The organism is Pseudoalteromonas sp. 2CM37A, from assembly GCF_023161885.1.
GTDB lineage: Bacteria > Pseudomonadota > Gammaproteobacteria > Enterobacterales > Alteromonadaceae > Pseudoalteromonas > Pseudoalteromonas atlantica.
This window is the reverse complement of record NZ_JALNTJ010000005.1, coordinates 262,913-320,583: the sequence shown is the minus strand read 5'-3', so window position 1 is coordinate 320,583 and position 57,671 is coordinate 262,913. Positions and strand designations below refer to the sequence as shown.

Sequence of the window (57,671 nt, the reverse complement as noted above, 5' to 3'; positions counted from 1 at the left end):
TAGCTAAATCTACTTTAAAAAAAGACTGCGATAGAAGAGAGGAGCTATTTCATGAAGTAATAATGCCAAAAGAACTGTTACCATTAAAAATAAAAATACTCGGCCTTGAGAAAGAAACAAAAAACCAGAATTACTTGAGCCTAACTCAAGCGATATACTTGTACGTGGCTTCAATGTACATATTACTAGCATGTATATCAGCCACCAGAGAGTTATCAATTTTATTACTAAGAAGAAGTTGTTTTGAAAAGTCACCGCTAGATGGACTATGCGATATTGTATTCAAGCAAGTAAAATCTAATACAAACAACCGATTGCGAACTATTCACCGACCTATCAATGAGAGAATATATACGCTAGGACTTCAGTTTAGCGAGTTCTCACAATACCTAGAAAATAGATTCAATATTTACCATGAAGATAGTGAAAGTTACCTTTTCACAAATTTTTTTACCATAAAGAAAATTATCACTCGCCACTTTGATTGTACAGACGAAGAACTCATAGCGAACCACTTAAGCGATGACACCATGCAAACGCTATTAGATCAGTTCAGCGATTGGGCTGAGATCCCACTTATAGATGGTAAGCGTTGGTATGTTAATGACCACCAGTTTAGACGCCTATTTGCTATTTTATATTTCAATTTAACTGAAGAAAAAGGCATTGAAGAGCTTTCTTGGTTTTTGGGTCATGAAAGCTTGGAAATGACTTTTCATTACGCGGAGCAAAACCCTTCTAGCGAATGGATAGACGAAGCAATAATTTCTATTGCGAAAAGAGCCGCAAATATAAATCAGAATCTTAACGTTGACGAGGAAATAGCAAAAGTGGTTGAAGTTTCAAAAGAGAAATCGCTTAAGCTCAACTTGCAATTAGAAAGTGTTGTTTATCAAGCCATAAATGATCGAATTAAACGTACTGGCGAAGATGTTCATTTCGAGCGTGCTGATGGGAATGACATATATTTTTATTTTACGAAGGTAAAATAAAATGGGAAAATTTAAGACAGGCGAAACTTCAGCAGAAGTTAAAAAGCTAAGTGACGATATTACTGCTTCTATCAAAGAAAAAACGCGACTTATAAAAGAAGCCATCGAACTTGAACATCTACCTGAATACATCCCCTTAAATAAAAAACAAACAAGAATAAATGTAGGGGATGTACACTCTTGGGAATCAGAAGAGCTTGGGATAATCAAATACGTATACAATACTGCCAATACGGATAAAAACTCAGAACACCTAACAAAATTAAAAAATGCTGTTATAGACTTCAATCAATTTTTGGCAAAGAAGAAATTAGAACCACCTACCACTGAACAAAAATCAAAATCAAGCTACAAGACTAGGAATGACTTGTTAATAGAAGTTAACGAGTTACAAGCCCAAATTGCTATTTTGGACCGAGAAGTTGTTGAGATATTTCGCGCATTTAATCAACTAAGATCGTTCATCACTACCAATAACTATGACAATAAGAGATATCACGAAATTCTTAGAGCACTAGTTTTATCAGGAAATCAAAGGTTAAAGGCTGTAAAATGACAGATTTACGAATTGCAAAATTTCCTGATCTTAGTTTTTTAAAAGTATTGCCGAATGAACCATATAACTATCCATACTTTCTAGATTCAAATGGTCGCTTTGACTGGGAAGCTAATCTTTATTTACTTGAATACAGTGGCGGCAACCTATTGTATGGAGTTAAACCTGTTCCGAGTACTATCATTGCTCATGCTCAGAGCATATCAATCTTACTAAATTTCATAGAAAAAAGTGAAAACCTATCTCTGTTAAGCTTTTCAGATGAAAATTTTTATGATTATGTTTCACATTTAAAAAAGAGGATTATTGACAACGGCTCAATCAAAACTCACTGCCGAAAAGCAATTGATTACTTTTTATACCTTCAAAAAAACTATACTGACTTAAAACTTATTACAGAAACGGCAACTAATAGCAAACAGTATCAAATTCATGTTACTAAAAGAATCAGCAAAGCAGGCGGCAAATCTAAACCATATTATGATCACAAGTCCTTTGAAGGGTTAGTCAAAATAACTGAAGAAGTAGACTATATAAGGGATGATGAATTTATCGACTGGTTAGACGCTATTAATCATACTAAAGAACATCCTTCTCCCAGTCTAATCATTAAACTGCGCTGGGAGGCTATCAGCTACCTTTTAGATGCAACAGGATCAAGGATTAGTGAATTAAAAGACATTACTCGCAGCATAATAAAGGCAGCATACAACCCACTTGCAGATCTTGATGATGAAGTGCAAATCTCTAACATCCCAGTCAAGAAAGGAAAATATAAGGGTAAATCTAGAACAATTCCCGTATCAAATGGAACCATCCAGCTCCTAATGAGCTACATTAATGAAATTGAAGCCTTATGGCCTAATATGGATCACGACAAACTATTCGTAAACATGAAGAATGGTAAGCCATTATCTGGTAACTATCTAAAAAACTACACTTTGTCGGTTATCAAAAGAAGTAAATATGCAGATCGGCTTCGTCATGTAAACAATCACTCATTTAGACACCGCTACATAACTTTAAATGTTGCGAAGAAAATTAAAGAGCATGGCTCATCAGGGCCGATAACTAACTTACTTCCGTTAGCATTAAGTGCAGTCAGAAAGCTGACATTGCACGCCTCGCCTGACACCATGAATACCTATGTCCATTTAGCTCAAGACTATAACAATAGATACCGTCTAAAAAACGAACATGCGATGCTCAGTTCACTATTAAAAATTGATCTGAAAAAGTTAAAACGAATCAAAAAACAATATGATTCCGGCAAAGTTACCGAGCAAATAGCCTTTAGCAATATGCTTGAAATAATTAACAATCTTTAGATAACTTTATGGAACTAACATTTATGAATGAATTAGACAGGTTTGAGTGTGGAGACATACAGTTCAAAAGTGGTGATGTGGAAGAGGCCAAGTACGTTCGATAGTATTGCGTATCACTGCCTCTTGCCAACCACCTTACTTAATTACTCCCCCACATTCCCGTACCATCGATTTACGATTGTCATTAAGTCAGCTTCTTGAATCTCGTCATTCGACCATCCACTTGCAAATTTAATATCATTAGAATTAGGTAACTTTTCAGGTGATAGCTCCCGAATTCGAATTCTACTCGGAAGTGCAGCGGCCTCACCGACAAATATAGCTTCTCTTCTCGTTAGAGCTGATAACATTTTTGTTAAACCGCTTAAACTGTCAGGCAAAAACTTTGATACATGTTCTTGATCACTGGAATTCGACAATCTAAGAACAATCCAAGAGTTGCACTGAGATAGAACCGTACTTTCGACATCCGAGGGCCTTTGTGAAATAAGACCAAGTCCTAACCCGTATTTTCGTCCTTCTTTTGCAATACGTCGAATAGCTTCTTGAGCTTCTTTGTATTGTGCTTCACCTTGGTTCGGTACATATCGATGCGCTTCTTCACAGATAAACAGCACTGGGTCTTTTTCTCTTTCATCTCTTGTTTGCCAGAGCTTGTATTGAAATAGAAGACGAGATATTAATGCTGTTAACGGTCCAGCAACTTCATTTGGGAGACCCGATATATCGATAATACGAATATCTTTGCCATCAGCTTCCCCGACAAATTGTGACAATATTTCCTGTAGTTTAGGAGAAAACTCCTCATTATATTCTGTTAATAAAAAACTAAGCTGCGGGTTGGACCGAAGGACTTTTAGTTTTTTAAGTATGTTATCAACTTTATCTCGTCCTGATGATGCAGCCAAATCATCTTGTTTTCCAGTCTTGCGGCCTTGAACCTTGTCTATGTGCTTTACAAACTGTGCCAATTTAAATGGAACTGGCTTATCTCTATCAAAATTTAAAACCTGTTCTTCGGTTTTATCTGCGCTAAGAACGGCTTCAGCACCTCCATTTGGCTCAGCACCGACATCCTGAACATAACCAGCTTCAAGTAATCTAGCGTAAGCAATTGCCTCATAAACAATATTGTTTTGAGATGTAGCTTCGTGTTCAGTCTTACCAATAATCAGTGACCTCAGTTCATCACTAGACATAAGCCAATAAGGTAGCTTTAAAAGCTCTGCTTCATCATCGGCTACAGAAGCATCATTATAAGCTCTATATACTTTTGCTCTATCACCAAAAGCACTAGCATATTCACCATGTGGATCAATCATTACAATTCTGGGTTTCAATTTTGTACCCTCTGGCTCATGATCTAAAACAGAATGTAAAATTGAAGCTACTGTTCCTGACTTTCCGGAACCAGTTGACCCTAGGATTGCAAAATGATGACCAAAGAGTTTATCAATATTTGCTCTGCATATCGCATTGTTACCTCCAATGTAATTACCTATGGGGACCATAGGTGTGATGGCTTCATCTTGAGCATTCGATTCCGCAGCTTTATAAACAGCCTCTAATTCATCATTGAGGCAGATATAAGCACTTTGAAGTGGCAAAGGGTAAGTTTCAACACCACGAGAGAAATGTAGCTGGGACTTACTGTTGGACCATATTCCTTGTCCAAACAAATCAGCCTCTAAAATGCGCGCATCATCTGTAGCATTGATTATTTTACTATTATCATCAGAAATCAGCTCTGATCTCATTTTAAGCGACCGAACAAAAGCAAATAGTAACTTTCTGCCAAAATGCACTTTAATAATACTACCCATTTGACCTACAGAATAAACTTGCCCATCAACGGCACGAACCAGTTCGTTCACATTGTCATCAATTTCAATTCGTAGGTTATTGCCGGATACCTCAATAATCTTGCCTATTTTTAACTCAGCCCTTGCTTGGAAAACATTACTCATGATATTTCCCCTGTTTTGATGAACTGAGTTAGTCCATCAAAACGCCACCATGTATAATTACTGTCATCAGATTCTGCTAAAGGAGTTGTTGAATTATGATAAATCCCCAACTGACCAGCAACGTACACTCTAGCACCAATCTTAGGACAGGAAAGCCACGAATCTAAAGTTTTATTAATAACGACTCCATCTTTCGGTGCTTCTTGAATGAAAGCAATTACTGTCGTTTGATTAGATTCGCTTCTTAACGCACTTTCTATTTCAGCATTAATATGGTCATCTCCAAAACTGTAGCCACAGGTAATTAATGTATTTTGCTGACCATTCATTAGGGTTTTTCTTAAACCTAGAAATAAACTGGCAAAAGGATCTTTCTGCGTTTCTACATATTTAGTTGCTTGAGGGTAAATCATAATATTTGCAGGGTCTGATAAGTATTTAGTTCCATACCGTGCGCGTACTAAACCTAAATCATTATCTCGGTGCCAATCTATCGAACCATGCAGCTTATATAAATGATAGGTGTTTGCATCTGTTGAAGTATTTGAAAACTCTTTTTCTGCATTCCAAAAACCTACAGCGCCTCCTGAAAATCCATCACACACTACTTTTTTATGTAGAGCTAAGGCATCCTCTAACAATGTGTCGTAATTCGTAGTAAAAAATGTTGTTTTTGAGCGTCTTTCTAGATTTGACTGGCTAATCAATAGTGCTTCTATAAATTTCAAATGAGGTTCTATTTCAACAATTGGACTTTCGGCTTTGCCAACCTCCTCTTCTATCCCACGCTCCGCATTTGGACCTACGTAGCCATATCTGACGATCCCTCCGATAGCCTTAATGATTTCTAGATATAGCTGTTTTAACTCCTCTGATGTATAACTATTAGCACCAAGGTATGCGGTTTTGTCCTTTGAACGGTCTGCAATAGCAAGAAGATCACCTAAATGGCTCAAGTAATGTTCAACATGGCAGTCGTCAGTTAGGTCCTCTTTTAAACAAGCCAAAATCTCATTTTCTTTAGCACCTGAACCTTCTTGGATAATTTTTTCAACACGATTGGTCAATGGATACATTAAAGGTATTTTTGAATCGAAGCTTATGCCAGCCCCAAAAAGCCAATTTTGTCGGCTTTGCGAGCTTAAAAGCTGTTTTAAGTTTTCCAATCTATTATCAAATTCTTCCATAATTTTCTCTTCAATATTTTAGCTATCGATTACTCTATTAGGCTAAGTGGTAAATTGCTTAAACAATTTTATAGTACGCGAATCTTGCATAAAACATAAACTCCGCTTCAGCCATGTTCAAAACTAATTTAAAAAAATCACAACCTTTACTAGTTAACTTGAGCTTTAAACTCAATATTACCAACTCTTAAATTATTCCACTTAGGTTTAACTGTCTTTATTTCTGAATTCTGTATGTAACCTTTAATGTAACGATTTTCATCTGGATTATGAGTAGTCATATATTTTGACTCCCACTTACCATTATTTTTAAACCACATATCAGCAGATGTTTGGTAGTTATTTTCTGTTATAACAATGTACTCTGGTATTCCATCATCGTTCAAATCTTGCGCGACCAAATAATATGTATTGCCCCTGTATGTAGACCAGCGTCTTTCAGTTTCCTCTTCATAAATTACATTTAATAGGTCTTCGGGAAAGACTTCCTTCCTAGGCCAAAAAGTTAATAGGGTTTCAAATTCGGAGAATGAGTTTTCATCAGTCTCAACTTGGTGATTAACGTACATACGTTCTATTATCGCGACTTTTTCTGGGGAAACGTCTTTCAAGTGTTCCTTTAATGTTTGCAATTGAAGATATCCCTGTCGGCCTAGCGACCTACCGAAGTATGCATAATCAAAGTCATCGTAACTAATTTTTCCCTCTTCCAATCGAGATAGTTGGCTTTGAGCTGAAATATACTGAAAGTTTAATATAGGGGAATTAACGAGCAGCATTGCTGCTAAAACCGCTATTCCCATAGCAATGTTGACTGAACTTAGAGTTTCCAACCATGCGTCTCTTTTTTTCAATATTCCAGCTAGATAGCCGAAAGAAAAACAGGCCAACAAAACCCAAACCAAGATTGCCCAACAACGATCCACTGTTAAACCATATTGTTCAATGCGCAACCAGAGTCCATAGATAGAAATTAAGCTATAAATAGGTAGAAGCGCCACACCAATAAACACAAGTCGGTGCAAAATTAAATTGTATGGCCTCTGGTGAGATTCATCTTGATAAACAGCATTGACGAAAAACAACGTTAACGCTTGTAACCACATTACCAATAAACTTCCAGATCCAGTTTTCCACAGCGCACCTAATCCAGTGAAAGGTAAAGTAATCAAGAAACCTAAAGATACAATGGTTAACGCAGGTAACAAGAATTTGATAAGGGTTTGAAGGATTGTAGAAATGTTATCAACTGTATGAATAATATTTCTAAAGACAATAACGGCAAAACCAAACGCTAAGTTTAATACAGGAATGACAAACCAATCCTTTTTTAACAATTCTTTGAAAAACTCAATTTCTAAAACCGCAAATAAACCAGCTCCGAGGTTAAGTATTCCCCAAAAAATTCCGACAAATAGCCAACACTCACCAAAAATTATAAAGTTTCGCCAAGACAGTTTGAACAATGAACTGTAGCTGACTTTTTTGTTGCTAATGTACTGCTGGATATACATCAAGGCTTTGAAAGAGGCTATAAGTGCCGTAAAGCAAAATACAGCCATTGCTGTACTATTGTTAATATATTCTTTTGGTTCTTGCTGGTAGCCGACATATGCCCCCAAAAACGACAACACCATAGAGAAAGGGACAATATACTTTACTGTCTCTTTAATATTTGATTGTGTTATGCACAAAAAAGTCAGCAAAGGTAAGCTAATAGCTAAGGTTGCAAGAGAAGTTAACCAAACAGGGTTTGTGGCAGGCCAGAAGTTTTGCTCAACACTTTGATAAAGTAAGGTAAGTACAATACCTTGTATTAGAGAAATAGAAATTATGAGCGGTTTTAGTAATTTGTTATCCATAAACTTTATTCTTATTGAGTTCCAATAGTACTATTTAAACACAATAATTTAGGATCTCGAAATTACTTAACGCTATTGATATTTAGACGAAAAACAGGCTCAAAAAAATTTAAGATAGACTGTCCCGGTTCATGCCTATTGAATGCAATTCTGACTGTTTATGAGGCTAATTTCCTGAGGTGAGTAACCATTCCTGAGCATTTCAAAATCTTGATACTGTATCCCCGCCTTTATTCCATCTCCTTCTAAGTGATAAATCGAGCCTGATTTAGTTTCTACAATGCGTGCGTTTGAATTGATTTTGGCAATGACAGAACTACAAACATAATCATTCTCAACGAATCTGCATGTGTTATCCGAAACCACAATACCAAACAACACTACAGCAATTTCTCGGTCCCCCTCAAGAATAGAAACTAGTTGCCAATCTTTTAAAAAAGTCCCCATTTCAAGTCCTACATGTACAGCGTTTCATAAAGTACGTTTACTCGACATTTACTCACTTGGTTGCTATGAAATCACTTAAAAGTGCGTCTTTCTCAACTTTATCAAAGTCAGGTTCTAAAAAGACAGACATTGAGATCAATGCTTGTTCGCCCCAGTGATTATGCCACTTAAAAAAAGACTCTAACGTGTTAATAATATAGACTTTTCTGCCACTTTAATTAGCATTTTTAACAAAATTTTTAGGATCGGATACTGGTGTTGGCCTTCTTACAACCATTTTTCGCCATATGCACTTATCCGTAATAAAACTATGACTTGACGTTGTTATCTCTGAAGGACCTAAAACCATCTTGCTTGCTCCACCTTCCTCAAATTGAAATAAACCAACTTCTTTATTAAAGGCAAAGTAGCTTTCGCTATTTAAAACGCTATCTCGTCCCAAGCAAAGAATTCTATCTTGGTCTTCAAGTATCGATTTTAGGTAATTTCCTTGTTCACTAAACCAAAGATTAAATTCATTTGAGCCTTCAAATGGAGTGTTTTCAAATATCCATATCTCCCTAGCTTCACAATGAGATATACCAACTTGTCTTTTAATTTTCTTTGCTTCAATTGATATCTGTTGACTGAATTTCGCAAGTACCTTTGTGTGAGGTATTGATAATAATTCCATACGGTTCCCCAATACTAATTTGCTACTGATGCCAGATGATGGGAAACACTTTACCGATAGGCACGTTTTCTGACTTAACGTATTATCATAATGATAACTCATAAAGATAATTTTTCAACTTATTATCAATTTGATTGAATCATTATGATAACTCTGTAAGAATTAATTTTATAAAAATTAATTCAGAGATTTTATGTCCTTAAATAAATTAGGATATTTTCAACAACTGAGAATAGAATTTATTGAATTTAGGCTTGAGTACTTTTCGTCTATTTCAAGAAAGGACTTAATGGAACAATTTGAAATTGGTCCTGCTAGTGCTTCTCGTGATCTTGCTATTTACATAGAACTAGCACCTAACAACCTTGTACTTCGACATGAGAATAAGCAGTATTTTCGTAGTAATGACTTTTCTCCGTTCTTTGATCATGAACATCAGAGCGTGATAAATAGCCTTTCAAATGGATTTGCAGGAATTACAAAAAATAACAAAACCTTAAAAAACAAGTTAGTTGATTTAAGAGTTATTGAAAATTTCGATCTAGCAACCTTAGGTGCGGTATATCGCTCTCACATTTCAAACAAAGAACTAGAAATAGACAGCGATTTTTTTAGTATCAAAAGAGTATTCTTATCAGAATCAGGAATAGTATCTATTGAGCTATATGATGTTAAAAATCAAAGAATTTTCAATCAGAGTTTAAAAAATATTAAATAACCAAGTAGTGTTGTAATCCAATGCTCAACTAAAGTTCTTTTAAATCAAAACTGACTTAATGATTTTAAATGAGTTTAACTAGGTAACAAGAGGTTCCCAATAGTCCCAATCAACACAATGGTTTTCTATAAACTCTTGAGTCCACTCGCTTTCACTATCGATTAAATTCAGAACAATGGTGTTTTCGTTTGACTGCCTAATATCAACATTGTCCTTTCCATAATGAGCAATACGGATATCATACATCTGGCATCCCATACACTTACAGTCATCGCTGGTACATTTATCATTAAGGAGAAGGGTTACATCATTTACAAAATCACGATAAAGTTGAGTAAACGTTCCGTCACCATTTTCTTTTGTAAATAGCAGACTAAATCGCCCAACTTCATCTTCTTCAACATACTCGTTTTCTTTTTTCAATTCAGCGAGATCTTCGATTATTGAACCTCTAATTAATTTTTTTTCATCATTGAAGAAAGGGTCTACAAATACGCTAATTTCGTTTTGCTTGCTCCAGTGCATGAATTTATCAAATTCCGCATCGGTTTTTATTATGTCTAATCTATAAGCTTTTGGTGAAAGCTCCACCTCCAACCAATTTTCTAAATAAACTTTTAATTCAGACGGATCTGTAATTAAAAATACAGTATCTTCTTGCGTTAGGTATTTACCCGTTTCTGTATTCATGAACACAATTAAGGGTGCATAATAATTATTTAATTTATCGTATTTTGCGCCAATTCCCCTCGTATACGTCACTACATTGAAGGAGTCACACTCAACTAAATCTATAGGATTTATATAGTTACTTTGAATTTCTTTCTTCATTCCCTGAAGACCGCCATCTGAAGAATAGCAAAGAGGGCTATTCTGAGCCTTTGAATCTATACGCCACTTCTCAAGCCTTGAGCACACATCTAACGCAACTTGTTCATTATAGCGTTGGACTTTACCTCTCTCTTGCACATATTGACTACTCCCATTTTTTAGATTGATTTTGATGCAAAAACCACCTTTTACATTACCTTCAGGTTCTGAATTCCATAAAACGGTCCTTAATTGCCGAGTGTTAGGGTAAGCCTTTATCCCTGCCCATAAACCTTGACTGTTCTCAAGTAAGGATATCCATTTATTAAAATCAAAATTATTTAACTCAGGATATTTTGAAACATGTTCACCTGACATAATTCCTATTATTCTGTCTGACGGACGTAAACAATTAGGATGAATACTGCCAGCATCAAAGGGAATCCCATCCTCTTGCACCTCAATTACAAACGATGGATATGAAAGACCATGCTCGCAATGTATACATATTGTTGCGTCATTACTTTCTATAATATGATTTCGTACCTTTTCAGAATAGGCTTTTGCCAAAGGAGTATTATTGTGCTCATCATTTTCATTGGAGCTAACTTGAGTAATCAAAAGTTTTTCTGAGAATACAGGAAATTCTTGTAAATACCTTTCTACACCTTGAAACGTAGAAAACCTAGCATACAACTTATATTCGATGCCTGTTCTCATTACAACCGAATCTTCCTTAAAAGTAGCTTTGAATTCACCTTTCTCATCAAACCTTATTAATTCTGCAACCACGTAATTGTAATTAGGGTCTTTTGATTCCATTAAAACCCATTCTTTTCCAGAAGAAATTGAGAAGTTATCTGGATCAAACTTAACTTTAAAAAAGTTATCTAGATCTTCATTTCTAGGCTCTGGATCATCTACCCTGAATTTACTCAATAGATTAACTATTCCATCACTATCTACCGACTGTCTATTCTTAGCCCAATCCAAAGCTTGAGCTATTACAAGGTTCCAAATAACACTTGGCTCCACACTAAACTTGTTCAATAGCGATTCTAAAAAGCTCTTTTCATTGATTCCGTCCTTTTCAACATCTAAGACAACAATATAGATTTTCGATAATAACCTTTGAATGTCTTTCTTTGATGGACTGCCAAGGTTGTTTTTCGAGTACGATTTTTCAATACAACGCTTTAATTTTCCGTATGCGGCAAGCTCAGGGCTACTCATGGGATCTTGTGATATAGAATTCGCATTCAAACGCGCAGAATTAACCATTTTCTTAAGATGCTTTTTAATTGGTAAAGATGTCTCATTAGACGTAATTACAACATAGGAATCCTCGCTATTTTGCGACTCCTTATTTTGACGAACAAGTTGCTCAATAGTCTTTAAAAAGTCAGATTCATCTGCATCAGACAAGCTCAGTTTTCTCTTTACTTGCAAATATGTCTTAGATTTGGAATGAGTAAGTACAATATCATCAACTGCGTCATCAGTTTCAAAAGCGACCTTTAAAACTCTTTTGTCGTAAACTATTGACTCAAGAACTTCAGCACAATTGTTACCAAGCGCCATTTGTATTAAAAAATATGACGCAACCCTTTGCTGGAAGTCTGCACCAGCATTCATTGCAGCACCGCCACTGTTATTAGCCAATTTACTACTCCCTATTGAGATCGTCTTCCACTTACTCTCTTTTAACGCTTCGCTGATAATTCTTGATATTGCTTTTTCAAAAAGCGATTCTCTTTTGTATAAGTAGAGCGTGAATAATGACGCAATGAAATATTCAAAGAATTTAGATCCGTCTCACTAAATTTGTCGCTGTTTATTGTTAAGATATATTGCTTGCGACTGAGCATTGAAATATTTTCACCAATAAAATTAATACTCTTGATCAAAGTATCTTGATCAACGTCAAATATGTTGTCATGAATTAATAATCCGGGGTGATTTTTTGAGGTATGTTCATTCGTTAATAATGCAAAGTCGTATAAAAATACTTTTTCTCGATTAATACTATGACTACCATCTGAGTCTGTACGCAATTCGAACTTCAAGATCTCCTTTCTTTTAGACACTTCTATTTCAAATGAGCTTCTACGGTTTCCAAAAACATAGTCATGCATTTCAAGAATTGTATTTTGGAATGAATTTACTATGTTTTCTGAATTTTTTACAAAGCTTTCCAATAAATATATCTCGCTTTCCCTATCTCTCTTTTTATCCTTGTATTCACTATCGTAGTCAGTGTGCTTTTGAATGAATGAAGACAATGCGGAGAATTCTTCTATCTTTTTTTCATGGATAGCTATTGTCTGCTTTAAACTAACAAGAACACCTTGTTGATCTAGTAAAGCAACTTTTTCACTATAAAGTTTATTTAAATTAGAAATAATCAAATCGAATTCTTTCAATTCTTGTTCAATTGATACTTTTCTTTCTTCAAACAAGTTCCTTTGAAATTCATCAATTTTTCTCTTAAATTCAGATACTTCATCAAGCTGACGCTTTATTAAATCCCCTAAACCATCTTTAAATTGGTTGTAAAGCTCAGCGACTTCGTCACCATCAATGTAATTATCACCTTTAAATAGTTTTATTTTAGACAATTCTGATTTTAAAAGGGCTTGTTTAGAGCGTTTGCGTTCAAGCTTATTTTCTAATTCAATAATTTCGTCTCTAATTAAATCGTACCCTTCAATATTTTCCAGCTTATCAATATCTGTCTGAATCCTTCGTACTTGATTTTCTAATTCATTAAGATCGGCTTTTGATTCAGATATATTCTTCCCTGTTAACGTAACAATGTTTTCTTCCATTTTCTTTCTGGCTTTAGAAATATTTTCCATTTCTGCGTGTAATTTTTTTGCTTCAGCATATGGATGAGGCTCAATACCCAATAAAAACAAATGTGGTGTATAATCGGGAGGGATTCTTTTATTAGTGTCAAAACAATTAATAATCGACTTAAACTCAGAACCTTCTTCTCTAATCAAAGGCCCCATCATCTGTCTAAATGTAGGAGTTTTCTCAAATTCAAAGCTGCAAAACATTAAACTACTTAAATGATCAATTGCATCAGACAAATTTGAATAGTTCTTTGTAATACCATTAATAATTAAGATAGGGCTATCATGGTCTTTTATAGAACGTCTACTTGTAATCTCGTATCCATTTAAAACGAAATCCAAGCAGACAACCGTCTCGTCTGATAAGTCTTCGCGAGGTATAAGAGATACTCTACAATCGCTATGCCGTTTTAGTAAGGCAAAATTTATAAACTCAATAGCTAAGGATTTTCCAACACCATTAGTTTTATCAATACCTTCAGTTGTTTCCCCCAATATAAGGTTTAGCCCTTCCTCAAATAGAATTGGTTCAAAAACTTCAGGCTCACTATATAATTTATTTAGTTTTAGCATTTTTTATCAAATATGGTTCTTCAAAAATAACTATATCCAAGGAATATAAAAATATCATTCCGAAGTAGATATTACGTACAGAGATATTGCTTCCCTTCCTTAAAGCCTTCGCCAAATCAAAAATACTGACTTTTCCGTCTGTCGAACTCTCTATATACTTGAGTATTTCCGCTCCCACGTAAGGAGCCGACTTTTTTAGGTCCTCATCCTTAGTGAAAACATTAAACATATCTAATAACCTCTTTATTAGGAAAAACGTTGCATTTTATTAAATGCTTAATCACAAAAAATTGAGCTGCGCCAGAGTCCGCTTCAAATCCATTTTCATTTAACATATTTATAAAATTTTCAATTAATTGAGCAAACGCACGCCTTGGGTCACCATTACACTCTGTTAAAATTTTGTCACTATAAATCCGTAAATGCTGAGCAAGTCTTCGAATTTTTACAGGCCCTATATCCGATTCCTGTTCAACAGAGTCCAATACTGCACCGTAATCTTGATATAAATTTAAGAACTCTTGTTTTAAAAAGTTTGCATGTTCTGAGAAACGTTGATTAATTTTTTCATCAGGGAAAGGCTCATCTAAGAAACCAGTACCCACGGCAGGGTGTTCTTCATCACTTATTAGCTCAATAAGCCGAAGAATTGTCTCTATGTTGCGAGGAAGGCTCTCACTAGGTTTTACGTAAAGTTGCTTGTTTAAAAAAACAGAAACTTCTTCAATTTTTTCTAGTGGCAAATCATTTATCATGACAGCCAAATCACCAACGTCCCAAATATCTTTTTTAGTATCTAAACAATATGAATCATCGCCTACTGAAGATATCTTATGAGCTGTCTTTTCAACTATATTCAAAATGATTAAGCGGTCATAGTTTTTAAACAGTGTTTTTTCAATGAATTTTTCAACAGTGTGGCGAGTTTTAGAGAGAGAAGATGTTGATGTGACTTGTATTGCAATTCTTGCATTGCTATCGCCTAGGTCGATTGCCGCAGAGTTCGGTTCAATAATATTAATATTTTGAAGGTTATAGCCAAATGCTAAGTTAAGCAGATCTCTATAAAAATTTTCTGAATGAACATTTATGTCAGTAAGGTTCAATTTATTACTTACAGACACCTGAGTTGATAGCCAAGTAAGTGAGTTAATTATAGACTTCTGGTAGTCTTGTCGATTCATCCTTGCCTCTTATAATATTCACCCATTAGCTTAAACTAACATATTAATATCATTTATTTAAGTTACCGCAAACTGATTTAACTTTTTAAAATTTTGCCAACTTCCCCCAAATTTGAAACTGAAAAGTTGGCGTTGATAAGAATTTCGTTAGCTATTCGAAATTAGCTCTAAATATTCAGCTTCGGTTATAACTTCCACGCCTTTTTCTCTAGCTGCATTAATTTTGTTCTCGCCAACTTTTTCACCCGTAACTAGCAAATCTGTCTTTCCTGATACCGATTTGCCAACTTTGGCACCAAGAGATTTGGCTTGTTTCTCCATATCACCTCTCGACCCTTGTTGCATCGAACCAGTAAACACAATTAGTTTATCAGCAATCGCAGAGTCACTAGAACCTACCTCCGATAACTTTGGTGTTACTGACAAATTGAAATCTAAACCATAAACCTTGAAAAACTCGTCCCTGACATTTGCCAGACCTTCAACAATAGCCTCAGCACTTAATTGAGCAAAACCATCTATCTTTACCATTTCTTCAACTGACACATCAAAAAGCTCAGTTATAGAATGATGCTGTAGTAGCTTTTCACAATTACCACCTCCCAATCGGCTTACGCCAAAAGCAGCCAAGAATCTCCAATCTTCAATTTCTATTTCTCTACTTGCTTGCAATTGATCAACAAGGTTTTGAGAAGTTTTATCACCAAAGCCAAACCCTACAAATTTATGCTTTGGTATTTCATAAATTTCATGAATATGCTTTATGCCGTAATTAGTAATTTTTTCAATTACTTTTGGACCAAAGCCATCTACATTACCTAACGTTTTAAAGAAGTGTATCAATGTGTTTTCTGTCTGAGCTGGGCAATCAGATTTGTTTGGACAAACTAAGTGGTCAGACTCCCAAATAAGATGAGCATTACAACTTGGACAATTCTCAGGAAGTTGTGGTGTTGCAGGCTCAATCACTTTTTCAATTTTAGGTATAACTAAACCACTTCTAACTATTTGAAGAATTGCGCCTTTACCAACACCTTTATCTTTCACCATTTGGTAATGATGAACGGTGACTCGGCTAATTGTAGCACCACTTAACTTCGTTGGAACAAGTTCTGCTACAGGTGAAATACGCCCTGTTCTTGATGTTTGAGGTATCACATCTAACACTTCAACTTCAGCAGATTCATCATTGACCTTGAATGCAATTTGCCATCTATGAAACTTCCTCGTTGCCCCCATGTGTTCTTTTATTTGTTCATTAGTAGTTTCTATGATTAAGCCATCGATGTCGTAATCAACTGCATTCCACATCTTTTCAAGTATGTTTTCAAAGTCAGATAACAATTCTGAAATGCTTCCCGTCCATTTTTCTAATGCTGAAAACGGATAAAATACACAAGCCCCTTCATCAATTGCTTTTTGGACATCCTTATCTATTTTTTTCTCTGCGATTATTGCCGCTTGAATATTTCGTGAGTTCTCAAATTTGTCACTTAATACTTCATCAAAGTAGCTTTTCTTAATGACGATCTCTCCGGGGCCTAACGCTCGACCAGCATTCTTAGCTACTTGTAGTCCTCGTTCAAAAGCACGAGTTATATCCTGACCTCTAGTTCCATCACCACGAGTATAAAGAATTGTTCCATCATCATATGCTGCATACCCATCTAATTTAGGCGTGATTTTTAATTCAATGGAGTCATGATCAACATCAATTTCTGTCGCTGCTTTTGTAATTCTATCAGTCCATTTTTTTATTTCTTCAAAAGAATAAGCTTTATCTGTGGAAAGCATTTTTTTTGGTAATGGAACTGTTTTACTATCAATTATTACCTCTGGCTCAACATCCAATAAAAACTGATTTTCAGGATCTATTGTCTTAAGATAATCCCAGTATTCATCATATTGAACATCTTCAATAATTGGCTGACCTGATCTATAAAGTGCATTTGCAACTCTTAATACAGTTTCTAACTCTTCTGGCTTGTAGTCATTAGCGGAAAATAACTTTTCAATATCAGTTAATTTTGCATTAAGTTTAAGCTTTTCTATAATGGCTATTTGATCATCATTAAATTTAAGTTCAGACATGACTACTTACCCTATGCTGCCATTTGAAAATCAAGTTGAATTCTATTTGAAATAATTTCTTTGTCAGGTGTGAACATTACATTCACATCGCCGGCGCGGCGTATAATTACTGTATCGCCTACCTTTACGCCTAAGCGGGCTATTTCATCGCCATTGTGCAGCGTTGCGTTTGATACCGTAACACCGCCTACAAATACAGGCTCTAAACGCGCTACCGGCGTTATTGCGCCTGTGCGACCAACCTGAAATTCTACATCAAGTAACTGGGTTATTTCTTCTTGCGCAGGAAACTTATAAGCAATTGCCCAGCGCGGTGCACGTGCAACAAACCCTAAACGCTCTTGTAAGGCTTTTTGGTTTATTTTAATTACTACGCCATCAATTTCATATTTAAGCTCGCTTCTGCGCGTTAAAATATCACTGTAGTAATCTAAAGCCGCTTGCGTACCTTCAACTAACTTTGTTTCTGGGCACAGCGGTAAACCCCAATCGGTTAATTTTGCCAATTGTTGGTAGTGATCCTCAGGGATTGTGCCATCGGCCACCAGCCCTGTGCTATACGCATAAAACATTAGTGGGCGCTTAGCGGTGATTTTTGAATCAAGCTGGCGTAGGCTACCTGCGGCTGCATTTCGAGGATTTACAAATACTTTTTCGCCACGTTTTTCGGCTTCGCTGTTTAGCTTTTCGAACCCTGCGCTATCCATAAATACTTCGCCACGTACTTCAAGCTCTGCGGGGTAATCGCCACGCAGCTTAAGAGGCACATTGCGGATTGTTTTTACATTTTGTGTGATATTCTCGCCAGTAAAACCATCGCCACGAGTTGCGGCCTGCACAAGCACGCCGTCACGATAAATAATCGACACAGCCAAGCCATCTAGCTTAGGCTCACAACAAAAAGTGAGCTCATCTTGGCTCATTAAACGCTCTTTAATGCGGCGGTTAAAGGCGCTAAACTCTTCTTCACTAAAGGCGTTATCAAGCGATAACATGGGCACTTGGTGAGCAACTTGTTCAAATTTACTCAGCGCAGCGCCTCCTACCTTTTGAGTGGGTGAGTCTGGCGTTAAAAATTCTGGGTTTTCTCTTTCAAGGGCGCTTAACTCGCGCAATAGTCTATCGTACTCTGCATCAGGAATACTGGGTGTATCAAGGACATAATAATTGTAGTTGTGTTGCTCTAACGTACTACGAAGATGATTAATTTGCTCACTAATGCTGCTAGACATTTAAACCTCAAAAAACATAAAAAAAGCCACTTTTAGGTAAGTGGCTTAATAAAAATAATGTGTGCGTATAAATTACGCAGAAAATGCACGAACCTGCTCAACATATTGACGAACGCGCTCAACGGTCATTTCTTCACGCTCGGCATCTAAAATTTGTGCACCAAATTCATCGGCAATTTTCTTAGCTGCGCTATGTAACATATTAAAAGCAGCCAGCCCGTCGCCTTCACAAGGTAAAGTCATAAATAAGCTAACCCCTGCGGTGCTAAACTGTTCCATATTATCAATATCAAACGTACCTGGGTTATACATATTTACTAATCTAAATAACACTGGACCTTGCCCTGCAGGGTCTATGTGGCGATTAAAAAAGCCTTCTTCTGAATATTTAAATCCTAAGGTATTTACTGCAGGCAATAACTTACTGCCTTGCATGCTTAGTCCCTCAGGCATTTGAATATGCACAATAACAAAGTCAGACACATCTGCTGGCGCTTCTTTTTCGCTCTCTGGCTCTGGTTCTAGCTCTGGCTCTGGCTCTTGAACTACTTGCAGGTCGTCTTCAATGGGTGTTTGCGCCACGCTAGTATCTATTTGCGGCTCGTTTGCATCAAAGTTTAGCTCACCAAATTGCGGCTCATCTCGCTGGGCAACAACCGGCTCTTTAGGTTCAACTGGTGTATGCGAAGGTGTATCTTGCATTGGCTCAACCCGCTCTGAAGGCGCTGCCTCTGGGCTGTCTTTTTTTCTAACTGACCATAAACCATGTACTAATAAGCCACCTATGACAAGTACACTGATCACAATTAAAACCAATCTTAGTTCTTCGGCCATCCCCTCACCTTTTATTATTTGTTATGCCTAAACCCGTGTATTAATTAACACTAATACGCTTAAAATAAACTGTTATGTGTGTGCAAGTTGCACTGCTTGTTCTATATCTACTGCTACCATGCGTGATACGCCTGGCTCTGCCATAGTAACGCCAGTTAAACGCCCTGCCATTTCCATCGCAATTTTATTATGACTAATATAAATAAACTGCACCGATTGTGACATTTCTTCAACCAAACGGCAAAAGCGTACCACGTTAGCATCATCAAGCGGCGCATCTACTTCATCCAGCATACAGAATGGAGCTGGATTGAGCCTGAATATAGAAAACACCAATGATAATGCGCTCAGCGCTTTTTCTCCACCACTTAACAGATGAATTGTCGAATTTTTCTTGCCTGGTGGCTGTGCCATTATACTAACACCACTTTCGAGTAAATCGTCACTGGTTAATTCTAAATACGCGCTACCACCGCCAAATACTTTTGGAAATAGCTCGGCAAAGTCGTTGTTCACTTGATCGAAGGTAGCTTTAAAGCGTGTTTTGGTTTCGCTGTCAATTTTACGAATCGCCCCTTCAAGCGTATTTAACGCTTTGGTTAAATCCTCAAGTTGATTATTAAGATAATCACTGCGCTCTTTAGCTTGTTCAAACTCTTCTATTGCGGCTAAATTAACTGGACCTAGCTTATCTAATTGATGCACAAGCCCACTGATCTGATTTTGCGCTGCATTTAAACTCAGTGAATCAGGCAGTGTATCTAAAACACTTTTTAAACTTTGCTTTAATTCTTCAAGCGGCTCAAGTGCTGCCTGCGCTTTTATAATTAGGCTTTGCTCTTCAATACTTAGCTTTTGATGTTGTTCTTGCAAACCTGTCAGCTCACCTTGAGAGTGCTTAAGGCTGGCTTGTTTACTTATAAGTGTTTGCTTTGCCTCGTTAAGCTTTTTTTGTAACGCGACCAAGCTAGCTTCGCCCTGCTGATGTTTTATTAAAAGCTGTGCTATTTGCTCAGTGAGCTCTTGCTCGGGTATAAGCAACGCTTCCATTTGCGATTGCAGCTCTTGCGCTTCTTCTTGCGCACTAATGAGCTCTTGCTCAGCATGATTAAGCTTTGTTTGACTAAGCTGCCACTCACTGTGTGCTTTTTGCTCTTTTAACGTGGCTTGATGCGCTTGTGTTTTATATTGCTCAAGTGTAGCTACAGCTTGGCTGTATGCTTTATTACTGCGTGTGCAGGCGGCGTCGGCGCTTGCCAATTCGTCAGCTAAATTACGTTGCTGTTGATGTAACACTTCAAGCGCACTGTTGTGCTCATCGCGCGTTTTTAATAATTGTGATTGTTCAGTGGTTAATGCACGCTTTTGTTGCTGGTACTTTTCTAGTTGCTGTAAAAATTGTGCTACTTGCTCTTTTAACATGTCGCTGCGCGTAGTGGCCACGGCAATGTTTTGTGCTAATTGATGAATTGCGTTTTTAAGTACCGCTAACTCATCACTCAGCTTTTGCTGCTGTGTTTTTAGCGCATTAAGATTCTCAAAATCCCTTGCAAGGGTATTTTCGGCCTCTACTAAACTCGCTGTTTTTTGCTTTAACTGTGTGTGTTTTAAAAGTTGTGAGTTTTCGGCGTTTTTGTCTGCGCTACGGTGCCAGTTTCGAGCATGTAAAGCACCGCTTTTATCCATAACCGCAATATAAAACGTATCATTTAACGCAGCGAGTTCGGCGTTTTCGCTGTACGCAATACGGGTCAATAAATCGGGATAAACACCCTCAGTAATCAACGCCGCAACGCTATTTACTGGTATTTCACTTTTGTGAGGCCACACACTATTGTTGCTTTGCACATCAGCTACGTTTAGGTGCTCAAGCGTTTGCAGTGCCTGTTCAACTATATGTTCAAACCCTGGCTTTACTTTTAATTGATTAAATAAAGTGTGCTGCTTATTGTCATCTTCAATCCCTAAACTGCTTTTAAGTCCAGCAATGCGAGCTTTTAGCTCATTAACGTGCTGTAAGCTTTGCTGATGCTGTTGCTCAGCGTCATTTACTAAATCGGTTTGCTCTTTAAGCGCTGCGGTGCATTGTGTTTGCGCCGTTTGCATACTGGCAAGCTCTTGAGTTAGGGTTTGTTTGTATTTTTGTTGCTCGGCTAGTTGCTGCTCTAATTGGCTACTTTTAATATCGTCAATTTGGCTATTTAGTTGGCTAAGCTGTGCGTTTACATGGGCTAAGGCTTGCTCTGTTTGCTTAACACTATTTTGCTGAGCCTGTACTTTATTATTAAGCGCGTGCTGTTGTTGATTAAGGCTTTGCCATGCGTTTGTGTGCTTATTTTTTTCATCAGCTAAATCTGCAAGTTTAAGGGTAAGCTCTTCAACTTGTTCGCTGCACTCTAAACTGTACTCGCTTATCTCTTGGTGGCTCACAGATAACTGCTCACACACATTTTGTTGCTGTGTTTTTAGCGCTTCACTTTGCAGCTTTCGCTGCTCAAGCTTAACCACACTTTGTTTAAGTGTTTGCGTTTGCTGTTTAATATTAATGTGTTGTTGTTCGGCGCGGGTCAACTCTGTGTGGGTAACGTGTTGCTGATGCTGCGCATCGTTAAGCGCATCTTGCTCTGCATTTACTTGAGCCTCTAGGCTTGCAAGCACATCGTCGTGGCCTGAGTGGGCCGTTTTAAAAAAGGCGATTTGCTCATTAAGCTTTTTGATTTGCTCACTTTTTTCAAGCTGTTGTTGATGCAGCTTTTGCCATTTTAATACAGCTACTTGGCCTTTTAAGGTACGCTCTTGCGCTTTTAAATCGCGGTATTTTTTCGCATCAACCGACTGCACAGCCAGTTTATCTAGTTGCGCTTGTAATTCTTTGCGCACATCAAGTAAACGCTCAAGGTTTTCGCGGGTACTTTTAATTCGGGTTTGCGTTTCGCGGCGGCGTTCTTTGTATTTAGACACACCCGCGGCTTCTTCTAAAAATACGCGCAGCTCTTGAGGTTTGCTCTCGATTAAACGCGAGATCATCCCTTGCTCTATAATTGCGTAACTACGCGGGCCAAGCCCGGTGCCTAAAAATATATCGGTAATATCGCGCTTACGACATTTGCTCCCATTTAAAAAGTACAACGATTGGCCATCGCGTGTTACTAAACGCTTAATCGCTATTTGGTTTCTGTCGGCAAATGTATTAGGTAAATCACCTTGGGTGTTATCAAAAATAAGCTCTACTGAGGCTTGCGAGATTGGTTTACGATTAGTTGAGCCATTAAAAATAACATCGGTCATGGCATCGCCACGTAAGTTTTTAGCTGAGCTTTCACCAAGCACCCATCGCACAGCGTCAATCACGTTTGATTTGCCACAGCCGTTAGGCCCAACAACACACGTCATTTGATCAGGAAATGGAATTTTAGTGGGCTCTACAAACGATTTAAAGCCCGCTAATTTAATAGTGCTTAAGCGCATCTTATTGTTATTACCGATTATTATTGTTATTACTTACAAACAATTTAACTCATAAACAGTTAAAAAGTTAAGCTTGGCGTTTAAAGTTATCTAAAATAATACCTGTGGCCATTGCCACATTAAGTGACTCTGCCTCACCAAAAGCCGGTATGGTTATTTTGTCGCTTACTAATTTTGCACACTGCTCGCGTATGCCATGCGACTCACTGCCCATAAGCAATACACCCTTTGCGCTAAAATCCGTTGTATGTACGCTTTGCCCATCTAAAAATGCCCCATAAATAGGCATATTTAATGTTTGTAAGTATTCAGGTAGCTCTACTTGGCTTACCGATACTCTGACAAATGAGCCCATGGTAGCGCTAATTGTTTTAGGGTTGTAAGCATCGGCGCTGTCGGTACTTGTTACTATATGTTTAATGCCATACCAGTCGGCAACTCTGATAATAGTGCCTAAATTGCCCGGATCAGAAACTCCATCAAGCGCCAATATTAAGCCGGTATTATTAGGTAAATCAGCCTTTGGCATATCAACCACTGCAATGGCCGCGTTATTACTCACTAAGGTACTGGCTTTAGTCAGCGACTCTTCTTCTGCTGGCGTAAAATCTACATGTGGAAACTGGTTTTGGTGAGTGTTTATAAACGCCTGTGTTGCAAATATATCAACCGCCTTTAATGGGCTGTTTAACAACTCAAGTACGTTTTTTTCACCTTGTACAAGGTATTGATTATATTGCTTTCGGTACTTTTTTTGGCCAAGTTGGCGAATAAGCTTGAGTTGGTTTTTTGAAATCATAACAGCCCCATAAAATTATCGCCCTAGTATACCAGAGATGATTTAAAGTGCAGCACCACATATATTAAAAGCAGCGCCATTATAGGCTGTAAGGCTATTAAAGATTGAGCTTTGCACCAAATTTAGGTAAATTAACAAAAAAACAACATGGATATAATTTTAATGGAATCAATACACCCTACTCCCCCAGAAACCACCCCTGCAGTAAATGAACCTGCTGCCCCTATTTTTAGCGGTAAAGTACAGTTTAGCGGTAAAGGCGGTGAGTTTTTTGGTATTTGGATAGTCAATATTTTACTGAGCGTACTTACTTTAGGTATTTACTCGGCTTGGGCAAAAGTGCGCACAATGCGATACTTTTATGGCCACACCCGCATTGACGGACACAGCTTTGACTACTTAGCCACCCCGATGCAAATTTTAAAAGGCCGTATTTTAGCGGTTATTGTATTTTTAATTTACTCCTTTGGTAGCAGCTTTTTTCCTCTTGTAGGTTTACTATTTGCGGTTGCTTTTATCTTTTTAATGCCGTGGATTATTAACCAAGGCCTGCGCTTTAATATGCGTATGACCCGTCATCGTAATGTACGCTTTGCATTTAAAGGCGATTACGGCGAAGCCTTCATTAACTTTATTCTTTTACCTATTGCCAGTATTTTTACCCTTTATTTATTAATGCCGTATGTTTTAAAACGTATCGACACGTACATACATAGCAATATTAGCTACGGTGACACGCCATTAACCGTAAACCTTAAAGGTGAAACCTACTACTTAACCGCCCTTATTTGCTTTGTGGTGAGCTCTATCACTATGGTGATATTTATGGCTGTATTAGGCTTATTTGGGCTTGATTTAATGAATGTAGAAAACCAACAAGCTGCACAAGATCCAGCCAAAATGAGCATTATGTTTGGTGGATTAATGATTGCTTACGTATTTATGATTGCGATAGTAACCGCTGTGTGGGCTGCGGCTATTCGTAACCATATTTTTGATAACAGTCAATTTGAAGACGTAGCATCATTTAAATCAGAGCTTAAGCCTATTCCTTTTGCCATATTACTATTAACCAATATGCTGGCCATTGTGTTTTCTTTAGGGCTTGCCTACCCGTGGACCAAAGTGCGTACATCGAGAATGCTTGCCGAGGTTACAACCGTTAATATTTACCCTAGTGCGCTAAATTTAGTGGATACCGCGCAACAAGAGCAGTCATCGTTTGCTGAAGAAGCAGCCAATGTATTTGATATTGACCTATCGCTAACCTAAGAGCTTATTATGCACGTACAGGGACATTACTTCCCCAAGGCATCAAGCAATTACCAGCAAGGTGTCGCTAGCATTAGCGACACCTGTGTTGAGATTAGCTACGATGACCAGCTTATTTCAAGCCATGCAATAAGCGATATAACACTCACCTCTGGCCTAGCTGGGCTTGCTGATGAACTAAATTTTAATGATGGCAGCCGCTTTATTCCTACTGATGTAAATTATCGCTGGCCTTTTAAAGCAAATAAGCATGACCTACTAGAGCGCCTTGAAAAAAGTAAATGGGCTATTATCGCGGCCGTTATTTTTACACCGCTTTTTATGTGGTTAATGCTTTATAAAGTTGTGCCCGCTATTGCTGTTTACAGTGTTGATACTCTACCGCGCAGTGTAGTAGAGCAAATGGGTGAACAAAGCTTTACCCTAATTGAAAAGCTCGCGCTTGATGACAGTGAGCTGCCTAATGAGCAACAAACTAAAGTACAACAACACTTTAATACCATGCTTAATGCGCTCTCGCTTGAGCCATCGGTTTATAGGTTATCGTTTTATAAATCAGAGGCCTTTGGAGCGAATGCGTTTGCAATGCCCCACGGGCGTATTGTCGTAACCGATGAGTTAGCAAATTTATTAGCTGATAAACCAAACGCATTAAAAGCCGTATTACTTCACGAAATTGGCCACGTAGTCCACCAGCATAGCGTACGCATGACCGCGCAATCGGCAGCCAGTACCATTGTACTTGCGGTTATATTTGGTGATTTAGAAGGCATAGCAGAAGTGGTACTAGGTACGGGGGCATCTTTTGCACAGCAAGGGTTTTCTCGTGATATGGAGCGCGAGGCAGATAGCTATGCACTCATTCAACTTGAGCATTTAGGGTATTCAAGCAACGACTTTGCCGATGCCATTGAAGCATTACAAGGCGCGCACACCAGCGAAAACGAACACCTTGAAAAGGTAAATAATTTGCTCGAATATTTATCTAGCCACCCAAGCGCACAAGAGCGAATAGACAATGCGAGGAAATAACCGCGGTTATATACAAATTGCTCGCTATATTGTGGGGCTGAGTTGGATATACCACGGCTTTTTTCCAAAGCTTTATCATATTGCCCCGCTTGAAAAACTAATGACTGGCAGTGCGGGTTTTTCAGCAGAAGTGTCTGACTTAATTACACGTTCGGCGGGTATTGGCGAAATTATATTTGGCGTGTGCTTATTAGTGTTTTATAAAAATAAGCACATCGTTATTTTAAATGTTTTAGCGCTTTTAGGGCTTTTGTTAGCGGTTGTAGTAATGCAGCCACCATTACTCATTGAAGCATTTAATCCAGTAACAACTAACCTGCCGCTGATTGGCTTAAGTTTTATTTGGTTAAAAGAAATTAAGCTGCAAAATAATCGACACCTCTAAAATAAAAAAGGTATGCCAGTGCATACCTTTTTGTAGTGCTTAACTTATAGCGTTAATACTTATTTTTATGTGTCCACAGGTGCAATAATTCACTGGCAATTGTTGCTGCGGCAATAGCGGTAAGCTCACTTTGGTCGTACGACGGTGAAACCTCTACCACATCCATACCCACCATATTTATGCCTTTTAGTGCGCGCAGTATTTTAAGCACTTTATCAGATGTTAAACCACCGCATACAGGTGTGCCTGTACCTGGTGCAAATGCTGGGTCTAAACAATCTATATCAAACGTTAAGTAAACGGGTAAGTCGCCTACTCGCTCACGTATTTGCGCTGCTATTTCATTGGCGTGCAAATCGTTAGCTTGCATTGCATCAATCACTGCAAACTCATGTTTGCTTTGATCAAAGTCGGTACGAATACCAATTTGGATACTGTGCTCTACATCAATCAGCCCTTCCATGGGTGCATGATAAAACATAGTGCCGTGATCAAAGCGCGAGCCATTGCTGTATGTATCAGTGTGCGCATCAAAATGAACCAGTGCCATTTTGCTATGTATCTTTGCATGCGCGCGCAATAGCGGAAGCGTTACAAAGTGATCGCCACCAAGGCCTAACAGCGTTGCCCCTTGGCGAAGTATTTGCTCTGCAGCCATTTCTAGCTGTGCCGTAAAATACTCAGGATCGCCTACCGGATAAGTAAAGTCCCCCGCATCAGCAACCGTTAAACGCTCAAACAAAGGAAATGTCCACGGGTATTTAGTGTCTTCCCAGGCTAAATGTACCGACGCTCTGCGAATAGCATCGGGCCCTAAGCGTGCACCGGGGCGGCCCGATGTTGCTAAATCAAAGGGTAAGCCTAGTACAACGACATCTGCATCAATGGCATTAATGTTTTGCACCATAGGACGACGTAAAAACGTCATCCCGTTTGAATACAATGAGTGGTCAACATGACCAAACAAGCTAGACATTGCTTATAACTCTTCTAAATAAGTGTAGCCATTCAGGCCGCTTTGCAACTCGTCTAAAACGCTTTGCTGTTCATTTTTATCTATTTTTGCAGACACTAACTGCGCGTACGAGTGTTGAAAACTCTCAACATCTAAATGTACATAACGCATCATATCGGCTACGGTATCACCTTGGTTTATTTCACTAATACTGGCAACGCCTTGCTCATCCATATTGATAATAGCGCTGTGCGTATCGCCAAATAAATTGTGCATATTACCTAAAATTTCTTGGTACGCACCCACTAAGAAAAAGCCCATTAAGTAAGGTTTATCAGCACTGTACTCAGGCACGGGTAATGTGCTTTCAATGCCTTGGCCATCAACATAGTGCTCAAGCGCGCCGTCTGAATCACAGGTAATATCAAGTAATACAGCACGTTTTTTTGGTGCTTCGGTTAAACCACTTAATGGCAATACCGGAAACACTTGATCAATCCCCCACGCATCAGGAAGCGATTGAAAAAGCGAAAAGTTTACAAAAAACTTATCAGCTAAACGTGCGTTCAACTCGTCAATAATTGGGCGATGGAAACGGTTTTTGTTATCCATGTGTTTGTTAAGCTCATAACAAATACGTAAGTTAACTTGCTCTGCCCACGCACGCTGCGTTAAATCTAAAAGCCCAAGTGCAAACTGGTTATGCGCCTCCGCTAAATCCCCTTGGCTGTCGTGGTAAATTTCAATCAGTGCGCGATCATCCGTTAAATCGGTTAACTGCACAAACGATGCCCACATATTATTTAATAAAAGCGGTGCATCTGCTGCTGGCGCTACTAACTCTTCTGGCGTGTAGCTTTCTGTGCCTATAACATTTGATATAAGCACCGCATGGTGCGCCGTTAGTGCACGCCCCGACTCAGAAATAATCGTCGGCATGGGCTGCGCGTACTGCTTACAGGTATCGCCTATGGTGTACACAATATTATTTGCATACTCAGCTAAGCTGTAGTTCATTGAGTTATGCGATTGGCTGCGGGTACCATCGTAATCAATAGCTAAACCGCCCCCTACATCTAAGCACTCAATGCTTGCACCTAATTTGCGTAGCTCACAGTAAAAACGCGCGGCCTCGCTTACACCTAAACGCACATCACGAATGTTTGCCATTTGCGAGCCTAAGTGAAAATGCACAAGTTGCATTAAATCAAGCTGGCCTGCCTCTTTTAAACGGTTCACTACATGCAGTACTTGTGACGCTGATAAACCAAATTTTGATTTTTCGCCGCCACTTGCTTGCCACTTACCTTTGCCTTGCGATGCTAAACGAACGCGAATACCAATACGTGGTTTAACATTTAGCGCTTTTGCTTGGCTAAGTACCATGTCGAGCTCAGAGAGTTTTTCAAGCACTATGTAAACTTTGTGGCCTAGCTTTTCGCCAATCAGTGCTAAGCGCACATACTCTTTGTCTTTGTAGCCATTACATACAATTACTGCACTGGTTTTTTCTGCCATTGCCAAAACAGTTAATAGCTCTGGTTTGCTGCCCGCCTCAAGGCCTAATTGTTTTTTTTCTAATTCGGCTTGGCTTGCTACTATTTCTTCAACCACTTCGCGTTGTTGGTTTACTTTAATTGGGTAAACTAATAGGTAATCTTTTGGGTAACCATAGTTTTCAATCGCGGTATTAAACGCGCCACATAAACTGTGCACACGATGATGTAAAATTTGTGGAAAGCGCACTAAAGCCGGTAAGCTTAAGCCTTTTTCTTGAAGTTGTTTTGCAATATCTGTAAGTGCAATAGTTTGCTCTGGGGCGTGAGCCTTTGGGGCAACATACACATCACCTTGATCATTAATACCAAAAAAACCTTGGCTCCAATGACGAACATTGTAACTCGTGCGAGCTTGTTCTAGTGATGTTGTCTCTTTCATTTATCTTTCTCTTGTATTTAATGAATGCCGGTTCGGCTAGTTGCGCGCATTAAAAGAAAAATAGACTTTTAAGTCCAACAAGTATTTTTACTCGTAACGAGTGATTTTTAGTGTTGAGAGAAAAAACACCTACACCTTAGCTTTTACAGCTAACCGCCTTTAGTAAAGCAAGCTGGTTATGCGGCTAAAAAAATAAGTACAGCTGTACTTATTTAAGATAAAATAGAACAACTGTACTTATTTGGTATAAACATGAAACAAATTTATTTTAATCAAAACAAGCCACCTAAATTTTCTAAAATAACAAAGGCTGCCACTTTTGGTCTGACCAAAACATTTCCTAAACTCAGTGCCCGCCTTGCCATGAAGGTATTTTGTAACCCGCATAGCCGACGCCAATACGAATTTAGAACAAGTATACAGCCAATTAATATTAAACTTACTACCGAGCTTGGCGCTGTAAACCTGTACTACTTTAGCCTAGCCGAAAACACTAAAACGGTATTTTTATCTCATGGCTGGGCCGATAGCACTAATCGGTTTACTGCTTTAATAGATGAATTGCTTGAAAAAGGCTTTAATGTTTACTCAATTGATCACATAGGCCATGGCTATTCGCACGGCAATACCTCGCACTTATACGGGTATATGCAGGGCCTAACAGCGGCTTTTGAGTACTTTAATGGGCAAAATATTACAATTAATAGAGTCGTTACACACTCTATGGGCGGTGTTGCTTTGTTAAACTTAGCGCCTCATTATTTAGAGAATAAAAAAATTGTGATGATCTCTGCCCCTGCACAAATATTTGAAGCCATGTTTGCTAAGGTCAGGCAAGTAGGTATTTCTGAGCTCATGCTAGAAAATATGCTTAATAGGGTGTCAGACAAATATGGTATTAGCTGGCAAAACCTTCACCCTGATCATTCAAAAAATAAAATTAACGAAAACATGTTGTTTATTCATGATAAAAATGACTCAGTAGCAAGCTTTGAGGCAATAAAATTATTAACTGAGAACACACCCGCAACACTTGTGGCCACACAAGAGCTAGGACACGTGCGCATTTTAAAAAGCCAATACGTGTACGACCAAATAACACGCTTTATGGATTAACGATGAAAAAAAGTGAGAGCACAAAACGCAATATTTTGCACAAAGGAATGGCCTATGCGGCTGCACATGGTTTATATAGCTTGTCGATAGGAAAAATAGCGGCAGTGACTAACATGTCGCGTACTGGGGTGATCTCACACTTTGTCAATAAAGAAGATATGCAAGTGGCTATTTTGGCCTACACCGAAGAAGAGTTTAGAAAACAGGTTGTTGATATATCTGTTGATGAAGATGCGTTAATTCATTTAAATAATTTTCAGCAACGCTGGCTTGAGTGGCTCAATTTTTTAGATACGGTATCGCCTGGTAAGCAGGCAAGTTGCCCGCTCATTAAAGCATCGGTAGAGTTTAAAGCAAGCCCCAACTGTTTGGTAAGGCAGTTTATGCAAGACCAACACTTAAAAATGATTAACTACCTCACTAAACTTGCAGTTAACTGCCAAGCACAAGGCTACTTTTGCCAAGACAAAGAGCCGAGCATTTTTGCGTATGAGTTTTATGGCTTATATACTGGGCATGTTGTACAAACAAGCTTAATAGATAATCCAGCTTTAACGCTTACTTATAAAAAAGTAGTTGGCAATTTAATTGCGCGATATATGCGTTAACAGTGGCATGTAAGGCGTTTTTTACCTTTAATATGGCGTACTTTTTAAGCGCTTTTAGGTGCAAAAATAATAATAGCCATGCCCAGTAAGGCAACCGCCCCGCCCACTACATCCCACATTGTAAGCTTTACGCCATCAACAGCCCATAACCACAGTAAAGCCACGCATATGTACACACCGCCATACGCGGCATACACACGTCCAGCGGCTGCGGGGTGTAACGTTAGCAACCACGCGAATAGTGCTAAACTGATTGCTGCAGGTATTAAAAGGAATATGGATTTATCTTCTTTAAGCCAAAGATAAGGTAAGTAACAGCCAATAATTTCTGCCAGTGCGGTAATAATAAATAGCGCGATAGTTTTTACTTCAAACATAAAACCTGATGTGATTTAAATAACGAGAGCATAATAAAGCTAAGTAACTGCAAACTAGTTACTTAGCTAAAATAGTGCGAATTCTGGGTAAGAAATTTTTACCCATATTTAAGTAAAACAGATTACTCAGCTAGGGCCACGTCGGCCAGCTTCATTGTACTTTCGAACGATTTAGTACCGGCTATAAATAAACCATTGTGGCAAAATACAGCGTCGTCTAAGCCTGTTTCAGCTTGGAACTCTTCATCAGATAAACCAGCCCACGCTTTAGGCAGTGACTTTCTGTCTTCAAACGAGCCGGGCTCTACTGGTACAGTTTGAATAATCCATTGGCCGTTTTGCGAAGGGTAAACCATAAATAAAGCGTCGCTTGATAAATGGTGTACTGTTTTTTTCCATGGTGTGTATTTTTCTAAAATAATCACGCGGGGATCTTTTGCCTCTTTTATTGCTTTTGCAACAATATCTTTGGCGTTAATGCTTCCTTTTGCTGAGGCAATAAAACGGGTTAATAGACGCGCTGCAAACTCAACGGCTTCATCAAAGCATTCATCAAAGTTGCCTTCCTCTTCCCATGTTGGATTAAACATAGAAAGCGTTTGGCTAAGCGTTATGCCCTCAACCACACCTTTAACGTAGCCACAATCTATGGCATCAATTGTAGAGACTAAACCAGCGTCAACTCTATCAGCCACCGCTTGGTTATTATCACACAGCGCTAAACCATACTTTTTCCAAATTAAGCCAAATGACGAGTATGGCATGCCATTTTCGCGCTCGCCTGCGCCGCCGCGTTGGTGGTGATCAAAGCGTCCTGTGTCAGGGTTGTATTCGCCACCTACATCAACAACAATATCGGCACTTTCTATTACTGCTTTATCGCGGGTTCGTACCAAGTTAAAGGCAGGCAATACATGCTTAAGTACCGCAATACTAAACACGTCATCGGCATGGAAATTACCACTGTGGGTTACTACTGTTAAATCGCTCATTGGTTTTGGGCTACTTTTAAAAAAGATAAAATTCTCACTTATGAAGTGCTAAATAAAGGTTTATACCCGTTTGCTTAATCAAGTAATTTATTTTGAAGCAAAAAAGCTTGTTTATAGCCAGGTTTTGCCTCTTAAAATCATTAAGTATTACTGTGCACAGGTATTAAATATACGTGGCGAATTTTATACGAAGATAGCAGTGAAAAACAGTGAAGTATTTTTTGCGCCTACAGAGTCAGCTATAGGCACACAGGAGTAAATAGCTTATTTATTCTGGCTCAGGGCTCAGGGCAAGCTCCATAAATACACTTTGTGGGTTATCTTGATACGAGCCAAAGCTTGCACAGCGCGCAAAACCTAAATCTTCATATAAACTAATTGATTCGGTTTGCTTTGGGCCTGTTTCTAATCGGATAAGTGGAATTTTTGTTTCGCCGGCGTAATGCAGTAGGTTTTGCATTATGCGTCTTGAAAAACCTCTACCACGGTAACTTGGTTTTACGTATAAACGCCTTATTTCGCCATATAGCGCGCCGTCATTTTGCTTAACAATAGCGCCACAGGCAATAATGCCATCTTCGTTTTTTAAACCAATTGCGTAAACGTTGTCTTTGCTTAATTCTTCTAATTTGAGAGATTGGGCTGTAGCCACGGGGTATAAGGAGTTTATCAGTCTATCTATATCTGCAAACACATTAACTACATCAGGATCCTTAGGGGTTAATTCGACTAACTGCATCTCTTGTCGTCCATTTTATTATTTTGAATCGTTATAGTGACTTCATAATATATACTTAATACGCGTGTTCCTAGTGTTGTTTAAACAAAATGTTTTAATAAGGTAAAAATAGCTTTATTAAAACGTTAGCTTAATTTACAAAAACTACGCACAGCCTGCTAAGCACTTAGGCTTTGCTTTTTTAATTGATGGGCATGCCACTTAATATAGTTACTGGCATTCATAGGTTTTGCGACTAAATAGCCTTGTATACAATCTGCATTGAGCAAGTTTAGTAACTCAAATTGCGCCTCTTGCTCTACACCTTCAGCAACAACGGTAATGTCTAAACTTTTGCCCAGGCTTATAATCGTATTAACAATATTAAAGCCTTTGCCTTTATCTAAAATCTTATCGATAAAGCTTTTATCAATTTTTATTTCCTGCACGGGGAACGCATTTAAATGGGCTAAACAGGAATACCCTGTACCAAAGTCGTCTATAGAAAACACAAAACCTTGTTCTTGTAGCTCCGTCATTTGCTTTATTGTGCTGTCAATATCGCCCGATAGCATGGTTTCGGTGATCTCAAGTTTAATATGCTGCGGTTTTATGTTAAACTCTTTAATTGTAGAGCAGAGCTCACGGGTAAGCTGTGCAGAATTAAACTGTATATGACTAATATTTATAGATACGCTAAAGTGCTCATCTATCATGTTTTTTTCATTAAGTTGATTAATAAGGCGGCATATATTGCGAAGCACTATGTTTTGCAGTTTTTGAATCAGGCCATATTGCTCTGCAATAGGAATAAACTGATTAGGCGCAATAACCCCTTTATTAGGGTGCATCCACCTTATCAGGGCTTCTGCACCTACTATCTTTCCTTGCATACTAATTTGCGGCTGAAAATACGCACAAAATTCGTTATTTGCGATTGCTCTTACAATATCCGTTTCTAATTCGGCTTGGTTTTCGAGTAAAGTTTGCAGTTTAGGGTCATAAAAGCTGCAGCTATTGCCGCCTTTTGCCTTAGAGCGGTACATAGCAGTATCTGCAAATTTTAATATGTTATCGGTGGCTGTGTGCTCTTCGTTAATTAAGCAAATACCTATACTGCAACTAACTTGAAATGCCAGCTCCCCTATTGCAAACTTATCATTAAACACGCCTTGTACTTTTTTAGCGACTATTTCGGATTCAATACAGGCTTGGTGATTATGCTCGCCAATGTATTCGAGTAAAATAATAAATTCATCACCGCCCACTCTAGCTAAAGTATCAGATGATCGTATTACGCCACCTAAGCGTTTTGCTAATTCTATTAATACTTGATCTCCGGCGCCGTGGCCTAATGAGTCATTTATTCTTTTAAAGTTATCAACATCTAAAAACAGCAATGCGCCCGTTTTTTTGGTGCGTTTAATACGCTCTACACACTTTGCTAGGCTGTCGCTGAGCATTCGTCTGTTGGGAAGCCCTGTTAGTGGATCAAAAAACGCAAGCCGTTGAACTTCTTGCTCGGCTTTTTTGCGAAGGGTCACATCTCTTGCCATCCACACTACGTGCTTAAGTTCTGGTTTTTCTGGCTGATAGTTAGTAAGTGCAGCCGCTCTTCCTTCAAAGGTTATGTGGCCTTTGGGCACGGCTAAATCGTACTCAAATATTTGCATTTCATTGGTGAGAATGGTTTTTTTAATAATCCCCATGATCATGTCGGCATCTTTAACTGGGAACAAGTCTTGCACATTTTGACCAATTAAATCGGTGGGCGATTCAAGTAATAAGTCACTCGAGGTACCGTAAATATCGGTATAGACGCCCTCTTCGTTCAAAATCAAAATAAGATCGGGCATCACTTGCGTAAATGCTTTAAATTTTTCATTACTTTTTTGCAGGTCTACCACTAGCTGCCTAGCTTTGAGCGACTCTGCGTTTTTTTCTAGTGCTATGCTAGAAAAGTGTACAAAATAATCAATGAGTTCTAAATCTTGCTGTGTAGGTGCTTTAGGGGCGCCGTGGTAAATAGCAAAAGTGCCTAATATTTCATTGGTGGTTGAAATAACCGGGGTTGACCAACAAGAATATAAACCGTACCTGTGCGCTAAATCTTTGTAATCTTCCCACAAGGGCGATAGGTCAATATTTTGCGCAATAACTCGCTCATTTTTATAGGCTGCGGTGCCACAAGACCCTACATTAGGGCCTATAAACACACCATTAATGGCCTTTAAATATTCATCGTCAATATTTGGGGCAGCACGATGAAATAACTGATTACCTGTTAAAGACAGTATTGAGCATCTTGCAGAGCTGTCTTCAATAACTTGCTCTATAGCTAAACAAATATCTTGTAAAACATCGTCTAAGGCAATGCCTAACGCGATTTTAGATAATATATCCTGCTGGTGAGATAACAATTGTTTTAGTTTTGCAGTATTCATACTTCACCATGCATCTAGGTACTTTTATGTTGCTACGCACTTTAAAAAAGTGCAGTGCATCAACAAATTCCTGCTCTTAGTTCATATATTTAAAATGAGTATAGTTAATAAACTTACAGCGCGAATTTTATTATTACGATTATGGAAATTGTTTTTTAATAAAATAGCTAAAAAACAACTTTAGTATGCGTTAAGCCTACATTATTTTGCAACAAAAAATAAACATCCATAACAAAAACAATCCAGCCAACACACTCTAAAACTTTTTAAAAATTTTGCAGGTTTAACACTTTGTTACTTAAAAAGGCTGTTCAAAATTATCAGTCTAATTATACTGCATGCAGATATGAGTCTTTTTTGAGGTTACTGTGCAGATCATACAAGGTATGGAATATTTTTTTTCAGGCTTTAAATTAATTAGCCAAAAAGGCCTTAAGCGCTTTGTGCTTATTCCACTTTTACTTAATATTTTATTGTTTGGTAGTTCATTATTCTTTTTATTTGGTTGGTTAAGCGACAGCTTTAATTATATAAACAACATGTTACCTGAGTGGCTAAGCTGGCTTGAATGGTTAATGTGGCCCATTGCCGTGCTTGTGGTGCTATTTAGTTACAGCATGCTATTTACGGTAATAACCAACTTTATTGCAGCCCCTTTTAACGGACTACTCAGCGAAAAAGTAGAGCTTTATTTAACGGGTCAAAAAATAAATGACGACGGTTTTGCTGATTTAGTAAAAGACATTCCACGCATGGTAGGCAGAGAGTGGACAAAGCTTTGCTATTACTTACCCCGCGCTATTGGCTTTTTTATTTTGTTGTGGATTTTACCCGTTATTGGACAAGTGTTATGGGTTTTATTTACATGTTGGATGTATGCTGTGCAATACAAAGATTTTGCCTTCGATAACCATAAAGTAGGCTTTAAGCAAATGAAAGACGATTTAAAGTCTAAACAAGGTTTATCTTATGGTTTTGGCTTTGCTGTTATGCTGCTCACTGCAATCCCATTTATTAACCTAATTGTTATGCCCGTTGCTGTGTGTGGCGCTACTCGTTTGTGGGTAGATAATTATCGCTCTAAATACCGAGCGGGCTAACAAACACTATGGCAAATAATAAAAGCACCTTTTGGTGCTTTTATTTTATCTATATCAACTTAAGTGCAGTGTAATTTAGTCTTGCGCGCCTTGGCAGTGCTGCACTTTTTTCATCTTGTAAAGTAAACGCTGTGATCACTATCGAGAATAACTGCTTTTTAAAAGTAATGTTAATGACTTCGCCTATTTTAGTTTTATAAGTGTGTTGCTGATTAAACAGTTTGAGTTCACCGTTTGCTAATTGCTCAACATACAAATAGGGGGTGTGCAAAGGCAGTTTTAACCTTATAACATTTAAACTGCTTTGCTCCTGTACAGCAATCCACGCCCCATCTTTATAAAGCGTATTAAAACGCGTTATGCCCTCGGGCTGTAGTACAGAGTCGTTTTGTATTAAACACGTGCTGCACCCGTTTACACGCCTTTGCTGCCAATTTACTGGCTTGTTATTATAATAAAGCGCATCAGTTAGTAACCATTCACTACTATGGCTACTACTGGCTTTATTAATAGCGCCTTGGCTACAGGCAGCAACTAAAAAAATAATAGCTCCTTGTAAAAGTGCAGCTTTTATAAATCGGTAGCTCATTTAGCGCTCTTTAATAGCTTTAATTTGGTTAATTATAGCCTCGCTTGGCGCTGCTTCTTTTATATAGCTAGGCAATAAAGTAGAAATAGCTTGAACACGCTGCTGTTGATACAGCTTATGGCTCATCGTATTTGCCACACCAAATCGGTTACCTGCACTTTGTGAGTAAAACTGTAAGTTAATCATGCTCCACTCATCGGTATCCGTTAATACAGTAATTTGCGAGTCTTGGTTTGCATCAAAGTTAGTTAATGTATCGCCTAAAATTGCATTACAATTATAATCGACCGCCTCAGAGCCAGGCCTGTTCAATCCTGCGCTTTCATCAATAGCACTTTCATTTATATTTGCAGCGCTGCCGTTTGAATAATCAATGATAAAATCATCCGTTGATCCTGTTTGATTATTGGTATTTGGCACAAGGTCGCAGTTAATGTTGTTGGTATAAAACCGGTCGTAATAACGATCACCTTCGTTATTACCTATGCTTGCAAGCCCCGTTAATTGATATAGATAATTCATAGAGCTTAAATGATTTGGCTTAAAGTTCACTTCTTCGTCGCCGCCATGATAAAGCCCTAAATTATGCCCCAACTCATGAAAAATAGTAGACGCTTGGTAATTATTCGTCACATTTTGTGATGTTTGATCATCAACCGATAAACCCCATCCGCCCATAGTCAGCATTAGGTCATTACCATTTATTTCGGCAATACCCGAGCCACTAATGCTGCCATCTTCGTTACCACTGTTTGCCATTAATAAATAATGAAAAATTGGGCGGCGCGTTGTATCGGCATATTCCATTTTATAGGCAAATAAATTAGCAGTACCTTGGTCATATTCAAAGGGCGTGTAACTGTTAAACGGTACGGTTGTACCGCCTCCTAAATCAAAGTTAGCGGTGGAAATACCTGTGCTTTGGTCAAACAAATCGCCTACATCAAAATGCACTGTGTAACCGTTACTTGCAAATACGCTCACTACTTTTTCTAATGCTGTACGCTGTGGCGTAATACCTATATCGGTACTGTCCATATAATCAATTTCTATAAATATATCTTTTTGATTTTCCCGTGCGCCCCATTCATATAAAGGCAGCCCGCCAAACGTTGCGCCTTCTTGCTCACTGCAATCAGGGATCCCATCTAAATCTGTATCGGTATCACAGCTAATATCATTTTGCCCTGCAGGCGTATTAAACACTGAGTAAACCCAATCACTTGCTTGATTAGTATCAGTTGCATTAAGCGCACGTTTTAAGCTTGACCCTTGTTCGGCCTGCATTTGTGGTGCGTTATCGCCTTGCCATTGCGTGGTACTAACCGGTTGTTGGGTAGAATTACCAAATTTAACAAAGTCGATTGTTTGTGTGGCGGCGCTATTTAATAACTCTGCAAAGCCATTTATATACCAGTAAGGACGTAGCGCATCGCTTTGGTTACCCACCAGCACAATTTTAGGGTTATTAAGTGCCGCGCTTGCTAAAAACTCATCACCAAAACGACTTTGCAGTAAAATATAACTGCCGTTTTCTAATACTTTGTTGGGTAATGTAAATACTTGCTCTGCACTCACTGAGCTATCAAGCATATTAATTGCGCGCGTTTTTAATGAATAGTTTTGTAAATTAACAGCCTCTCCTGTGCCGTTATAAATCTCTACCCAGGGCGTATCATTAGTAAATTGCACCGATATGAGTTCGGTTATTTTTAAATCTTGGGTTGAGGTGGTAAATTCACTCACTTGGCCTGCTGTCGCAGCAGTACCAAAAAAATTAACTAATTGATCATTTACACGCACTTTGTAAAGCGTGTTTTCTGAAAAATCAGCGCTTAAGTTAACGTTTTTAAAATAGTCACTCGTCTCATCAGGCGCACCAGATACGCTCTCTACATTAAGTGCAACACAGCTTGCAAAATCATCACTTGATACCTGAACACTGCCTTCACAGCTCCCCGCGCTACTATTTACGGTTAACGAACTGCTCAGCATCACATCTGAAAACGTAATGCTAATGGGGGTGTCAACCAGTACCGGTTCATCTGCCCCATTAGGCGTTATTTCTGTCACCGTTGCAGCGCTGGTATCAATAATTGTCGTATTAAGCAAAAAGTTGGTGCTGTCTTCACCATCACTAGCAGTCAGTGTGTAGCTTTTTGCAGAAATACTATTTACAGGCGGTGTATAGCTAAAGCGCAGCGCTTGGGCATCAATAACACTCACCTGCGCCCCTTCTAGGTCATTTGGAAAAGTAATTTGTACCGTATCGCCATCGGCATCATTTACCGTCAAATTAAATTCAGCACTTAAGTTATATTGCACCTCAACGGTTACATCATCTGCCACAGGCGGATTGTTAGGCGGCACCACAATCACCGTTTTTTGGGCGCTATTAGTTGCATCGTCGTTATCTCTAACGGTGGCTAAAAAGGTAATATTGGTATTTTGAGCAACCATTGGAGCATTAAACGTAATGCTGGAGTCGGTTTGCGTAAATTCGACCACGGGGCCGTTTGTTTGCTGCCAGCTTAGCTCGCTAATGGTGCCATCGCTGTCCTGCGCTGTAGCTGTTATTGTCACTGACTCATTTTGCATTGCCTCGTCAGGCCCAGCTAAGGTAACACTAGGTGCGCTATTTAATTGCGTAATAAGTACCGTCGCACTGCTTTGTACAGTGCCCCCGGCATTGTCGGTTACAGTAACACTAAAACCAAGCGTTTCATTTTCACTTACATTTGGGGCGGTAAAGCTTAATTCACCTTCAGTTTGGCTAAATTCGATGGAGGAGCCAGCAGATTGTACCCACACTATGGTGCTAATTGTGCCATCTATGTCTTGTGCATTAGCAATTAAACTCACTTGGGTATTAGCCAGTGCACTACTTGGGCCTGTAATATTAACTGTGGGAGGGGTGTTTTGAACCGTGATAGTCCCAGAAAACACTTGCTCTGTAGTTGCGCCGTCATTATCGGTTACTAGCACCGAAAAACTAAAATCAGTGTCGCTCTCTACACTGGGGGCCGTTACTGTGAGTATGTTGCCATTAGCTGTAAAGGTAAATTCAGGCCCCGACAACTGCTGCCATTGATAACTAGAGACCTGCCCGTCACTATCGCTTGCCTGAGCCGTAATAGTAAAGGTTTGGTTAGCAACAATAACGCTGCTGCTTACATCAACACTCACAGTAGGGGCGGTATTGCCAGTTGAGCCACTATCGGTGGCGTCACTATCGCTGCCACCGCCGCCGCAACCGGCTATTAAAAGTGATAAAAAAAGTAATCCTAGCCATTTATAAACATTATTTAATACCACTTTTATGCCTCTATGATTTAGCTATACAAATTTTGGGGTACCTTAACAACGTTTAAATGAACGGTAATTTCCTCACGATCATGATACAAATGCTTAGCTTGCAACTCATAGGTTATACCGTACTTAGTAAGCTCTTCTTTGATCATCGTTAGGCATTCATAAACACTATCAAAGCGTTTTTTCATAGGCAGCTTTAAATTAAATATAAGCTCTTTGGCGTATGCGTTTACTGCCCAGTCAATCATTAGATTAGTCACTTTGGTTGGTTTTTCCACCATATCGCACACTAACCAGTTAATATTTCTTTTTTCTGGGCGGTATTTAAAACCATCGGCTCTAAAGTGTTTAACTTGGCCTGTTTCCATCAAACTATCATTCATTGGGCCATTATCTATTGCGCTAACAAACATGCCTCTGCGTACTAATTGATAGGTCCAACCGCCTGGGCAAGCGCCTAAATCAACCCCTCGCATGCCTGGTTGTACTCGCGCTTCTCGCTCTTTTTCAGGGATAAAAACATTAAAGGCTTCGTCAAGTTTTAACGTTGAGCGGCTCGGTCCGTCACTTGGCATACGTAAACGTAAAATGCCCATAAAAAACGGCGAATTATTATAACTATACGAATACCCTACATACGCGGCATTGTTTGCTAAAAATAGTACATGCATTACCGGGCGGTTTGCCTTTGGCTCACGTAATACTGTGTTTTGTTTTTCGAGTGCTTTTTTTAACGGTGTTGATATTTTCTTACAAAAGGTCAGTAGCTCTTTGCCTTCGTTAGTATCGGGGGTTTCTACGCGCAATTCACTACACAAAGGAAAATCCTTTGCGGCTTCTTTTAATGCAGTGACCCTATCTTCTACCGGCATATTTTCGATTAACGTGCCAGCAAACCACTGGCGCGCAAATACCATATTTTTAAAGTCGACCTTTTTGATTATTTCGTCGCTGTGTTGCGCTTCAAAACATTCATAAATCACGTAGCCGGTATTTGGTTTGGCTTTTACATAGCCGGCAAAACCTTGCTCGGCAGCATGAAACGTTATTTCAGCAGCCGCATCGTTTTCAAAACCACTACGACAATAAATCACAACACTAGACATATTAACCCTTAAACTCTTTAAAACTTAAATCGTGCAACTTGCACTAAAATAACAACCCAACCAATTATAAAACATAACCCACCTAATGGGGTTATTGGGCCTAACCACTTCATGCCGCTTAGGGCTAGTAAATATAAACTGCCACTAAAAAGCAGTGTACCGGCAATAAAAAAACCTCCCGCCACGGTTAAATTAATACCCCACTTAATAAGAATCGCCACGGCTATAAGCGCTAAACCATGCACCATTTGATACTCAGCTGCGGTTTTAAATACCCCGAGAGAATACTCAGTTAAACGGCTTTTTAAGCCATGCGCGGCAAATGCCCCTAACATAACCGACAGCATGCAAAAAAAGCTGCCCGTGAGTAAAAATAATTTAATCATAATTGCTCCACTCTATTGGCTATAAATTTACTTGCTTCAAGCGCTGCAGTTTCACGGTTTTGCAGCTCGCTCACACCACTTTTTTTGCGTGGTTTGAGTGAATGGTCGCCATCGCTAAGCCATACATAGCTTGGCTGCTTTGGCATAGAAAGCGTTTTAAGCTCTTCACGGGTGCCAAAGGTATCTCGCTCGCCTTGTAAGACTAAAAACGGGCAAGGTATGTCTGCAAAATGATCGGTGCGCAGCTTATCGAGCTTACCGGGCGGATGAAACGGATAGCCAAACGCTAATACACCTACAATCGGTTGTGTAGAGCTACAAGCAAGCATAGACGCCATACGCCCGCCCATCGACTTGCCGCCAATAAATAACGGTAAATTAGGCTGCGCATTTGTTAGTACTTGCTCGTAATAAGCTAACAGTTTAGGGGCTCGCTCTGGGGGTCTACGTTTTTGTGTTTGTTTAGCAATTTGCATGTATTCAAAATCAAATAAACCTACATCAATACCCTGCGCACTGATGAGTTTAGCCATATGCTGCATAAAATCAGAATCTGATCCAGCTCCGGCACCATGCGCAAATATAAACTGTGCAATAGCAGGCTGCGTTGCGCTTTTAAACCATTCAATCATTATTAATACTCTTGTTCTTGTTCAACTAAGCTCAGCATCCAATCTTTAAACGAGACTATTTTACCCAGCTCTGTTTGCGACTCTCTAATCACTAAGTAATACGCGTTTTTACTCTCTAAGCTGTGGCTAAATGGGATCACTAAACGGCCCGCGTCAATATCGGGTTTGGCAAGCACACTATTGCCTATTGCTACACCTTGACCGTGCACCGCGGCTTGGAGCACCATCGATGAGTGGCTAAATATAGGACCTTGATTCACTTGTACATTACGTACACCTGCCGTTTTCATCCAGGTTTTCCAGTTACGACGCGTGGTATCGTGTAACAAGGTGTGCTGGGCTAAGTCACTCGGTTGATTAAGCGGTTTATGCCCGCTTAATAACAGTGGGCTACATAAAGGCACTAAATACTCGGTGTGCAATTTGTAAGTTTGAACTCCACTCCAGTGGCCTCGGCCGTAGTAAATAGCAATATCTACATCATCGGTTAACGAGTTTTCGTCTTGGTCTTGCGCTTTTATACGCACATCTATTTCGGGGTGGAGTTCGTTAAATAAACTTAATCGAGGTACCAACCACTGAATTGCAAAACTCGGGGTTAAACTTACGGTAAGCGAGCCTTTTGCACCGCGAGCAAGTAGCTTTTCGGTAGCATCTATCAGCTGGGTAAAAATCTCTTTAATATCTAAAAAGTAGCCTTGGCCTTCTTCGGTTAATAATAACGAGCGATTTTTACGTAAAAACAATTTTAAGCCTAAATGCTCTTCAAGGGTTTTAATTTGATGGCTCACTGCCGCTTGCGTTACATACAGCTCTTCTGCTGCTTTAGTAAAGCTTAAATGGCGTGCCGCGGCTTCAAAGGCTTTAAGTGCGTTTAATGGGGGGACTCGTCTTGACATAGTAACCAAGCTTAGAATTAGTTTTTCTTATGCGTAAGATTATATACAGCATCGTTGTGTGTGTATATTAATGGAATAAAAAAAGCGACCTAAGTCGCTTTTTAAATATTACCTAAATAGGTGTTAAATTATAAATCGCTTGCGCTTGTATCCAGTGGTGCAAAGCTTTTAATTAAATCATCTACTGCTTTCATTTGCGATAAGTACCCTTCAAGCTTGCTAAGTGCCAATGCACATGGACCATCACACTTTGCTTCATTAGGGTTAGGGTGCGCCTCAATAAATAGGCCCGCAATGCCCAATGCCATGCCGCTGCGAGCAAGCTCGGCAGCTTGTGCACGGCGTCCATCAGCAGAGTCTGCTCGCCCGCCTGGGCGCTGTAGTGCATGAGTGGCATCAAAAATAACCGGTGCCATGGCTTTCATGTCATCCATACCTAGCATATCAACAACTAAGTTGTTGTAGCCAAAGCTTGAGCCGCGCTCACACAGTGCAACATTATCATTACCTGCTTCATTAAATTTAGTAATGATATGACGCATTTCGTGCGGTGCTAAAAACTGTGGTTTTTTCACATTAATAATGGCACCCGTTTTAGCCATAGCTACCACTAAATCGGTTTGGCGTGCTAAAAATGCAGGTAACTGAATTACATCAACCACTTCAGCAACAGGCGCTGCTTGGTGTGGTTCGTGCACGTCGGTTATAAGCGGGATATTAAAGGTATTTTTAATCTCTTCAAATATTTTTAAGCCTTCTTCCATACCAGGGCCGCGGTAAGAATTTATTGATGAGCGATTCGCTTTATCAAACGAGGCTTTAAATACATAAGGAATATTTAATTTAGACGTTACTTCTACATAGTGCTCTGCAATACGCATTGCTAAATCGCGTGACTCTAAAACATTCATACCACCGAATAATACAAATGGTTTGTCATTTGCCAGCTCAATATTATTAATATTAATTACTTGGTTGTTCATTTAAATTCCTTAAGGTGCAACTGCTTGCATCATTAATCCACAAATGTAGGCCATATATGTACCTACACCATACCCTAGTACAGCTAATAAAACGCCCACTGGCGCAAGCGAAGGGTGAAACGCAGAAGCCACCACAGGCGCCGACGCAGCGCCGCCAACGTTAGCCTGCGAGCCCACCGCCATATAAAATAACGGGGCTTTTATTAGTTTGGCTACAATCAGCATTAAACTTGCGTGTGTTAGCATCCAAATAGCCCCAATTAAAAATAACCCAGGGTTACTAAATATAGCGGTTACGTTCATATGTAAGCCAATTGATGCCACTAAAATATATAAAAAGCTTGAAGCCACTTTTGATGCGCCAAACGCTTCTATTTGCCTTACTTTAGTAAATGATAAACTAATACCAATAGTGGTTGAAATAACAATTAGCCAAAAGAATTTACTGTTTAAGCTGTACTCTTTAGCCCACGCATAATTGTTTGCAAAAAACGGCCCTAAAAAGTCAGCACAAAAATGAGCTAGCCCAGTTATACCAAATGCTATGGCAATAATGGTCATGTAGTCATTGAGTGTCGGCATGCGGGCATGCTCTGCATGGTATTGCTCAACACGGTTTTTTAAATCTTCTATGGCGGTTGTATCAGCCCCTGTTGCGGCATCAATTTTTTTATGGTTTGCGGCCATTAGTAATAAAACAGCCATCCAAATATTCGCCACAATCACATCAACGGTCACCATAACCGAAAATATATCGCCGCCCACTTCAAACATTTCTTTCATTGAGGCTTGGTTTGCGCCGCCGCCAATCCAGCTGCCGGCAACCGTTGTCATACCGCGCCAAACAGCATCTGGGCCGTGGCCGCCTACTAAATCAGGGCTAAATACACTAACTACTAAAATAGATAAAGGCCCACCAATCACAATACCCAGCGTGCCCACTAAAAACATAATTAACGCTTTGGGGCCTAAATTAATAATCGCTTTTAAATCAATACTAATAGTAAGTAAGATTAAACATGCTGGTAGCAAATAGCGCGAAGCAACATAGTAAACATTTGAACTATGCCCATCTACAATGCCAAACGTATTGAGTAAAGAAGGTAAAAAGTAACACAGCAATAATGCTGGTACATATTTATAAAATGCTTTTAGTTTGGGGTTTTCGCTGCTAGAGGTTTTAAAAATGAACCCTAAAATTACAGCAAGCAAACCCAGTACAACAGCATCATTAGTAATTAATGCAGTGTGAGTATCAGCCATATTTGTTCCTATTCTTAATGGTGTGTTTTATTATTATCTTCAAGTTCTTCTAGTTGATGCTGAATAATCTCGATTGCCGGATCGTCCGGGCACTCATCAATAAAAAACTGTAAATCATCGCGTGCCATTTTAGGACAATCTAACTGATTGAGTAAGTAACCTCTGTCGCGTCTCTCGTACGGGTCATCGCCTAATAGCTCCATTAGCAACTCAACACATACCAGCGCGTGGCCAAATTTATTTTCGCTAATAAACGACCATTTTTGCTGCGCTAAAAACAATTTATAAACTTCATCATTATAAATAAGTTCAAGTGGCTCTTGCTCTTGGCCATTTTCTTCATCCGCATTTTCAGGAATGATGTACCAGCTTTGTTGCCCACTGCTAGGCTCAATAATGTAGCCTTCTTCATCACTTATTGCGACATGCACGCTAATATCACCCTGGTTAATACACACACTGGCATCTAATTGCGCTTGCTCAAGCAAATGGCTCAATAAAATACCTAATGTGGTTATAGAGCCGCTGCGCATAGTGAGTGTATAGCTTAAGCTATTTATTTTATGCTCTGGCACCTTTAGCTCAGAGGCGCTAAATAGCCATTTGCTATAAAAAATATCAAGAAGGGCTTCTAACCTATCGTGTGGGTCTTTTTGCTTTGCGCACATAGCAGTGATCTGCTGCTCAAAGTCAGTTAATACAGAAAAAGTTGGCGCTAAATCTATTTGAGGGTCCCATTTCGACTCTGCATTAATACACCGATAAAGTGGCGGTGGAGTAAATTCATCATATGCATCATCTAAATAAGATTCGTCGTGTTCGTCATACCCGAGGGTGGTCATCAATACTACAACATTTATTAAAAAACGAAGGCGTAGTTTACCTAATTTTACGGATAGTTACCAATACAGCGAAGCTCCCACCCATAATTATACCCCAGAGGTGTGCTTTATTGTAAAAGGAGCAGGCCAGCCTGGCTGAAAAATGGTGAAGGTTATAAAGCGTGCAGAGGTGTATTAACTGTATTAACTGTTACTTAAGTTCCTTGGGGGTTTAAGTTCCTTACGTATTAGCTCCTTACGTGTAAGCCCCTTACTTATAAGTATCGTGCGTGTTTAAAAAGTATATACACGCACCGACACTTAACTTGCAACAAAGTAGGTATTATAAAAGTAGCGGCGATTTTGCCGTTGCCAAATACCCTATCGCTAAAATCACAATCGTGTTAACTACCACATACATAATTTTTGGCAGCGTATTAGTTTGTTTAGCACTAATAATACCTATCGCAATATAAATCACTACAAGCACTATTTTTTCTAATAACCATAGTTGCTCAAAGGGGTTTATTTTTGCCATGAACACCAATGTTATTGCAGAAATAAGTAATAAAGTGTCAATGCTGTGACTGCCAATAAAAACCAGTTTATTTTTGGCAAGCTTGCCACTGCTCATACGCGAAAAAGAGCGGATGTAAAATAAGATAACGCTTAGCATAGCAATTGCCATGTGTGAGTGTTTTACTGCTAAATAATCCATAAGCCTCAGTACTTTTTGTTTTGTTAAATTTAGTTAAGTGCGTTTAATACCAATCCGCTTAATTAAGTGATCTATTTTGAGGATGGAAAAACGTGTTGATAGCTAGGCAAAAAATTTGCTATTTAGTTGTTCTAAATGAGAATTTTTTAACGCTGATAGCAACACGTTTAGCCCCCTCAAAATGATTAAGTATTATTGCTGCTTGGTATAATACCAAGCCCTACGCACTGCTTTGGCTATTATGCCTCACAAACTAAAAAGCACATAGTCGCAAGGCTATGTGCTTTTTAAATTTATAGTAACGATTAACGTTGTTGTCGTTGCACGTTCTCAAATGCTAGTTGTACATTTTGCGAAAAAATCTCAATTAAATTACGTTGCGTATCGGTTATATTTTTAGGGATCCCCGATATAAATAACATCGAATTGTGATTGTACTCGCTACTACAATAAGCAAATAAATAGTTATCTTTATAAATTATGCTTTTATCTTTAAGTGCTTGATGACACGCCTCTAGTTGCTCGTTTTGCAACACCGCATCTAACTCTTTACCCTCGCTTTGCTCAAACTCACCCGTACCAGAGCGCACAATTAGCTTATCGTTACTATTTTCTTGCGTATTTTGCGCCACTAACGTAGTGGCATACACCGCTTGATCGGCAATGCCTAATAACGAGGTAAGTTGCTGCATCACCCCTTCAATAAACTGCTCTATTGAACGTGTGGCAAATATATCGCGCGAGGCAACAATAATTTTTTCAAGCCCTTCGCGAGATTGCTCTATAGAAATAATATCGCGATACGAGCGTAAGCTCGACATAATCACAGTAAACAGCTTTTGCGCTGTTAGCTCTGTTTTCGATTTATAGTCGTTAATATCGTAATTAATAATGACTTGGCGCTCAGGTGCCTGCCCAGGCTGACCGGTTCTTAAAATAATGCGAATATGATTATTATTAGCTTCTTCGCGAATAAATTTAGCAACCTGTAACCCAGCGTCATCTGTTTCCATTACCACATCTAGCAGTACAATAGCGGCATCTGGGTGCGCATTTATTAATTCTTTTGCTTCAGCGCCCGAGTATGCGCTTAAAAATTCTAAACGTTTGTTCTGAAATTCAAAATCACTCAACGCAAGCTTTGTAACAGCATGAACTTCAGGTTCGTCATCAACGATTAATACTTTCCAAGTGCCAAGCTCTACTTCACTTTCTAACTCATCTGGCTCATCTGAAAATAAAAAATCACCCATCATATTAAAGGTTCCTTAATGCATTTATAGAACACACAATCATGGCTGTTTATTATCAAATTAAGGCCACTGTGCGAGCGTTACACGATCGTTATTTCCCAAGTCTTTTACTGTTTTAATATTTATATACGCCATTTGCTTAAACAAATGCCGAGCAGCTTCACCCTGTTCAAAACCATGTTCTATTAAAAGATAGCCACTAGGGAGCAAATAGTCACGTGATTGTGTAATTATTTGTTTTATATCAGCCATTCCTGCCTCATCGGCCACTAACGCAGAAAGAGGCTCAAAGCGCACATCCCCTTCTTTTAAATGTTTATCGTCGTGTTCAATGTACGGTGGGTTGGTCACAATTAAATTAAACTGCTCGTTTTTCAGTGCGCTAAACCAGTTACTTTGCTTAACTTGCACATTATTAATGGCTAAACGCTGCTGATTACGAGTCGCTAAGGCCACCGCATCTGCTACTTTGTCGACTGCTGTAATTTGCCATGTTGGCATTTCACTGCCAAGTGCAAGTGCAATAGCGCCGGTGCCAGTGCCTAAATCAAGCACTTTTGCTTGCTCAGGCACGGTAAGTGCTAAAGCTTGCTCAACGAGTGTTTCGGTATCAGGCCTAGGAATAAGCGTCGTGGCATTCACCTCGAGCGCTAAGCTCCAAAATTCGCGCTGGCCAATAATATGCGCTACGGGTTCACCATTTAAACGCCGTTCACAAAATTCATCATATTGGCGCTGTTCGTCGCTGCTAAGTAGGTTATCTGGCCAGGTAAATAAGTAACTGCGGGGTTTTTGAAGAATATGTAATAGCAGTACTTGTGCGTCTAATTTAGCGCTGTCGCTAGTTGGTGCAAGTTTAGTTGCACCAACCGCTATTGCCTGCTCAAGCGTGTGGCTCACAATTACTCATCGCCCATTGCGGCAAGTAAATCAGCCTGATGCTCTTGCATTAATGGATCGATAATTGCGCCTAAATCACCAGTTACCACTTCGTTTAAGCGATAAAGCGTTAAATTAATACGGTGATCGGTAATACGCCCTTGCGGGTAGTTGTAAGTACGAATACGCTCAGAGCGATCGCCGCTGCCCACTAAGTTACGACGCTCAGAGGCCTCAGCCGCATGGCGTTTTTCATCTTCGGCTTGCTGTAAACGCGCGGCAAGTACCGACATCGCTTTAGCACGGTTTTTATGTTGCGAACGCTCATCCTGACACTCAACCACAACACCCGTTGGAATATGAGTAATACGAATTGCCGAGTCGGTTTTATTTACGTGCTGACCACCGGCGCCCGAGGCTCTAAAGGTATCTACTTTTATATCGGCGGTGTTTATTTCAATGGCTTCTGCTTCAGGAATTTCGGCCATTACTGCAACCGTACACGCAGAGGTATGTACACGCCCTTGCGACTCAGTCTCTGGTACACGCTGTACACGGTGAGCGCCCGATTCAAACTTAAGCTTACCGTACACACCTTCACCGCTAATATTTGCGATAACTTCTTTGTAGCCGCCGTGTTCACCTTCGTTGGTGCTCACTACTTCAACTTTCCATTTTTGTGTTTCGGCGTAACGGCTGTACATTCTAAATAAATCGCCTGCAAAAATAGCCGCTTCGTCACCACCGGTACCCGCACGTACTTCTAAAAATACATTGTTGTTATCTTTAGGATCTTTAGGAAGCATAAGCACTTGCAGCTCATCTTCTAATGATAAAATTTGCGCTTTAGCTTCTTTATATTCTTCTTGCGCCATTTCACGCATATCTGGGTCTGAATCTTTTAACATTTCTTCAGCAGTCGCTACATCGTCTTGCGCTTGTTGGTATGCTAAAAATGTTTTTACAATTTCTTCAAGCTCAGAGTATTCTTTTGAAAGAGCACGAAAGCGGTTTTGATCACTAATGACCGACGGATCGCTCAGTAGCGCTTGTACTTCTTCGTAGCGCTCTACTAAGGTTTCTAATTTACGATATACAGACTCTTTCATTTAACTGTTATTCCTGATCAATACCTAACATTTTTTTCAACTGAGTTAGTTGTGCCACTTCACCTTTTTTAGCCGCATCTTGAATTGCACGGGTAGGCGCGTGCATTAAGCGGTTGGTTAATTTATTGGCCAACTCTAATATAATTTTTTCTGCGTCTTTACCTGTATTTAGCTGACTAACCGCCCGCTCAACAAGTTCTGACTTAATGGTTTGTACGTCGTTTCGGTAGTGGCGAATTAAATCAACCGAATCGAGAGAGCGAACCCACATTTCAAATTCTTTTACGCGCTCGCTTATTATTAATTGTGCTTGTTCTGCCGCCTGTTCACGCGCGGCCATATTCTCGCTTACAATGGCTTGTAAGTCATCAACGGAATATAAATAGGCTGCGTCAAGCTCGCCTACTTGGCTTTCTATATCGCGCGGTACGGCAATATCAATAAACAGCATAGGTTTATGGCGGCGCTGTTTTAATGCTTGCTCCACCACCCCTTTACCTATTATTGGTAACGTACTGGCGGTTGAGCTAATAACAATATCGGCTTTGTGTAAACGCTCAGGTAGTTGTGCCAGCGCTATCACATCGGCCGACACTTCCTGCGCTAAACCGCGTGCACGCTCAATGGTTCTGTTGGCAACCGTAATTTGTTGCGGCTCATTTTGATATAAATGTTTAGCTACAAGCTCTATTGTTTCGCCGGCACCAATTAATAACACATTGGTTTTATCAAGCTTGCCATAAATATGTTTTGCTAAATTAACCGCAGCAAACGCCACCGACACAGCACTGGCACCAATATCGGTGTCGGTACGGACCTGCTTAGCTACCGAAAAGGTTTTTTGAAACAACCTATCAAACTTAACGCCTACGGCATCGTGTGTTTTGGCGCTATGATAAGCTTGCTTAATTTGCCCTAAAATTTGCGGCTCGCCCAATACCAATGAATCTAAGCCGCACGCAACACGCATTAAATGATTAATGGCTGCATCACCTTGGTGGCAATATATATTTTTGCTCAGTTCGTGTTCATCCAAACCATGGAAACTGGCAAGCCAGGCTAGCAGTGCTTGGGAATTTGACTGCTCAAGGCTACAATAGATTTCGGTACGGTTACAGGTAGATACAATAACGGCTTCGTTAAAGTCGGCATGACCGCTTAATTGCTGGAGCGCCTCAGACATTTGCTCAGGCGAAAAAGCCACTTTTTCACGTAATTCTACGGATGCGGTTTTGTGATTTATACCAAGTGCTATGATGGTCATATTTGCCAAATATTGCTGCGCCCTACTTTAAAGGCGGCAATTTTACCAAAAATCAGCGGAATATGGAAAGTAAGGAACAACATTTGATTCGACATTATTTAATTTTATTCACTCTTTTTTTGTTTTTAGCGGGCTGCGCCCACCAAATTGATACAAAAACAACGCTTTACGATGATTGGAAACCACGCTTAGCAGCGCAAAAAACCTGGCAAGCACAAGGTAAATTAGCGTTTATAAGCCCTGATGAGCGCCAATCTGCAAACTTAAATTGGCAACAAGACGAAAAACAAAACAACTTAGTGCTCACTACGTTTATTGGTACTCGTATATTGTCGCTTAAACAAACCCGCACAGGTGCGGTACTTGATTACGACGATAAAACATACACAGATACTAACGCCGCGTTATTATTAAAACGCTTAACCGGTTTTGACCTGCCAGTTGATAACGCCGATAACTGGTTAAAAGGCACATTAACGTCGCAAACATTAAAAGTAGACGAACTTGGCCGTGCACAACAAGTTATTTGGTACGATAACAGCAATAAAAAGTGGCAAATAACGTATTCAAACTATAAACAGCAAGGTGGCTTTTGGGTTCCTGGCAATGTCACGCTAAAACATCAGCAAATTAAAATCAAAATTCAACTCTACAATTGGCAATTTAATTAAGTATGAATACTAAAACAGCTTTTTCGGTCATTGCACCGGCAAAACTTAACTTATTTTTACACATCAATGCGCGCCGTGATGACGGTTATCACGAACTAGAAACCTTATTTACCTTTTTAAATTTTGGCGACACACTCGACTTTTCAGTTAACGAAGCGCCCACTATTTTAATAACGGGTGATACGAAAGGCATAGCAGATTGCGATAATCTCATCTATAAAGCCGCGTTATTGCTTAAAAATCACTGTGGCATTTCATCAGGTGTAAAAATAAATCTCACTAAACGTTTACCTATGGGTGGCGGTGTAGGAGGCGGTTCATCTGATGCAGCCACCACGTTACTTGCACTTAATAAAATGTGGAATACACAACTAAATATTGATGAATTAGCAAACTTAGGCTTGCAATTAGGCGCCGACGTGCCGGTATTTATTCGTGGTAAAAGCGCCATAGCACACGGTATTGGCGAACAATTGGTTGACGTAGAGCTTGAACAAAAATGGTATTGCGTTGTGCACCCTAATCAGCATGTCAGTACCGCTAAAATATTCACTCACCCAGATTTAAAACGCGATACACCAAAAATTTCAGGTGATTGGCGAACCCATAAATTAACCAACGATTGTGAGCCTTTAGTTAAAAAGCTCTGCCCCGAGGTTGAAAAAACCCTGCAGTGGTTGCTAAAATACGCCCCGTCGAAGATGACCGGAACAGGTTCATGTTGTTTTGTCGAATTTGCTAGCCAAGTTCAAGCACAAGATGTACTTGATAACCTCCCCCATACTTGGCAGGGTTTTGTTGCTTCTAGCGCAAATGTCTCACCTGCTCATACGGAGCTTGCCGCCATATTCGATCAATGAAGTAACGTACAAGTAATCATAAGTTAACGCGTAGTGGGTTTTACCTATTTACCCGTTAGTCCAAAAATTCAGTGCCTGAGGAACCCTACCGTGCCTGACATGAAGCTCTTCGCTGGTAACGCAACACCTGAGTTAGCTCAAAAAGTTGCAAAACGTTTGTATATTGAATTAGGCGATGCTGTTGTTGGCCGTTTTAGCGACGGTGAGATCAGTGTTCAAATAAATGAAAATGTTCGTGGCTCGGATGTTTTTATCTTGCAATCAACCTGTGCCCCTACTAACGATAACCTAATGGAACTTATCGTTATGGTTGATGCTCTACGTCGTGCATCAGCAGGTCGTATTACTGCCGTCATTCCTTATTTTGGTTATGCACGTCAAGACCGTCGAGTACGTTCTGCGCGCGTTCCAATTACCGCTAAAGTTGTTGCCGATTTCTTATCAAGTGTAGGTGTTGACCGCGTTCTTACGGTTGATTTACACGCTGAGCAAATACAAGGTTTCTTTGACGTACCAGTAGATAACGTATTTGGTAGCCCTGTATTACTTGAAGATATGGAAGAGCGTGAGTTTGAAGACGTTGTTGTAGTATCGCCAGATATTGGTGGTGTAGTACGTGCCCGTGCTATTGCAAAACTACTTCACGACACAGACCTTGCTATTATTGATAAACGTCGCCCTCAAGCTAACGTTTCTCAAGTAATGCATATTATTGGTGATGTTGAAGGCCGCGACTGTATTATCGTAGATGATATGATTGATACCGGTGGTACTTTATGTAAAGCCGCAGAAGCACTTAAAGAACACGGTGCTAAACGCGTATTTGCCTATGCAACGCACCCTATTTTATCTGGCAAAGCTGCAGAGAACATTCGTAACTCAGTAATTGATGAAGTAATTGTAACTGACTCAATTCCGTTATCTGATGAATTAAAAGCGCTTGATAAAGTAAAAGTACTGACTCTTGCTGACATGTTAGCCGAAACAATTCGTCGCATCAGCAATGAAGAATCTATTTCAGCGATGTTTGAACACTAAAATCACACATTCGTTGGAACATATAAGCGCCTTTTGGCGCTTTTTTTGTATGTGTTGTTTATTTTATCGGGGGGCGGTGTTATGATAGCGCGCCTTTTGGGTAGGGACCTTGGTCGCAAAGGCCCTAACACTTTTAATTATTGGAGACATTATGTCTAACGAAACTTATACTTACAACGCTGAACTTCGCGTAGAAACTGGTACTGGTGCGAGCCGCCGCCTACGTCGCGAAGACAAAGTACCTGCTATCCTTTACGGTGCAGATAAAGAAGCGGTATCGCTTACTCTTGCTCATAAAGACATGATCAAAGCACAAGAAAGCGAAGGTTTTTACACGCACATTCTTACGCTAAATGTTGGCGGCGAGTCTGTTGAAGCTATCTTAAAAGATATTCAACGTCACCCATTCAAGCCAAAAATCACTCACCTTGATTTCCAACGTGTAGATGCAACTCACAAATTAGTAACTAAAGTTCCTCTTCACTTCATCGGTGAAGAAGCAGTTACTAAAGCTGGCGCAACTGTTGTTCACCAGTTAACTGAAGTTGAGATTTCTTGTCTTCCTAAAGCACTTCCAGAATTCGTTGAAGTTAACGTTTCTAATTTAGTAGTTGGTGATTCAGTTCACATTTCTGACCTTGAACTTCCTTCAGGTGTTCAGTCTGTTGAACTAGGTAAAGGCGAAGGCCACGACCTGTCAGTAGTTACAATCAAAGCTAACAAAGCAGCTCCTACTGAAGAAGAAGCTTCAGACGCTGCTGAATAATATTTAAGGTCTTGCACCTTGAATTCTATTCAAATGCTTGTGGGCCTGGCTAATCCAGGCCCCGAATACGCAAACACACGCCACAATGCAGGTGCTTGGTTCATTGAAGAACTCGCAGCACGCTACAACTGCACGCTCAAACACGATCCTAAATATCACGGCCTAACTGGCAAAGTGATCATCCAAGGCCAAGAATTCAAATTATTGATCCCCACCACCTACATGAACTTAAGTGGTAAAGCGGTCGGTAGTTTAGCCAATTTTTTCAAAATCCCCGTGGAAAACATACTTGTTGCCCATGACGAAATGGATTTAGACCCAGGCGTTGCCAAACTTAAAAAAGGTGGCGGTCATGGCGGTCATAATGGCTTAAAAGACATTATTGCAAAAATGGCAAACCAAAAAGATTTTATGCGTTTACGCATAGGTATCGGTCATCCAGGGCATCGTGAAATGGTTACCGGTTGGGTGCTTGGAAAAGCAGCCAAAGAAGACCAAGAAAAAATGGATGCAGCGGTTGATGAAGCAGTTCGTTGTATGGAAATACTTGCAAAAGATGGTGTGTTAAAAGCACAAAACAGACTACATTCTTTTAAACCATAATCGTTTAAACGAATCTTAACAAGGTATCTTACTATGGGTTTTAAATGTGGCATCGTTGGCTTGCCTAATGTTGGTAAATCAACGCTTTTTAATGCACTAACTAAAGCGGGTATTGAAGCCGCTAACTTTCCTTTTTGTACCATCGAACCTAACACAGGTGTAGTACCGGTACCCGATCCTCGCTTAGACGAGCTAGCAAAAATTGTAAATCCTCAACGTATTCTACCTACCAGTATGGAATTTGTTGATATTGCTGGTTTAGTAAAAGGCGCATCAAAAGGTGAAGGTTTAGGAAACCAATTTCTAGCAAACATTCGTGAAACGGATGCAATTGGCCATGTAGTTCGCTGTTTTGAAGACGAAAACGTAATTCACGTTGCAGGTACTATTGACCCTGCTGACGATATTGACGTTATCAATACCGAATTAGTACTTGCCGATATGGACAGCGCTGATAAAGCAATTTTCCGTAACGCTAAAAAAGCGAAAGGCGGCGATAAAGACGCTAAAGAGCAAAATGCAGTACTTGAAAAAGTAAAAGTACACTTAGACGAAGGGTTAACACTTCGCTCTTTAGAATTAACTAAAGAAGAAAAAGCAGCAATAAGCTCTATTAACTTTTTAACTATCAAGCCAACAATGTACATTGCAAACGTTGCTGAAGATGGTTTTGAGAATAACCCACTACTTGATCGCGTTCGCGCTATAGCTGAGTCAGAAGGCGCTGTTGTTGTTCCTGTGTGTGCAGCAATCGAATCTGAGCTATCTGAGCTTGATGACGAAGATAAACTTGAGTTTATGGCTGATCTTGGCTTAGAAGAGCCAGGCCTTAACCTTGTTATTCGTGGTGGTTATGAACTACTACAATTACAAACTTACTTTACAGCAGGCGTAAAAGAAGTACGCGCATGGACAATCCCTGTTGGTGCAACAGCGCCACAAGCAGCGGGTAAAATCCATACCGACTTTGAGCGTGGCTTTATCCGTGCCCAAACTATCGCTTATGAAGACTTTATTGGCTTCAAAGGTGAAAGCGGCGCAAAAGAAGCCGGCAAAATGCGCCAAGAAGGTAAAGAATACATTGTTAAAGATGGCGATGTGATGAACTTCTTGTTCAACGTTTAATTAAACGATTGAAAACCTAAAAAGGCTCGTGTTTACGAGCCTTTTTTGTATCCTTTACTATATCCTCACTACCAAAACTTCTCTTTAACTACTTAATCGTCGCACCTGCGTTTATATAATCCCTTTGCAAAAGCACTCAAGCGGCACATATAACCAAACTAAACATTATTTAAAACGCCTTTGTGTAGTTAAAAAACCCAGTTAATACCCACTTTATTAAAATAAAATAGCGCTTTAGCTATTAAATTACGTATTGAGATATCAAATTAATGCTAAAATTTAGGTTGTACGTGATAACTTGTCGAATAATCAAACAACTTTAAACAGTGTGTTTTTATTCTTTTGATTTATCGCCATGTTTTGCATTTGAATTGCAGTCAAAAAATCATCATTTTTATTAAAATTTAGCCGCTTAGCTTAATTTTCCTGCAAACAAACACTGATAAGTGTTTTTTTGCAAAAAAGGTGTTGACGGATTTGGGTCATATCAGCATAATACGCCCCGCACTCAGCGATGAAGTGCTAACAAAAAAGATGGCTAAGTAGCTCAGCTGGTTAGAGCACATCACTCATAATGATGGGGTCACAGGTTCAAATCCCGTCTTAGCCACCATTTTTCTTTTGTTGCTCAATGAAGAGTTTAAAATAACTACCTTCCTTTGATTATTCAAAGTGAAAATGCGGGAGTGGCGGAATTGGTAGACGCGCTGGATTTAGGTTCCAGTATCTTAGGATGTGAGAGTTCAAGTCTCTCCTTCCGCACCATGTTCTGATATGAACTAAACTATCAATTGTTTTCTTTTGGGATATCGCCAAGCGGTAAGGCACCAGGTTTTGATCCTGGCATTCCCAGGTTCAAATCCTGGTATCCCAGCCAA

47 protein-coding genes, 3 tRNA genes and 2 pseudogenes (1 of these 52 cut by a window edge) are annotated in these 57,671 nt (G+C 39.4%); 19 read left to right on the top strand and 33 right to left on the bottom strand.

Annotated features, from left to right (window positions below; translation table 11 throughout):
- The 3 genes in view from MTF68_RS13865 to MTF68_RS13855 are tightly spaced (at most 1 nt apart) and all read left to right on the top strand, a layout consistent with a single transcriptional unit that may run on beyond the window.
- Nucleotides 1-992: the 3' portion of a hypothetical protein gene (locus tag MTF68_RS13865; RefSeq protein ID WP_248462809.1), read on the top strand. Its footprint begins 961 nt before the window's first position; only the last 992 of its 1,953 coding nucleotides appear in the window; its start codon lies off the left edge, out of view; its stop codon occupies nt 990-992.
- Nucleotide 993: 1 nt separating this feature from the next.
- Nucleotides 994-1,548: a hypothetical protein gene (locus tag MTF68_RS13860; RefSeq protein ID WP_248462808.1), complete on the top strand. Its 555-nt coding sequence runs from the start codon at nt 994-996 to the stop codon at nt 1,546-1,548.
- Nucleotides 1,545-2,876 carry a site-specific integrase gene (locus MTF68_RS13855; protein WP_248462806.1) on the top strand — a complete coding sequence of 444 codons (1,332 nt, stop codon included), beginning with the start codon at nt 1,545-1,547 and terminating at the stop codon, nt 2,874-2,876. Before MTF68_RS13860 ends, MTF68_RS13855 begins: the two co-directional genes overlap by 4 nt.
- A gap of 143 nt (nt 2,877-3,019) precedes the next feature.
- On the opposite strand, the gene MTF68_RS13850 is transcribed toward MTF68_RS13855, so the two are convergent.
- The 5 genes from MTF68_RS13850 to MTF68_RS13830 all read right to left on the bottom strand — a co-directional run bounded on the left by MTF68_RS13850 (nt 3,020) and on the right by MTF68_RS13830 (nt 9,012).
- A complete protein-coding gene (locus MTF68_RS13850; protein ID WP_248462804.1) occupies nt 3,020-4,843 on the bottom strand; it encodes an ATP-binding protein in 1,824 nt (607 codons plus the stop codon).
- On the bottom strand, nt 4,840-6,030 hold the full coding sequence (locus MTF68_RS13845; RefSeq protein WP_248462803.1) for an SIR2 family protein: 1,191 nt from the start codon (nt 6,028-6,030) through the stop codon (nt 4,840-4,842). The genes MTF68_RS13850 and MTF68_RS13845 overlap by 4 nt, the downstream gene beginning before the upstream one ends.
- Before the next feature lie 149 nt (nt 6,031-6,179).
- The gene (locus MTF68_RS13840) at nt 6,180-7,892 is read right to left on the bottom strand and encodes a DUF4153 domain-containing protein (RefSeq protein ID WP_248462801.1); all 1,713 of its coding nucleotides are present in this window, start codon (nt 7,890-7,892) and stop codon (nt 6,180-6,182) included.
- Between the two features lie 135 nt (nt 7,893-8,027).
- Entirely contained in the window at nt 8,028-8,339 is a 312-nt protein-coding gene (locus tag MTF68_RS13835; protein WP_248462799.1) for a hypothetical protein, read from the bottom strand.
- A 214-nt stretch (nt 8,340-8,553) separates the two neighbouring features.
- The gene (locus MTF68_RS13830) at nt 8,554-9,012 is read right to left on the bottom strand and encodes a hypothetical protein (RefSeq protein WP_248462798.1); all 459 of its coding nucleotides are present in this window, start codon (nt 9,010-9,012) and stop codon (nt 8,554-8,556) included.
- A gap of 289 nt (nt 9,013-9,301) precedes the next feature.
- Here MTF68_RS13830 and MTF68_RS13825 point away from each other — a divergent pair, with 289 nt between their 5' ends.
- Nucleotides 9,302-9,730 (top strand): hypothetical protein, encoded by a 429-nt coding sequence (locus MTF68_RS13825; RefSeq protein WP_248462797.1) that lies wholly within the window; start codon nt 9,302-9,304, stop codon nt 9,728-9,730.
- Between the two features lie 78 nt (nt 9,731-9,808).
- Here MTF68_RS13825 and MTF68_RS13820 read toward each other — a convergent pair whose 3' ends face one another.
- The 8 genes and pseudogenes from MTF68_RS13820 to MTF68_RS13785 all read right to left on the bottom strand — a co-directional run bounded on the left by MTF68_RS13820 (nt 9,809) and on the right by MTF68_RS13785 (nt 23,579).
- Entirely contained in the window at nt 9,809-12,202 is a 2,394-nt protein-coding gene (locus MTF68_RS13820; RefSeq protein WP_248462796.1) for a hypothetical protein, read from the bottom strand.
- A 41-nt stretch (nt 12,203-12,243) separates the two neighbouring features.
- Nucleotides 12,244-13,971: a DUF2326 domain-containing protein gene (locus MTF68_RS13815; protein ID WP_248462795.1), complete on the bottom strand. Its 1,728-nt coding sequence runs from the start codon at nt 13,969-13,971 to the stop codon at nt 12,244-12,246.
- Nucleotides 13,972-14,192: 221 nt separating this feature from the next.
- Nucleotides 14,193-15,155, bottom strand: a complete 963-nt coding sequence (locus tag MTF68_RS13810) for an SMEK domain-containing protein (RefSeq protein WP_248462794.1) — start codon at nt 15,153-15,155, stop codon at nt 14,193-14,195.
- 147 nt (nt 15,156-15,302) lie between these two features.
- Nucleotides 15,303-17,246 carry a BRCT domain-containing protein gene (locus MTF68_RS13805; protein ID WP_248462793.1) on the bottom strand — a complete coding sequence of 648 codons (1,944 nt, stop codon included), beginning with the start codon at nt 17,244-17,246 and terminating at the stop codon, nt 15,303-15,305.
- Between the two features lie 83 nt (nt 17,247-17,329).
- Nucleotides 17,330-18,478, bottom strand: a pseudogene (gene ligA, locus MTF68_RS13800) (NAD-dependent DNA ligase LigA); the annotation flags it as partial.
- A 72-nt stretch (nt 18,479-18,550) separates the two neighbouring features.
- Nucleotides 18,551-19,312 (bottom strand): cell division protein ZipA, encoded by a 762-nt coding sequence (gene zipA / locus MTF68_RS13795; protein ID WP_248462792.1) that lies wholly within the window; start codon nt 19,310-19,312, stop codon nt 18,551-18,553.
- 72 nt (nt 19,313-19,384) lie between these two features.
- A complete protein-coding gene (locus MTF68_RS13790) occupies nt 19,385-22,780 on the bottom strand; it encodes an AAA family ATPase (RefSeq protein ID WP_248462791.1) in 3,396 nt (1,131 codons plus the stop codon).
- Between the two features lie 67 nt (nt 22,781-22,847).
- Nucleotides 22,848-23,579, bottom strand: a complete 732-nt coding sequence (locus MTF68_RS13785) for an RNA methyltransferase (protein WP_055253075.1) — start codon at nt 23,577-23,579, stop codon at nt 22,848-22,850.
- A 162-nt stretch (nt 23,580-23,741) separates the two neighbouring features.
- Here MTF68_RS13785 and MTF68_RS13780 point away from each other — a divergent pair, with 162 nt between their 5' ends.
- From MTF68_RS13780 to MTF68_RS13770, 3 genes are read left to right on the top strand one after another with little or no spacing between them, the layout of a single operon-like run.
- The gene (locus MTF68_RS13780) at nt 23,742-24,851 is read left to right on the top strand and encodes a YjgN family protein (protein ID WP_248462790.1); all 1,110 of its coding nucleotides are present in this window, start codon (nt 23,742-23,744) and stop codon (nt 24,849-24,851) included.
- A 9-nt stretch (nt 24,852-24,860) separates the two neighbouring features.
- Nucleotides 24,861-25,883 carry a M48 family metallopeptidase gene (locus tag MTF68_RS13775; RefSeq protein WP_029772728.1) on the top strand — a complete coding sequence of 341 codons (1,023 nt, stop codon included), beginning with the start codon at nt 24,861-24,863 and terminating at the stop codon, nt 25,881-25,883.
- Nucleotides 25,870-26,268, top strand: a complete 399-nt coding sequence (locus MTF68_RS13770) for a DoxX-like family protein (protein ID WP_248462789.1) — start codon at nt 25,870-25,872, stop codon at nt 26,266-26,268. Before MTF68_RS13775 ends, MTF68_RS13770 begins: the two co-directional genes overlap by 14 nt.
- 52 nt (nt 26,269-26,320) lie before the next feature.
- Here the strand turns inward: MTF68_RS13770 and speB are convergent, their stop codons facing one another.
- Nucleotides 26,321-27,244 (bottom strand): agmatinase, encoded by a 924-nt coding sequence (gene speB / locus MTF68_RS13765; RefSeq protein ID WP_248462787.1) that lies wholly within the window; start codon nt 27,242-27,244, stop codon nt 26,321-26,323.
- A gap of 3 nt (nt 27,245-27,247) precedes the next feature.
- On the bottom strand, nt 27,248-29,161 hold the full coding sequence (speA, locus tag MTF68_RS13760; protein WP_248462785.1) for a biosynthetic arginine decarboxylase: 1,914 nt from the start codon (nt 29,159-29,161) through the stop codon (nt 27,248-27,250).
- Nucleotides 29,162-29,413: 252 nt separating this feature from the next.
- On the opposite strand from speA, the gene MTF68_RS13755 reads away from it, so the two are divergent.
- Nucleotides 29,414-30,277 carry an alpha/beta fold hydrolase gene (locus MTF68_RS13755; protein ID WP_138579185.1) on the top strand — a complete coding sequence of 288 codons (864 nt, stop codon included), beginning with the start codon at nt 29,414-29,416 and terminating at the stop codon, nt 30,275-30,277.
- Between the two features lie 2 nt (nt 30,278-30,279).
- Nucleotides 30,280-30,885: a TetR/AcrR family transcriptional regulator gene (locus tag MTF68_RS13750; protein WP_248462784.1), complete on the top strand. Its 606-nt coding sequence runs from the start codon at nt 30,280-30,282 to the stop codon at nt 30,883-30,885.
- A 44-nt stretch (nt 30,886-30,929) separates the two neighbouring features.
- Here the strand turns inward: MTF68_RS13750 and MTF68_RS13745 are convergent, their stop codons facing one another.
- From MTF68_RS13745 to MTF68_RS13730, 4 genes are all read right to left on the bottom strand, one after another.
- Nucleotides 30,930-31,262 carry a YnfA family protein gene (locus MTF68_RS13745; RefSeq protein WP_029772735.1) on the bottom strand — a complete coding sequence of 111 codons (333 nt, stop codon included), beginning with the start codon at nt 31,260-31,262 and terminating at the stop codon, nt 30,930-30,932.
- Between the two features lie 122 nt (nt 31,263-31,384).
- Nucleotides 31,385-32,254: an MYG1 family protein gene (locus MTF68_RS13740; RefSeq protein ID WP_248462782.1), complete on the bottom strand. Its 870-nt coding sequence runs from the start codon at nt 32,252-32,254 to the stop codon at nt 31,385-31,387.
- Nucleotides 32,255-32,522: 268 nt separating this feature from the next.
- Nucleotides 32,523-32,993, bottom strand: a complete 471-nt coding sequence (locus MTF68_RS13735) for a GNAT family N-acetyltransferase (protein WP_004588851.1) — start codon at nt 32,991-32,993, stop codon at nt 32,523-32,525.
- Nucleotides 32,994-33,151: 158 nt separating this feature from the next.
- Nucleotides 33,152-35,416, bottom strand: coding sequence for an EAL domain-containing protein (locus MTF68_RS13730; RefSeq protein WP_248462780.1), 2,265 nt, complete (start codon nt 35,414-35,416; stop codon nt 33,152-33,154).
- A 368-nt stretch (nt 35,417-35,784) separates the two neighbouring features.
- Here MTF68_RS13730 and cysZ point away from each other — a divergent pair, with 368 nt between their 5' ends.
- Nucleotides 35,785-36,516: a sulfate transporter CysZ gene (cysZ, locus tag MTF68_RS13725; protein WP_024034179.1), complete on the top strand. Its 732-nt coding sequence runs from the start codon at nt 35,785-35,787 to the stop codon at nt 36,514-36,516.
- A 49-nt stretch (nt 36,517-36,565) separates the two neighbouring features.
- Here cysZ and MTF68_RS13720 read toward each other — a convergent pair whose 3' ends face one another.
- The 14 genes and pseudogenes from MTF68_RS13720 to hemA form a co-directional block, all read right to left on the bottom strand.
- The gene (locus tag MTF68_RS13720; RefSeq protein WP_248462779.1) at nt 36,566-37,105 is read right to left on the bottom strand and encodes a hypothetical protein; all 540 of its coding nucleotides are present in this window, start codon (nt 37,103-37,105) and stop codon (nt 36,566-36,568) included.
- Nucleotides 37,106-40,420: an Ig-like domain-containing protein gene (locus MTF68_RS19770; RefSeq protein WP_248462777.1), complete on the bottom strand. Its 3,315-nt coding sequence runs from the start codon at nt 40,418-40,420 to the stop codon at nt 37,106-37,108.
- 17 nt (nt 40,421-40,437) lie between these two features.
- Entirely contained in the window at nt 40,438-41,523 is a 1,086-nt protein-coding gene (rlmM, locus tag MTF68_RS13710) for a 23S rRNA (cytidine(2498)-2'-O)-methyltransferase RlmM (protein ID WP_004588846.1), read from the bottom strand.
- Between the two features lie 17 nt (nt 41,524-41,540).
- A complete protein-coding gene (locus MTF68_RS13705; protein ID WP_024034182.1) occupies nt 41,541-41,909 on the bottom strand; it encodes a DUF423 domain-containing protein in 369 nt (122 codons plus the stop codon).
- A complete protein-coding gene (locus tag MTF68_RS13700) occupies nt 41,906-42,541 on the bottom strand; it encodes an alpha/beta family hydrolase (RefSeq protein ID WP_024034183.1) in 636 nt (211 codons plus the stop codon). Before MTF68_RS13700 ends, MTF68_RS13705 begins: the two co-directional genes overlap by 4 nt.
- Nucleotides 42,542-42,543: 2 nt before the next feature.
- A complete protein-coding gene (locus tag MTF68_RS13695; RefSeq protein WP_004588843.1) occupies nt 42,544-43,440 on the bottom strand; it encodes a transcriptional regulator GcvA in 897 nt (298 codons plus the stop codon).
- A 128-nt stretch (nt 43,441-43,568) separates the two neighbouring features.
- On the bottom strand, nt 43,569-44,423 hold the full coding sequence (gene kdsA / locus MTF68_RS13690) for a 3-deoxy-8-phosphooctulonate synthase (protein ID WP_054983446.1): 855 nt from the start codon (nt 44,421-44,423) through the stop codon (nt 43,569-43,571).
- A gap of 9 nt (nt 44,424-44,432) precedes the next feature.
- A complete protein-coding gene (locus MTF68_RS13685) occupies nt 44,433-45,686 on the bottom strand; it encodes a DUF819 family protein (protein ID WP_064384855.1) in 1,254 nt (417 codons plus the stop codon).
- A gap of 14 nt (nt 45,687-45,700) precedes the next feature.
- Nucleotides 45,701-46,528 (bottom strand): tetratricopeptide repeat protein, encoded by an 828-nt coding sequence (locus MTF68_RS13680; RefSeq protein WP_248462776.1) that lies wholly within the window; start codon nt 46,526-46,528, stop codon nt 45,701-45,703.
- Between the two features lie 322 nt (nt 46,529-46,850).
- Nucleotides 46,851-47,225 carry a SirB2 family protein gene (locus tag MTF68_RS13675; protein WP_248450683.1) on the bottom strand — a complete coding sequence of 125 codons (375 nt, stop codon included), beginning with the start codon at nt 47,223-47,225 and terminating at the stop codon, nt 46,851-46,853.
- A gap of 320 nt (nt 47,226-47,545) precedes the next feature.
- Nucleotides 47,546-48,481, bottom strand: a pseudogene (locus MTF68_RS13670) (DUF3369 domain-containing protein); the annotation flags it as partial.
- Nucleotides 48,482-48,538: 57 nt separating this feature from the next.
- The gene (gene prmC / locus MTF68_RS13665; protein ID WP_248462775.1) at nt 48,539-49,378 is read right to left on the bottom strand and encodes a peptide chain release factor N(5)-glutamine methyltransferase; all 840 of its coding nucleotides are present in this window, start codon (nt 49,376-49,378) and stop codon (nt 48,539-48,541) included.
- 2 nt (nt 49,379-49,380) lie between these two features.
- Complete coding sequence (prfA, locus tag MTF68_RS13660) at nt 49,381-50,466, bottom strand: peptide chain release factor 1 (protein ID WP_004588836.1); 1,086 nt, start codon at nt 50,464-50,466, stop codon at nt 49,381-49,383.
- A gap of 7 nt (nt 50,467-50,473) precedes the next feature.
- Nucleotides 50,474-51,730, bottom strand: a complete 1,257-nt coding sequence (gene hemA, locus MTF68_RS13655; protein WP_004588835.1) for a glutamyl-tRNA reductase — start codon at nt 51,728-51,730, stop codon at nt 50,474-50,476.
- Nucleotides 51,731-51,813: 83 nt separating this feature from the next.
- On the opposite strand from hemA, the gene lolB reads away from it, so the two are divergent.
- From lolB to MTF68_RS13610, 9 genes are all read left to right on the top strand, one after another.
- The gene (gene lolB, locus MTF68_RS13650; protein WP_004588834.1) at nt 51,814-52,401 is read left to right on the top strand and encodes a lipoprotein insertase outer membrane protein LolB; all 588 of its coding nucleotides are present in this window, start codon (nt 51,814-51,816) and stop codon (nt 52,399-52,401) included.
- Nucleotides 52,402-52,403: 2 nt separating this feature from the next.
- The gene (gene ispE, locus MTF68_RS13645; RefSeq protein WP_004588833.1) at nt 52,404-53,261 is read left to right on the top strand and encodes a 4-(cytidine 5'-diphospho)-2-C-methyl-D-erythritol kinase; all 858 of its coding nucleotides are present in this window, start codon (nt 52,404-52,406) and stop codon (nt 53,259-53,261) included.
- A 90-nt stretch (nt 53,262-53,351) separates the two neighbouring features.
- On the top strand, nt 53,352-54,299 hold the full coding sequence (locus MTF68_RS13640; protein ID WP_004588832.1) for a ribose-phosphate pyrophosphokinase: 948 nt from the start codon (nt 53,352-53,354) through the stop codon (nt 54,297-54,299).
- A 151-nt stretch (nt 54,300-54,450) separates the two neighbouring features.
- Nucleotides 54,451-55,065, top strand: coding sequence for a 50S ribosomal protein L25/general stress protein Ctc (locus MTF68_RS13635; protein WP_004588831.1), 615 nt, complete (start codon nt 54,451-54,453; stop codon nt 55,063-55,065).
- Between the two features lie 18 nt (nt 55,066-55,083).
- The gene (gene pth, locus MTF68_RS13630) at nt 55,084-55,668 is read left to right on the top strand and encodes an aminoacyl-tRNA hydrolase (RefSeq protein ID WP_024033868.1); all 585 of its coding nucleotides are present in this window, start codon (nt 55,084-55,086) and stop codon (nt 55,666-55,668) included.
- Between the two features lie 33 nt (nt 55,669-55,701).
- Nucleotides 55,702-56,793, top strand: a complete 1,092-nt coding sequence (ychF, locus tag MTF68_RS13625) for a redox-regulated ATPase YchF (RefSeq protein ID WP_248462774.1) — start codon at nt 55,702-55,704, stop codon at nt 56,791-56,793.
- 536 nt (nt 56,794-57,329) lie between these two features.
- A tRNA-Met gene (locus MTF68_RS13620) sits at nt 57,330-57,406 on the top strand.
- A gap of 67 nt (nt 57,407-57,473) precedes the next feature.
- Nucleotides 57,474-57,558: transfer RNA gene (locus tag MTF68_RS13615), tRNA-Leu, on the top strand.
- A 37-nt stretch (nt 57,559-57,595) separates the two neighbouring features.
- Nucleotides 57,596-57,670, top strand: a tRNA-Gln gene (locus tag MTF68_RS13610).
- Nucleotide 57,671: the final 1 nt, after the last annotated feature.

Bases quoted from the DNA above. Each gene is read 5' to 3' on its own strand.
- MTF68_RS13675 (WP_248450683.1), bottom strand. From the start codon at position 47,225: ATGGATTATTTAGCAGTAAAACACTCACACATGGCAATTGCTATGCTA.
- MTF68_RS13785 (WP_055253075.1), bottom strand. From the start codon at position 23,579: ATGATTTCAAAAAACCAACTCAAGCTTATTCGCCAACTTGGCCAAAAA.
- MTF68_RS13755 (WP_138579185.1), top strand. From the start codon at position 29,414: ATGAAACAAATTTATTTTAATCAAAACAAGCCACCTAAATTTTCTAAA.
- MTF68_RS13860 (WP_248462808.1), top strand. From the start codon at position 994: ATGGGAAAATTTAAGACAGGCGAAACTTCAGCAGAAGTTAAAAAGCTA.
- MTF68_RS13770 (WP_248462789.1), top strand. From the start codon at position 25,870: ATGCGAGGAAATAACCGCGGTTATATACAAATTGCTCGCTATATTGTG.
- ispE (WP_004588833.1), top strand. From the start codon at position 52,404: ATGAATACTAAAACAGCTTTTTCGGTCATTGCACCGGCAAAACTTAAC.
- zipA (WP_248462792.1), bottom strand. From the start codon at position 19,312: ATGGCCGAAGAACTAAGATTGGTTTTAATTGTGATCAGTGTACTTGTC.
- MTF68_RS13700 (WP_024034183.1), bottom strand. From the start codon at position 42,541: ATGATTGAATGGTTTAAAAGCGCAACGCAGCCTGCTATTGCACAGTTT.
- MTF68_RS13805 (WP_248462793.1), bottom strand. From the start codon at position 17,246: ATGTCTGAACTTAAATTTAATGATGATCAAATAGCCATTATAGAAAAG.
- MTF68_RS13810 (WP_248462794.1), bottom strand. From the start codon at position 15,155: ATGAATCGACAAGACTACCAGAAGTCTATAATTAACTCACTTACTTGG.
- MTF68_RS13815 (WP_248462795.1), bottom strand. From the start codon at position 13,971: ATGCTAAAACTAAATAAATTATATAGTGAGCCTGAAGTTTTTGAACCA.
- MTF68_RS13840 (WP_248462801.1), bottom strand. From the start codon at position 7,892: ATGGATAACAAATTACTAAAACCGCTCATAATTTCTATTTCTCTAATA.
- MTF68_RS13635 (WP_004588831.1), top strand. From the start codon at position 54,451: ATGTCTAACGAAACTTATACTTACAACGCTGAACTTCGCGTAGAAACT.
- MTF68_RS13745 (WP_029772735.1), bottom strand. From the start codon at position 31,262: ATGTTTGAAGTAAAAACTATCGCGCTATTTATTATTACCGCACTGGCA.
- MTF68_RS13740 (WP_248462782.1), bottom strand. From the start codon at position 32,254: ATGAGCGATTTAACAGTAGTAACCCACAGTGGTAATTTCCATGCCGAT.
- MTF68_RS13775 (WP_029772728.1), top strand. From the start codon at position 24,861: ATGCACGTACAGGGACATTACTTCCCCAAGGCATCAAGCAATTACCAG.
- MTF68_RS13680 (WP_248462776.1), bottom strand. From the start codon at position 46,528: ATGACCACCCTCGGGTATGACGAACACGACGAATCTTATTTAGATGAT.
- ychF (WP_248462774.1), top strand. From the start codon at position 55,702: ATGGGTTTTAAATGTGGCATCGTTGGCTTGCCTAATGTTGGTAAATCA.
- MTF68_RS13750 (WP_248462784.1), top strand. From the start codon at position 30,280: ATGAAAAAAAGTGAGAGCACAAAACGCAATATTTTGCACAAAGGAATG.
- speB (WP_248462787.1), bottom strand. From the start codon at position 27,244: ATGTCTAGCTTGTTTGGTCATGTTGACCACTCATTGTATTCAAACGGG.
- MTF68_RS13830 (WP_248462798.1), bottom strand. From the start codon at position 9,012: ATGGAATTATTATCAATACCTCACACAAAGGTACTTGCGAAATTCAGT.
- MTF68_RS13835 (WP_248462799.1), bottom strand. From the start codon at position 8,339: ATGGGGACTTTTTTAAAAGATTGGCAACTAGTTTCTATTCTTGAGGGG.
- hemA (WP_004588835.1), bottom strand. From the start codon at position 51,730: ATGACCATCATAGCACTTGGTATAAATCACAAAACCGCATCCGTAGAA.
- MTF68_RS13730 (WP_248462780.1), bottom strand. From the start codon at position 35,416: ATGAATACTGCAAAACTAAAACAATTGTTATCTCACCAGCAGGATATA.
- rlmM (WP_004588846.1), bottom strand. From the start codon at position 41,523: ATGTCTAGTGTTGTGATTTATTGTCGTAGTGGTTTTGAAAACGATGCG.
- MTF68_RS13720 (WP_248462779.1), bottom strand. From the start codon at position 37,105: ATGAGCTACCGATTTATAAAAGCTGCACTTTTACAAGGAGCTATTATT.
- MTF68_RS13695 (WP_004588843.1), bottom strand. From the start codon at position 43,440: ATGTCAAGACGAGTCCCCCCATTAAACGCACTTAAAGCCTTTGAAGCC.
- speA (WP_248462785.1), bottom strand. From the start codon at position 29,161: ATGAAAGAGACAACATCACTAGAACAAGCTCGCACGAGTTACAATGTT.
- MTF68_RS13790 (WP_248462791.1), bottom strand. From the start codon at position 22,780: ATGCGCTTAAGCACTATTAAATTAGCGGGCTTTAAATCGTTTGTAGAG.
- MTF68_RS13850 (WP_248462804.1), bottom strand. From the start codon at position 4,843: ATGAGTAATGTTTTCCAAGCAAGGGCTGAGTTAAAAATAGGCAAGATT.
- prfA (WP_004588836.1), bottom strand. From the start codon at position 50,466: ATGAAAGAGTCTGTATATCGTAAATTAGAAACCTTAGTAGAGCGCTAC.
- MTF68_RS13705 (WP_024034182.1), bottom strand. From the start codon at position 41,909: ATGATTAAATTATTTTTACTCACGGGCAGCTTTTTTTGCATGCTGTCG.
- MTF68_RS13845 (WP_248462803.1), bottom strand. From the start codon at position 6,030: ATGGAAGAATTTGATAATAGATTGGAAAACTTAAAACAGCTTTTAAGC.
- MTF68_RS13855 (WP_248462806.1), top strand. From the start codon at position 1,545: ATGACAGATTTACGAATTGCAAAATTTCCTGATCTTAGTTTTTTAAAA.
- kdsA (WP_054983446.1), bottom strand. From the start codon at position 44,423: ATGAACAACCAAGTAATTAATATTAATAATATTGAGCTGGCAAATGAC.
- MTF68_RS13735 (WP_004588851.1), bottom strand. From the start codon at position 32,993: ATGCAGTTAGTCGAATTAACCCCTAAGGATCCTGATGTAGTTAATGTG.
- MTF68_RS13780 (WP_248462790.1), top strand. From the start codon at position 23,742: ATGGAATCAATACACCCTACTCCCCCAGAAACCACCCCTGCAGTAAAT.
- MTF68_RS13825 (WP_248462797.1), top strand. From the start codon at position 9,302: ATGGAACAATTTGAAATTGGTCCTGCTAGTGCTTCTCGTGATCTTGCT.
- MTF68_RS13685 (WP_064384855.1), bottom strand. From the start codon at position 45,686: ATGGCTGATACTCACACTGCATTAATTACTAATGATGCTGTTGTACTG.